Source organism: Lentzea sp. NPDC060358 (genome assembly GCF_042725365.1).
Lineage (GTDB): Bacteria > Actinomycetota > Actinomycetes > Mycobacteriales > Pseudonocardiaceae > Lentzea.
Genome location: NZ_JBHXCW010000029.1, coordinates 1 through 52201 on the forward strand (window position 1 = coordinate 1; position 52201 = coordinate 52201).

At 71.4% G+C, this 52201-nt stretch carries 44 protein-coding genes; 26 read left to right on the plus strand and 18 right to left on the minus strand.

Features of this window, described 5'->3' with window-relative positions:
- Positions 1 to 9 precede the first annotated feature (9 nt).
- From ACFWGZ_RS09080 to ACFWGZ_RS09095, 4 genes are all read right to left on the minus strand, one after another.
- On the minus strand, positions 10 to 783 hold the full coding sequence (locus ACFWGZ_RS09080) for a DUF2382 domain-containing protein (RefSeq protein WP_382450947.1): 774 nt from the start codon (positions 781 to 783) through the stop codon (positions 10 to 12).
- Between the two features lie 127 nt (positions 784 to 910).
- Positions 911 to 2599: a dihydroxy-acid dehydratase gene (gene ilvD / locus ACFWGZ_RS09085; RefSeq protein ID WP_382450948.1), complete on the minus strand. Its 1689-nt coding sequence runs from the start codon at positions 2597 to 2599 to the stop codon at positions 911 to 913.
- 19 nt (positions 2600 to 2618) lie between these two features.
- Positions 2619 to 3791: an alginate lyase family protein gene (locus tag ACFWGZ_RS09090; RefSeq protein ID WP_382450949.1), complete on the minus strand. Its 1173-nt coding sequence runs from the start codon at positions 3789 to 3791 to the stop codon at positions 2619 to 2621.
- Between the two features lie 156 nt (positions 3792 to 3947).
- Positions 3948 to 4361 carry a peptidoglycan-binding protein gene (locus ACFWGZ_RS09095; RefSeq protein WP_382450950.1) on the minus strand — a complete coding sequence of 138 codons (414 nt, stop codon included), beginning with the start codon at positions 4359 to 4361 and terminating at the stop codon, positions 3948 to 3950.
- A gap of 232 nt (positions 4362 to 4593) precedes the next feature.
- On the opposite strand from ACFWGZ_RS09095, the gene ACFWGZ_RS09100 reads away from it, so the two are divergent.
- Positions 4594 to 7374: a BTAD domain-containing putative transcriptional regulator gene (locus ACFWGZ_RS09100; RefSeq protein WP_382450951.1), complete on the plus strand. Its 2781-nt coding sequence runs from the start codon at positions 4594 to 4596 to the stop codon at positions 7372 to 7374.
- A gap of 79 nt (positions 7375 to 7453) precedes the next feature.
- Here the strand turns inward: ACFWGZ_RS09100 and ACFWGZ_RS09105 are convergent, their stop codons facing one another.
- Complete coding sequence (locus tag ACFWGZ_RS09105; RefSeq protein WP_382450952.1) at positions 7454 to 8938, minus strand: DUF1996 domain-containing protein; 1485 nt, start codon at positions 8936 to 8938, stop codon at positions 7454 to 7456.
- 91 nt (positions 8939 to 9029) lie between these two features.
- A complete protein-coding gene (locus ACFWGZ_RS09110; RefSeq protein WP_382450953.1) occupies positions 9030 to 9935 on the minus strand; it encodes a DUF4142 domain-containing protein in 906 nt (301 codons plus the stop codon).
- Between the two features lie 127 nt (positions 9936 to 10062).
- Between ACFWGZ_RS09110 and ACFWGZ_RS09115 the strand changes: the two genes are divergently transcribed.
- The 9 genes from ACFWGZ_RS09115 to ACFWGZ_RS09155 all read left to right on the plus strand — a co-directional run bounded on the left by ACFWGZ_RS09115 (position 10063) and on the right by ACFWGZ_RS09155 (position 19842).
- A complete protein-coding gene (locus tag ACFWGZ_RS09115) occupies positions 10063 to 10821 on the plus strand; it encodes an SGNH/GDSL hydrolase family protein (RefSeq protein ID WP_382450954.1) in 759 nt (252 codons plus the stop codon).
- A 175-nt stretch (positions 10822 to 10996) separates the two neighbouring features.
- Positions 10997 to 12400: an ABC transporter substrate-binding protein gene (locus ACFWGZ_RS09120; RefSeq protein ID WP_382450955.1), complete on the plus strand. Its 1404-nt coding sequence runs from the start codon at positions 10997 to 10999 to the stop codon at positions 12398 to 12400.
- Entirely contained in the window at positions 12397 to 14214 is a 1818-nt protein-coding gene (locus ACFWGZ_RS09125; protein WP_382450956.1) for an ABC transporter permease, read from the plus strand. The genes ACFWGZ_RS09120 and ACFWGZ_RS09125 overlap by 4 nt, the downstream gene beginning before the upstream one ends.
- A complete protein-coding gene (locus ACFWGZ_RS09130) occupies positions 14211 to 14903 on the plus strand; it encodes an ABC transporter ATP-binding protein (RefSeq protein ID WP_382450957.1) in 693 nt (230 codons plus the stop codon). Before ACFWGZ_RS09125 ends, ACFWGZ_RS09130 begins: the two co-directional genes overlap by 4 nt.
- Positions 14900 to 15553, plus strand: a complete 654-nt coding sequence (locus ACFWGZ_RS09135; RefSeq protein WP_382450958.1) for an ABC transporter ATP-binding protein — start codon at positions 14900 to 14902, stop codon at positions 15551 to 15553. Before ACFWGZ_RS09130 ends, ACFWGZ_RS09135 begins: the two co-directional genes overlap by 4 nt.
- Positions 15550 to 16806 carry a choice-of-anchor P family protein gene (locus ACFWGZ_RS09140; RefSeq protein ID WP_382450959.1) on the plus strand — a complete coding sequence of 419 codons (1257 nt, stop codon included), beginning with the start codon at positions 15550 to 15552 and terminating at the stop codon, positions 16804 to 16806. The genes ACFWGZ_RS09135 and ACFWGZ_RS09140 overlap by 4 nt, the downstream gene beginning before the upstream one ends.
- Entirely contained in the window at positions 16803 to 17126 is a 324-nt protein-coding gene (locus ACFWGZ_RS09145; RefSeq protein ID WP_382450960.1) for a hypothetical protein, read from the plus strand. Before ACFWGZ_RS09140 ends, ACFWGZ_RS09145 begins: the two co-directional genes overlap by 4 nt.
- A gap of 191 nt (positions 17127 to 17317) precedes the next feature.
- Positions 17318 to 18655 carry a cellulose binding domain-containing protein gene (locus ACFWGZ_RS09150; RefSeq protein ID WP_382450961.1) on the plus strand — a complete coding sequence of 446 codons (1338 nt, stop codon included), beginning with the start codon at positions 17318 to 17320 and terminating at the stop codon, positions 18653 to 18655.
- 167 nt (positions 18656 to 18822) lie between these two features.
- A complete protein-coding gene (locus ACFWGZ_RS09155; protein WP_382450989.1) occupies positions 18823 to 19842 on the plus strand; it encodes an MFS transporter in 1020 nt (339 codons plus the stop codon).
- On the opposite strand, the gene ACFWGZ_RS09160 is transcribed toward ACFWGZ_RS09155, so the two are convergent.
- The gene (locus tag ACFWGZ_RS09160; protein WP_382450962.1) at positions 19836 to 20780 is read right to left on the minus strand and encodes a DUF1152 domain-containing protein; all 945 of its coding nucleotides are present in this window, start codon (positions 20778 to 20780) and stop codon (positions 19836 to 19838) included. The two genes, ACFWGZ_RS09155 and ACFWGZ_RS09160, sit on opposite strands and share 7 nt — an antisense overlap.
- Positions 20781 to 20924: 144 nt before the next feature.
- Between ACFWGZ_RS09160 and ACFWGZ_RS09165 the strand changes: the two genes are divergently transcribed.
- Positions 20925 to 21779 (plus strand): bile acid:sodium symporter family protein, encoded by an 855-nt coding sequence (locus ACFWGZ_RS09165; protein WP_382450963.1) that lies wholly within the window; start codon positions 20925 to 20927, stop codon positions 21777 to 21779.
- 61 nt (positions 21780 to 21840) lie between these two features.
- Complete coding sequence (locus ACFWGZ_RS09170) at positions 21841 to 22581, plus strand: lipopolysaccharide kinase InaA family protein (protein WP_382450964.1); 741 nt, start codon at positions 21841 to 21843, stop codon at positions 22579 to 22581.
- On the opposite strand, the gene ACFWGZ_RS09175 is transcribed toward ACFWGZ_RS09170, so the two are convergent.
- Together ACFWGZ_RS09175 and ACFWGZ_RS09180 are read right to left on the minus strand one after the other, a co-directional pair.
- Positions 22498 to 23277 (minus strand): ABC transporter permease, encoded by a 780-nt coding sequence (locus tag ACFWGZ_RS09175; protein WP_382450965.1) that lies wholly within the window; start codon positions 23275 to 23277, stop codon positions 22498 to 22500. The two genes, ACFWGZ_RS09170 and ACFWGZ_RS09175, sit on opposite strands and share 84 nt — an antisense overlap.
- On the minus strand, positions 23274 to 24215 hold the full coding sequence (locus ACFWGZ_RS09180) for an ATP-binding cassette domain-containing protein (RefSeq protein ID WP_382450990.1): 942 nt from the start codon (positions 24213 to 24215) through the stop codon (positions 23274 to 23276). Before ACFWGZ_RS09180 ends, ACFWGZ_RS09175 begins: the two co-directional genes overlap by 4 nt.
- Before the next feature lie 96 nt (positions 24216 to 24311).
- Between ACFWGZ_RS09180 and ACFWGZ_RS09185 the strand changes: the two genes are divergently transcribed.
- Positions 24312 to 25061: a TetR/AcrR family transcriptional regulator gene (locus ACFWGZ_RS09185; RefSeq protein ID WP_382450966.1), complete on the plus strand. Its 750-nt coding sequence runs from the start codon at positions 24312 to 24314 to the stop codon at positions 25059 to 25061.
- A gap of 205 nt (positions 25062 to 25266) precedes the next feature.
- Entirely contained in the window at positions 25267 to 26025 is a 759-nt protein-coding gene (locus ACFWGZ_RS09190; protein ID WP_382450967.1) for an anti-sigma factor family protein, read from the plus strand.
- Positions 26026 to 26092: 67 nt separating this feature from the next.
- Here the strand turns inward: ACFWGZ_RS09190 and ACFWGZ_RS09195 are convergent, their stop codons facing one another.
- The 4 genes from ACFWGZ_RS09195 to ACFWGZ_RS09210 are packed head-to-tail and all read right to left on the minus strand — an operon-like array spanning position 26093 to position 31573.
- Positions 26093 to 27490: a nickel/cobalt transporter gene (locus ACFWGZ_RS09195; RefSeq protein ID WP_382450968.1), complete on the minus strand. Its 1398-nt coding sequence runs from the start codon at positions 27488 to 27490 to the stop codon at positions 26093 to 26095.
- Positions 27487 to 28749 (minus strand): tetratricopeptide repeat protein, encoded by a 1263-nt coding sequence (locus tag ACFWGZ_RS09200; protein ID WP_382450969.1) that lies wholly within the window; start codon positions 28747 to 28749, stop codon positions 27487 to 27489. The genes ACFWGZ_RS09195 and ACFWGZ_RS09200 overlap by 4 nt, the downstream gene beginning before the upstream one ends.
- 26 nt (positions 28750 to 28775) lie before the next feature.
- Positions 28776 to 30374 carry a DUF4331 domain-containing protein gene (locus ACFWGZ_RS09205; protein WP_382450970.1) on the minus strand — a complete coding sequence of 533 codons (1599 nt, stop codon included), beginning with the start codon at positions 30372 to 30374 and terminating at the stop codon, positions 28776 to 28778.
- A gap of 23 nt (positions 30375 to 30397) precedes the next feature.
- Positions 30398 to 31573, minus strand: a complete 1176-nt coding sequence (locus tag ACFWGZ_RS09210) for a pyridoxal phosphate-dependent aminotransferase (protein ID WP_382450971.1) — start codon at positions 31571 to 31573, stop codon at positions 30398 to 30400.
- A 464-nt stretch (positions 31574 to 32037) separates the two neighbouring features.
- Between ACFWGZ_RS09210 and ACFWGZ_RS09215 the strand changes: the two genes are divergently transcribed.
- From ACFWGZ_RS09215 to ACFWGZ_RS09230, 4 genes are all read left to right on the plus strand, one after another.
- The gene (locus ACFWGZ_RS09215; RefSeq protein ID WP_382450972.1) at positions 32038 to 35544 is read left to right on the plus strand and encodes an ATP-binding protein; all 3507 of its coding nucleotides are present in this window, start codon (positions 32038 to 32040) and stop codon (positions 35542 to 35544) included.
- Between the two features lie 30 nt (positions 35545 to 35574).
- The gene (locus tag ACFWGZ_RS09220) at positions 35575 to 38055 is read left to right on the plus strand and encodes a DNA topoisomerase (ATP-hydrolyzing) subunit A (protein WP_382450973.1); all 2481 of its coding nucleotides are present in this window, start codon (positions 35575 to 35577) and stop codon (positions 38053 to 38055) included.
- On the plus strand, positions 38055 to 38456 hold the full coding sequence (locus ACFWGZ_RS09225; RefSeq protein ID WP_382450974.1) for an MmcQ/YjbR family DNA-binding protein: 402 nt from the start codon (positions 38055 to 38057) through the stop codon (positions 38454 to 38456). Before ACFWGZ_RS09220 ends, ACFWGZ_RS09225 begins: the two co-directional genes overlap by 1 nt.
- Positions 38457 to 38682: 226 nt before the next feature.
- Complete coding sequence (locus ACFWGZ_RS09230; protein WP_382450975.1) at positions 38683 to 41439, plus strand: BTAD domain-containing putative transcriptional regulator; 2757 nt, start codon at positions 38683 to 38685, stop codon at positions 41437 to 41439.
- A 4-nt stretch (positions 41440 to 41443) separates the two neighbouring features.
- On the opposite strand, the gene ACFWGZ_RS09235 is transcribed toward ACFWGZ_RS09230, so the two are convergent.
- The gene (locus ACFWGZ_RS09235) at positions 41444 to 42463 is read right to left on the minus strand and encodes an NAD(P)-dependent alcohol dehydrogenase (protein WP_382450976.1); all 1020 of its coding nucleotides are present in this window, start codon (positions 42461 to 42463) and stop codon (positions 41444 to 41446) included.
- 101 nt (positions 42464 to 42564) lie between these two features.
- On the opposite strand from ACFWGZ_RS09235, the gene ACFWGZ_RS09240 reads away from it, so the two are divergent.
- Positions 42565 to 43131 carry a TetR family transcriptional regulator gene (locus ACFWGZ_RS09240; protein WP_382450977.1) on the plus strand — a complete coding sequence of 189 codons (567 nt, stop codon included), beginning with the start codon at positions 42565 to 42567 and terminating at the stop codon, positions 43129 to 43131.
- On the opposite strand, the gene ACFWGZ_RS09245 is transcribed toward ACFWGZ_RS09240, so the two are convergent.
- A complete protein-coding gene (locus ACFWGZ_RS09245) occupies positions 43128 to 43559 on the minus strand; it encodes a MarR family winged helix-turn-helix transcriptional regulator (RefSeq protein WP_382450978.1) in 432 nt (143 codons plus the stop codon). The two genes, ACFWGZ_RS09240 and ACFWGZ_RS09245, sit on opposite strands and share 4 nt — an antisense overlap.
- 81 nt (positions 43560 to 43640) lie before the next feature.
- Here ACFWGZ_RS09245 and ACFWGZ_RS09250 point away from each other — a divergent pair, with 81 nt between their 5' ends.
- Entirely contained in the window at positions 43641 to 44453 is an 813-nt protein-coding gene (locus tag ACFWGZ_RS09250) for an SDR family NAD(P)-dependent oxidoreductase (protein ID WP_382450979.1), read from the plus strand.
- Between the two features lies 1 nt (position 44454).
- Here the strand turns inward: ACFWGZ_RS09250 and ACFWGZ_RS09255 are convergent, their stop codons facing one another.
- Positions 44455 to 44751, minus strand: a complete 297-nt coding sequence (locus ACFWGZ_RS09255) for an ArsR/SmtB family transcription factor (RefSeq protein WP_382450980.1) — start codon at positions 44749 to 44751, stop codon at positions 44455 to 44457.
- Between the two features lie 68 nt (positions 44752 to 44819).
- On the opposite strand from ACFWGZ_RS09255, the gene ACFWGZ_RS09260 reads away from it, so the two are divergent.
- Positions 44820 to 45206, plus strand: coding sequence for a nuclear transport factor 2 family protein (locus tag ACFWGZ_RS09260; RefSeq protein ID WP_382450981.1), 387 nt, complete (start codon positions 44820 to 44822; stop codon positions 45204 to 45206).
- Between the two features lie 6 nt (positions 45207 to 45212).
- Here the strand turns inward: ACFWGZ_RS09260 and ACFWGZ_RS09265 are convergent, their stop codons facing one another.
- Complete coding sequence (locus tag ACFWGZ_RS09265; RefSeq protein ID WP_382450982.1) at positions 45213 to 45764, minus strand: DivIVA domain-containing protein; 552 nt, start codon at positions 45762 to 45764, stop codon at positions 45213 to 45215.
- Positions 45765 to 45859: 95 nt separating this feature from the next.
- Between ACFWGZ_RS09265 and ACFWGZ_RS09270 the strand changes: the two genes are divergently transcribed.
- The 3 genes from ACFWGZ_RS09270 (at position 45860) to ACFWGZ_RS09280 (ending at position 49448) form a co-directional block, all read left to right on the plus strand.
- Complete coding sequence (locus ACFWGZ_RS09270; RefSeq protein WP_382450983.1) at positions 45860 to 46228, plus strand: YchJ family protein; 369 nt, start codon at positions 45860 to 45862, stop codon at positions 46226 to 46228.
- Positions 46225 to 46902, plus strand: a complete 678-nt coding sequence (locus ACFWGZ_RS09275) for a hypothetical protein (protein WP_382450984.1) — start codon at positions 46225 to 46227, stop codon at positions 46900 to 46902. Before ACFWGZ_RS09270 ends, ACFWGZ_RS09275 begins: the two co-directional genes overlap by 4 nt.
- Positions 46903 to 47126: 224 nt before the next feature.
- On the plus strand, positions 47127 to 49448 hold the full coding sequence (locus ACFWGZ_RS09280) for a hypothetical protein (RefSeq protein WP_382450985.1): 2322 nt from the start codon (positions 47127 to 47129) through the stop codon (positions 49446 to 49448).
- Positions 49449 to 49479: 31 nt separating this feature from the next.
- Here ACFWGZ_RS09280 and ACFWGZ_RS09285 read toward each other — a convergent pair whose 3' ends face one another.
- Entirely contained in the window at positions 49480 to 50484 is a 1005-nt protein-coding gene (locus ACFWGZ_RS09285; protein ID WP_382450986.1) for a GDSL-type esterase/lipase family protein, read from the minus strand.
- A gap of 81 nt (positions 50485 to 50565) precedes the next feature.
- On the opposite strand from ACFWGZ_RS09285, the gene ACFWGZ_RS09290 reads away from it, so the two are divergent.
- Positions 50566 to 51528 carry a GlxA family transcriptional regulator gene (locus ACFWGZ_RS09290; RefSeq protein ID WP_382450987.1) on the plus strand — a complete coding sequence of 321 codons (963 nt, stop codon included), beginning with the start codon at positions 50566 to 50568 and terminating at the stop codon, positions 51526 to 51528.
- Positions 51528 to 52148, plus strand: a complete 621-nt coding sequence (locus tag ACFWGZ_RS09295) for a DJ-1/PfpI family protein (protein WP_382450988.1) — start codon at positions 51528 to 51530, stop codon at positions 52146 to 52148. Before ACFWGZ_RS09290 ends, ACFWGZ_RS09295 begins: the two co-directional genes overlap by 1 nt.
- Positions 52149 to 52201 lie beyond the last annotated feature (53 nt).

Consider the following 52201-nt stretch of genomic DNA (forward strand, 5'->3'; position numbering starts at 1 on the left):
GGACAGGACTCAGCGCCGGTCGTCGCGCTCGACCTCGACGCGTTCCCTGCGGACCTCGCCCTTGATGTCGCGCTGCTCGGTGACGGCGTCCTTCTCCAGCCGGACCCGCTCCGAGGCCTCGGTGCGCTTGCGCACCACCGGTTCCTCGCGGTGCAGCGTCATCTCGGCCTGCTCGTCGGTGAAGGCCTCGCCGGTGCGGCCCGCGTCGCCCTCCACGGGCTCGCGGACCACCCGGACCTCCTCGTGCGTCACGGGCACGGTGATGGTGCGCTGCTCCGTGACCGTGTGCTTGACCAGGCGCACGCGGCCCGCCTCGACCTTGCGGGTCTCGACGTCGAGCTTCTCCTCGGAGAGCGTGACCTCGGCGACGTCGTCCGCGCCGCGCCGGTCCCGCTCGTTCCTGCCGCGCCAGTCGGTGGAGTGCTCGCCCGCGCCCTCGAGCCGGTCGTGCTCACCGGTCTTGGCCTGCGGGATCAGCCCGTAGTGCGCGTACAGCGCGTCCTGCTCCTCGTCGGTCATGTGGTCTTCGGCGGTGTGCATGCTCGGCGAGTCCTTCACCTGCTGCTTCGAGACGGGCACGGTGATCGCGCCGCCCGCCACGCGGCCCTGCTGGATCGGGACGAAGCTCTCCTTCGTGCCGAACAGGCCGGTGTGGACCTCGGCCCACATCGGCCTGCCCGTGCCGTCCTCGAGCCACACCCGCTTGACGGACCCGATCTTCTCGCCCCTGTTGTCGATCACGTCGCAGTCGTACAGAGCCTCAACGTGCGTCTGATCGATCATCGCGCTGTTCCTCCCGCGGTCGGCTTGTCGGCTTGCACGTGCGAAGTACCCCTCGGGGGAGGGGTGCTCGCCGGTGCGCACCGACCGGGTGACCGCACACGCGGGGCGGTTCAGCCTTCCGAGTTAGCTAGTCGCACACGGCCCCGCGGGACGCCGAGCCGACCAGCTTGGCGTACTTGGCGAGCACGCCGCGCTCGTAGCGGGGCGGCAGCGGCGACCAGCCCTCGCGGCGGCTCTCCAGGTCGGCCTCGACGTCGAGGGTGCCGTCGGCGACGTTGAGCGTGATCCGGTCGCCGTCGCGCACGAACGCGATCGGGCCGCCGTCCACGGCCTCCGGCGCCACGTGCCCGACGCACAGCCCCGTCGTGCCGCCGGAGAACCGGCCGTCGGTGAGCAGCAGGACGTCCTTGCCCAGGCCCGCGCCCTTGATGGCCGCGGTGATGGCGAGCATCTCGCGCATGCCGGGCCCGCCCTTGGGGCCCTCGTAGCGGATCACCACGACGTCGCCCGCGGTGATCGTGCCGTCCTCCAGCGCGTCCATCGCGGCCCGCTCGCGGTCGAACACGCGCGCGGTGCCGGTGAAGACGTCCGAGTCGAAGCCCGCGGACTTCACCACGGCGCCCTCCGGGGCGAGCGAGCCCTTGAGGATCGTGATGCCGCCGGTGTGGTGGATGGGCTTGTCCAGTGCGCGCAGCACCAGGCCGTCGGGGTCGGGCGGGGCGATGTCGGCGAGGTTCTCCGCGACCGTGCGGCCGGTGACCGTGAGGCAGTCGCCGTGCAGCAGGCCGGCGTCCAGCAGGGCCTTCATCACCACGGGCACGCCGCCGATGCGGTCGACGTCGGTCATGACGTGGCGGCCGAACGGCTTCACGTCGGCCAGGTGCGGCACGCGCGCGCCGATGCGGCTGAAGTCGTCCAGCGACAGCTCGACGCCGGCCTCGTGCGCGATGGCGAGCAGGTGCAGCACGGCGTTGGTGGAGCCGCCGAAGGCCATGACGACCGCGATCGCGTTCTCGAACGCCTCGCGCGTCATGATCTGCCGCGCGGTGATGCCCCTGCGCAGCATCTCGACGACGGCCTGGCCGGACCGGCGCGCGAACCCGTCGCGGCGGCGGTCGGTGGCCGGGGGAGCGGCGCTGCCGGGCAGCGACATGCCCAGGGCCTCGGCCGCGCTGGCCATGGTGTTCGCCGTGTACATGCCGCCGCACGCGCCCTCGCCGGGGCAGATGGCGCGTTCGATCAGGTCGACGTCCTCGCGGCTCATCAGGCCGCGCGCGCAGGCCCCGACGGCCTCGAACGCGTCGATGATCGTGACCTCCTTCTCCGTGCCGTCGGAGAGGGTGACGCGGCCGGGCAGGATCGAGCCCGCGTAGAGGAACACGCTGGCCAGGTCGAGCCGCGCCGCCGCCATCAGCATGCCGGGCAGCGACTTGTCGCAGCCCGCGAGCAGCACCGACCCGTCGAGGCGCTCGGCCTGCATCACCGTCTCGACGCTGTCGGCGATCACCTCGCGCGACACCAGCGAGAAGTGCATGCCTTCGTGGCCCATGGAGATGCCGTCGGACACGGAGATGGTGCCGAACTCGAGCGGGTACCCGCCCGCCGCGTGCACGCCGTCCTTGGACGCCTTCGCGAGGCGGTCCAGGGACAGGTTGCACGGCGTGATCTCGTTCCAGGACGAGGCGACGCCGATCTGCGGCTTCTCCCAGTCCTCGTCCCCCATGCCGACGGCCCGGAGCATTCCGCGCGCGGCGGTGCGCTCCAGGCCGTCGGTCACGTCGCGGCTGCGTGGCTTCACGTCCGGTGTCTCGGTCATGCGGGCACGCTAGTCGCTCTCAGGCGGGGTTCGCCGCGTGAGTCAGCGTCTCCCAGGCGATGAACAGGTTGTCCGTCCCCTGTGGACGCTGCGACTCGGTGTAGCGCTGGGTGTTCGTCATCGCGATCCCCAGCCGGGTGTTCAGGGCGTTGAAGCTCACCTCGGACGTCGGCCCGAGCTCGCGGGAGAACGAGCCCCCGCAGAACCACGACGGCACCGGCTCGCCGTTCTGGTACTTGGTGTGCAGGCCCCAGGCGTGGCGCATCCGGTCCTTGATCTCGCCCCAGAGGTCCTGGCCCTGGTGCCGCGCGGTCTCGGCGACGTGCGAGGCGGCGGAGAGCCCGTAGGCGGTGTGCGCGAAGTCGCGGCACGTCTCCTGGGCGAGCCCGTCGACGAACGTGGACTGGTTGTGCCAATAGGAGACGATCTCGTCCCGGGTGTCGATGCCGCTGCCGGGAGGCGTCCTCGGCAGAGCGCCGTCGGTGGTGAGGTAGATGAACGCCTGGATCCGCGTGCGGAAGATGCCGACGGCCTTGTCGTAGGCCGCGCGGTCCTCCAGGAACACCGCGATGCCGATCGAGGCCTCCATCATGCTGAGTTCCCAGTTGCCGTTGGTGTTGGCGCGGCCGTTCTGGACCTCGGGCAGGTAGACGTCGCGCAACATGGTGGCGAACCGGCCGCTGTTCGGCCAGGTCCCGTAGACGTGCTTGATGATCTCCGCGGCCTTGGGCCAGCTGCTGGCCGACCACGCGGTCTGCAGCGGAGCGTTGGAGTTGGTGTGGTCGCGGATGGTGGCGGACCAGGCGTCCATGATCTGGATCGCCTTGGTGGCGTACCGGGCGTCGCGGGTGACGTACCAGGCGAGCGACAGCGTGTAGGCCGCGATGGCGTCCTCCCGCTCGTCGGTGCACCCGAGGTTGGGGTTGGAGTAGGAACCGCACTCGACGACGGCACGGGGCTTCGGCGTGCGGTTCAGGTCGGCGTACTTCGAGCCCATCATGGCGTTGTAGGCGGACGTCCACGGCTGGGCGCCCGCCTGGACCTTGGCGCGCACGAAGTCGAGCTGGGCACGGGAGACCACGACTCCCGGGTGGGCGAACGTCGCCGGCGCCGCCGTGGCGGACTGGCCGGTGACCGGGGCGATCAGGGATGCGATCAGTGCGATCAGCACCGCGCAGGAACGGGTGACCATGCCGCCAGTGTTGGTGGTCTATACCTTTGACGTCAAAGATTCCGGAACAACGTTCACGGTGGTGAACCGGTTCACGTGGGTGAACGCAGAAACCCAAGCCGGACAACGAAAAGCGGTGCGCGACCGGGTCGGCCGCGCACCGCCTCGGCACCGTCCTCAGCCCACGTTGTAACAGACGCCGGCCACCTTGTTCCAGGTCTCGAAGGTGGGGAACACCGGCAGCGGGAAGCCCGCCCTGCGCGTGATCGGGCCGTACCGGCCGTCCTGCGAGACTCCGCGGCGGGCCTGCTCGCGCCTCACGGCCGCTTCGGTCCTCGACCCGAACTCGCCGTCCTCGCTGAGGGCCTCACCCCTGCAGCTGTTCAGACCCACCTGGATCACCCGGACCGCGTCACCGACGTTGCCCCTGCCCAGGTCGCAGTTGATGTTCCCGGTCGCCCACCCGATCGACGGGACCCGCAGGTACCCCTCGTTCACCGTGTAGGTAGTGAAGCTGTTGCAGGACGGCGCGGCCTGCGCGACGCCCGGCGCCGCCAGCGGGACGAGCGCCGCGGCGAACAGAAGTGCCATGACTGCTGAAATTCGACGGATCATCCGGATCTCCCCTGTTGGACTCCCAGTGCGGCGCCGTGGGCGGGGCGCGGCGTTCCACCCCGGGCCGGCCCGCCCCGTTCGGTCGGCAGCCGCACGGACAGAGTGCGCCGACGGCATGGCACGAATGCGTCGAAATCGTTGAACCGCCTGGTCAGAAGCGATATGCAGGAAGCGGGAAGCCGTGGGGGAGCGGCTGAGGGGGTTTGTCGTGCCGGTCGAACTCGTGGTGCTGGGGGACGTCGGAGTCCGGGTCGGAGACCGCCGGGTGGACGTCGGGCACCTGCGGCAGAGGTGTGTGTTCGCCGTGCTGGCGGTCGAGGCCAACCGGGTCGTCACGGTGGACCGGTTGCTGGAGCGGGCGTGGCCGGGGGATCCGCCGCTGCGGCACCGGGCCGTGCTGCGGACGTACCTGTCCCGGTTGCGGTCGCTGCTGGTTCCCGAGGGGGTGCAGATCCAGCGCCGCCCCACCGGCTACGTCCTGCTCGCCGATCCCGGCGTCGTGGACCTGCACCGGTTCCGCCGGCTGGTCGCGCAGGCCGCGCCCGCCGGGGACGAGCACGCCCTGGAGCTCCTGGACCAAGCCCTGCGGCTGTGGCGCGGAGAGCCGTTCGCGGGCTTGGACACCCCGTGGCTGGCGGCCGTGCGCACCGCGCTGGAGAGGGAACGGGCAGCCGCCCGGCTCGACCGCGTCGACGTGGCGCTGCGCCGGGGCCGCCACGCCGAGGTGCTGCCCGGCCTGGTCGCGCTGGCGGAGCGGGACGAACTGGACGAACGCGTCTGCGGTCAGCTCGTGCTCGCCCTGCACCGCGCCGGGCGGACGGCCGACGCGCTGGCCCGCTACCGGCAGCTGCGCGCGCGACTGGTCGAGCAGCTGGGCGCCGAGCCGTGCGCGGCACTGCAGGAGCTGCACCAGCGCGTTCTCGCCGGGGATCCCGGTCTCGCCGTGCGCGCGGGAGCGAGGGGACCGGTGCCCCGGCAGCTGCCCGCGCCGCCGCGGTGGTTCACCGGCCGCGACGCCGAACTGGCCCGCCTGGACCGGGCGCTCGGGACGCCGGCGGGGACCGCCCTGGTGATCTCGTCGATCGGCGGGTCGGGCGGGATCGGCAAGACGTGGCTCGCCCTGGCGTGGGCGCACCGGCACGTCGCGGAGTTCCCCGACGGACAGCTGTTCGCAGACCTGCACGGGTTCAGCCCCGCGGACGAGCCCGTGCCCGCGGAGGCGGCGCTGCGGTTCTTCCTCGAGTCGCTGGGCGTGGAGCCCGATCGCGTCCCGGCTGACGCCGGCGCCATGGCCGCGCTGTACCGGAGCCTGGTCGCGGACCGCCGGATGCTGGTGCTGCTGGACAACGCCGCCTCCGCCGAGCAGGTCGTCCCGCTGCTGCCCGGCAGCCCTTCCTGCACCGTCGTGGTGACCGGCCGGACGAAGCCCGCTTCCCTGATCGACCGCCACGGTGCCCGGCACCTGACCCTGGACGTGCTCGACCGCACGCAGGCGCGGGCACTTCTCGCCGCACGCCTGGGAACGGCGCGCGTCGCCGCCGAGCCCGGCGCCGTCGACGAGGTGGTCGACCTGTGCGGCGGCCACCCGCTCGCCCTGTCGATCACCGCCCGCAACGCCGCCGCCCAGCCGGCCGCACCCCTGGCCGAGGTCGCCGACGAGCTGCGCGTGCTGGGGCTGGAGGTGCTCGACCACGACGACCCCGCGTCCAGCCTGCCGGCCGTGCTGTCGTGGTCCCTGCGCCTGCTCACCGGCGAGCAGCGGACCGTGTTCGGCCTGCTGGGCCTCGCCCCGGGCCCGGTCGTGGGGGTGCCCGCCGCGGCCGTTCTCACCGGCCTGCCCCCGGCCCGCGCCCGCGCGGCCCTGCGAGCGCTGGAAGAGGCGTCCCTGCTCGAACGGCGGTCAGGCGGGCGGTACGCGATGCACGACCTGATCCGCGCCTTCGCCGCCACCGCCCAGGACCTGTCCGACGACGAGCGCACCGCGGCGTTGACCAGGGTGACGGACTTCTACCTGCACACCGCGCACTCGGCCGACCGCCTCCTGGAACCCCACCGCCCGCTCGTGCGCCCCGGCTCGCCGGCCGCGGGCGTGCACCCGCACCCGCTGCCCGACGCCCTCTCCGCCACCGCCTGGCTGGAAGCCGAACACCCCACCCTGCTGGCCGCCCAGCGCGCCGCCGCCTCCCTCGGCCGCCACCACGTCGTCTGGCACCTCGCCTGGGCGCTCGACACCTTCCACTACCGGCGGGGGCACTGGCGCGACGAGCTCACCACCTGGCAGGCCGCGCTGGACGCCACCGACCACCTGCCCGACCCCGCCATGCGCAGCCGTGCCCACCGGAGCCTCGGCTACGCCTGCTCCCGGCTGGGGCTGCACGAGAGGTCCGTCGAACACCTCGAACTGGCGCTCGACCTGGCTCTGCGCCACCGCGACCCCGCCGAGCAGGCGCACACCCACCAGGTCCTGGCCTTCGTGTGGGACCTGCGCGGCGACGACCCGCGCACCCTGCACCACGCCCGGTGCGCGATCGAGCTCTACCGGGTGCTGGACAACCCCGTGTGGGAAGCGGACGCGCTCAACGTCGTGGGCTGGTGCCTTGCGCGCACGGGCGATCTCGACGCCGCCCGCGACCACTGCCGCGCCGCCCTCGGCCTGCACCGGTCCCACGACAACGCCGGGGGCGAGGCGGACACCCTGGACAGCCTCGGCCTGATCGCCCACCGCTCCGGCGAACACCGGCTGGCGCTTGACCACTACGACGAGGCGCTGGCCCGGTACCGGGCCCACGGCCGCCTCTCCGCCATCGCGAGCACCCTCGACAACATGGCCCACCCCCACGTCGCACTGGGGCAGCGGGGCCGGGCCCGGGAGGCGTGGGTGGAGGCGCTGGAGCTCTTCCGCGAACTGGGCCGTGACGACGACGCCACGCGGGTGCGGCGGGAGCTCGCCGCCCTCGGGCCTTCGTCCGCCGAACCGCCATCGGGTTGAGGGACAACGAGAAACCCCCGGTGCGCGGGAGGTGCACCGGGGGTTTCCCGCCCTGCGACAGGCAGGAGGGGTCAGGGCGTCACTCGCGGCACTTCTTGCCGGAGTTGACGCAGTTGACCAGGCGGTTCATGATCTTCTGCGACATCACGTTGGCGAAGTCGTCGTGGTCGGAGAACGGGTTGTGCTCCTCCTCCGGGAACGCGTCGACCGCGTACCGGCCGGCCTTCTGCACGTCCAGCGGGATGTTGTAGGTCAGCGAGATGCGCAGCTGGGGAACGGCCTTGAAGCCCTGCTGGCACTTGCCGTTGGCGTCCGGGTAGACGATGTGCTCGCGGTGCTTCTCGGAGTCGATGTTCTTGCCGTCCCAGCAGCTCGGGAAGTCGTGGATGCGCTTGACCTTCGAGCCCTGCGGGCAGATCGGGTACTTGTTGATCAGGACCTTGTCCTCGAAGCCCGTGCAGGTCCACGAGTCCTTGGCGTTCTTGGTGCCGTTGGTCGAGACCTTCGCGTCGCCGTACAGCACGCGCAGGAACTTCGGCATCGCGACGACCTTGCCGGTGGGGGAGCCGCGGAAGGTCAGGTCGACGACGGCGGGGCGCTGGATCTCGCCCTCGTTGCCCGGGAGCTCGTTGTCGGCGTTCTCCTCGGCGTTGTTCTGGTTCTTCTTGTTCTCGACGCCCTCGGCCTGCGCGGCGTCGCTGTTCTCGCCGCCGTTGTCGAGGCCCTGCTCACCGGTGGCCTGGTCCTTCACGGCGCACGCGGCGGCCGGGTTCAGGTCGGGGGCCTGCTGGCCCTGGCGGCTGAACGCCAGCATCATGCGGTTCAGGATGGCCGCGCGCTTCTCGCGCGTCGGGCCGACGATCACGTTGTCGCGGTCCTGGGCCTTGGTCGTCTCGACCTTCTTCTCGGCCTCTTCGGTGACCTTCTCGATGTTCTCGAGCTCGCGGTCGATCTCGGCCTGGGCGGCGTCCGGTACGTTCTCCGGCAGCAGCGAGGCGACGTCGGGGCACTCGAGGCGGGCCGCGGCCTTGGCGGCCTTGTCCTTGTCCTGCTGCGCCTTGTCGTCCTTCTTCGGCGGCGCCTGCTCGCCCTGCTCCTGACCCTCGCCGGCCTCCTCGCCCTCCTCCTCGCCGTCGTTGATGCGCACGACGGGCCAGAAGTAGGTGGACTTGTCGCCGTTGCGGCAGGTCGTGCCGGCCGCGGCGAGCGACTTGTTGTTGGAGTCCGCGTTCGTGGAGAGGTTGCCGACGTAGTCGTGCAGGTGCTGGGCGCCGTTGCGGACGCCGGGCTGCGCGATGAAGTTGTCCGGGTTGAAGTGCCCGTTCTCGTTGCGACCGCAGTTCACCGTGAACGTGCCCGTGGTCGCGTCGTTCTCGGCTTGGGGCTTCTTGACGTTCGGCTTCACCTTGGTGATGTCGACGAACAGGCTCTTGTCCGCTCCGTCGGCGAGCGCGGCGCCATCAGAAGAACTGATGGCCACCACCGCGGCACCGCCAGCGACCACGGCCATCGCGGCCGCGGCGGCCGTGAGCCAGATCGTGGATTTCCTCCGGTGAATAGCCATGTGCCACCTCGTAGTAGTCCGATAAAACGGCATGCTGAAGAAGACGGCGATGAGCCGCTATTTCTCGGTTGGAGCAGTGTGATGCGGTTTTTCAGTACGAACGAGATTTCCGCCGGGTCTTGTGCTTCTGCCGGGAGATGAGTCTCATCCCCACCAGGGCGAGCGCGAGCACCGCGATGGCGCCGAAGAAGACGCCGTTGTTCTCGCCGAACACGCCTTGCTCGGCGGTGCGGGTGAACCTGGTGCCGTCCGGCACCGTCGGGATGACGCCGTCGGTCGGGTTCGTCGACGCGTCCGCCGCCTGGTCGTCGCCCTGGTCCGCCGGCGCCGCGTCGTTGGTCGTGCCGGTGGGCGGCGCGAGCGGCTGCGGCGACTCCAGTGAGGCGAAGTCGACCTTGCCGGTGTCCTCGAGCACCTTCATGTGGTCGAAGACGGTGATCATCGCCTGGGTGGAGAGGATGCGGACGAGCTCGTTCTTGGTGCCCGCCCGGATCTGCGACGCGTAGGCGTAGACCTTGCCGTGCGCCGCGCGGAGCCGGTTGGCGAAGACGGCGTCGAACTCGTCGCCGGTCGCCGCGTCCATCTCGGCGAGCCAGCCCTTCTGCTCGTCGGAGGCCTCGGTGGGCAGCACGTGACCGAGCAGTACGCCCGCGCGGTTCACGACGTTGTCCAGCAGCGTGTGGCCCTCGATGAGGTGCTTGCAGGCCTCCTGGATCTTGGGCTGGTCGGCCCTCTTGGCCTGACCCTTCTCCCCGGCGGGTTTCTCCCACAGCCCGGCCTGCTTGACCCGGTTCATGAAGTCCCGGTCGGCGGGGCCGAGCGGGCCCCACTGCGTCTGCACGACCTCGTCGCCCGTTCCGCCACTTCCGGGCGGCGGGGTCGAGACGGGGGTCGAGGGGGTGCTCGGCTGCCCGATCGCGTCCCCGGTGCTGAGCAGCACGGCCAGCGCACAGCCGGCCAGCGCGACCATCAGTCGCGCCGGCTTCGCCAAGTCCATGGGGAGTCGCACGAACGGGAGTACGGCCCGCACTGCGACACCGCCTCAGTTCGAGACGTCGCCGTTATCGAACCGTTATCAAAACCCGCGCAACCCGGAGAGGAATGCACGACATAGGGTCCTGGTCATGAGCAAGCGTTTTGTGGCGTTGGGGGACTCGTTCACCGAAGGAGTGGGCGACGACGACGCCAGTCGTCCGAACGGTGTGCGCGGGTGGGCCGACCGGGTCGCCGACGTCCTGGGCGCGGCCGACCCCGAGTTCGCCTACGCCAACCTCGCGGTGCGCGGCCGGTTGCTGCCGCAGATTCTCGGCGAACAGGTGGAGCGCGCGCTCGGGATGCGGCCCGACCTCGTCTCGCTCTACGCGGGCGGGAACGACCTCATGCGGCCCAAGGTGGACATCGACGCCCTCATGCGCGCGTACCGCGCGGCCGTGGAGCTGTTCGTGAAGTCCGGGGCGCGGGTCGTCCTCTTCACGGGCGTCGACGGCGCGGACGACCCCGTGTTCCGCAGGATGCGCGGCCGGGTGGCCATCTACAACGAGCACGTGCGCTCGATCGCGGCCGAGTTCTCGTGCGTGCTCGTCGACATGTGGAACATGCGTCAGCTGCGCGACCGTCGCATGTGGTCGGCCGACCGGCTGCACCTCAACTCCCTCGGGCACACCGAGGTCGCCATCTCCGTGCTCGACGGGCTCGGCGTCTCGCACGCGCTGACGCGCGCGGTGCTGGGCATCGCCCCGTCGGTCGACCCGCGCGTCCAGCGCGCGGAGAACTGGAAGTGGGCGCGCGAGCACGTCGTGCCGTGGGTGCTGCGGCGGGTGCGGGGCGAGTCGTCCGGCGACGTGATCCGGCCGCGCCGCCCGGAGCTGCTGCCGCCCTCCTGAGTAGAACGTGTTCCTCAGGTCGACCCTGGTTAACGAGGCAACTCCCGTTCGGTGACGGTTTTCGCGCGGATTCTTTGCAGATAGAACGTGTTCTGGAAAACAGGTCGGCCAGGTGGGTGAAAACGCAGGTCGCGGGCCCGGACTGGATTGATGCAGTGCCCTAGCGTCCGTTCGCATGCATCGCAGGACGGCGCTGATCCCGGTGGTGGTGATCTGCGCGTTGCTCGCGGGCTGCGGAAGCAGGCTCACCGACGAGCAACGCGCCGCACTCGTCGTGCCCAGGGGCGGTGGAACGGGCACCGAACAGGGCGTGGCGCAGGAGGAGGACGCCGCCGCGTCCGGCACGGACGGCACCGGCGGCCAGACCGGCGCGAACAACCCGCAGCAGGCCGACCAGAAGCCGAACCCGCCCGGCAGCCTCGCGGGCGCGTGCCAGGGCACCGGGGGCGCCACGGACAAGGGCGTCACCGCGGGCGAGATCACGATCGCCAACATCTCCGACATCAGCGGGCCGGTGCCCGGCATCTTCCAGTCGGCGCAGCAGGCCACCAAGGCGTTCGTCGAGTACTTCAACGCCACCCAGGGCTCGATCTGCGGGCGCAAGCTCAAGCTCGTCTCGTTCGACTCGCGCACCGACAGCGGCGGCGACCAGCAGGCCACCTCGCAGGCCTGCGACCAGGCCTTCGCGCTCGTCGGGTCGATGTCGGCGTTCGACCAGGGCGGCGGACCGGCGGCGGCCGGCTGCGGCATTCCCGACCTGCGGGCCTCGACGGTCACCGCGCAACGGCAGCGCACCGCGAACAGCTTCGGCGTCGCGTCCAACGTCGTGAACCTGGTGTCATCGGCGGGCCCGGACCTGGTCAAGTCGAGCTTCCCCGGCGCGGCCGGCGCCGCCGCGTACCTCTACCTCAACGCGGACGCCAGCGCGCAGAACGCCAAGAGCATGCAGAAGGCGGCGGAGGCGCGCGGCATCAAGTTCGTCTACACGCAGGCCATCGACATCACCGACGTCAACTACGCGCCGTACGTGGCGAAGCTCAAGGAGACCGGCACCAAGATCGTCTACTGGATCGGGTCGGGCCAGTACGCGGTGCGGTTGCAGCAGGCGATGCGACAGCAGGGGTTCACGCCGGAGGCGTTCGTCACCGACCCCAGCGCCTACGACCCGCAGTACCTCAAGCAGGGCGGCTCGGCGGTCGACGGCACGGTCGTCTACACCAACGGCGCGCTGTTCGAGGAGAACAACGCGCAGGTGGCGCTCTACAAGCAGTGGCTGGGCCGGGTGGCGCCGGGCGCCGCGCCCTCGTACTTCGGCATGTTCGCCTGGGCCGCCGCACGGCTGTTCGTCCAGACCGCGGCCAAGATCGGGCCGCAGCTCACGCGCAAGGCGATGGTCGACGCGATCCGCGGCGTGCACGACTTCACCGCCGAGGGGATGGTCGCGCCGCAGGACGTGGGCGGCAAGCGGACCTCCGCCTGCATGACCCTGGTGCGGCTCAAGGGCGGCACGTGGTCGCGGCTCGCGCCCGCGTCCGGGTACTCGTGCGGGTCGCTGATCGACACCGGGGTGGGCGGATGACCGCGCTCCTGGCCTACACCATCTTCGGCCTCGTCACCGGCGGCGCGTACGCCGTGGTCGCGGGCGGGCTCGTGCTCACCTACAGCACCTCCAAGGTGTTCAACGTCGGCCACGGCGCCATCGGCATGGTCATGGCGTTCCTCTACTGGGAGCTCGCCGAGAACCGCGGCCTGCCCCAGTGGCTCGCGCTGCTGCTCGTGGTCGGCGTGGGCGCACCGCTGTTCGGGCTGCTGGTCGAGCGGTTCGTGATGCGCCGGCTCGCGGGCGCGCCGGTCGGCATCACGCTCGTCGCGGGCGTGGGCGTGCTGGTCGGGCTGATCGGGGTGGCGCAGGTGATCTGGCCGCCGCAGGCCCGTCCGGTGCGGCCGTTCCTCGACGAGCTGGGCATCCACATCGGACAGTCGTTCGTCAGCGGGCACGACCTGGTGACGCTCGCGTGCGCGGTGCTGGTCGCGGGCGGGCTGTACGTGCTGCTGAACCGCACGCGCACCGGCCTCGCGATGCGGGCGTGCGTCGACGCGCCGGAACTGGCGTCGCTCTACGGCACGCGGCCGCACCGGTTGTCGGCGCTGAGCTGGGCGATCGGGTCGGCGCTCGCGGCGCTGGGCGGGATCCTGCTGACGCCGGTGGTGCAGCTCGACTACGTGACGATGACGCTGCTGGTGATCACGGCGTACACGGCGGCACTGGTCGGGCAGCTGCGGAGTCTGCCGTGGACGTTCGCGGGCGCGCTCGGGCTCGGGCTGCTGCAGTCCTACGCCGTGGCGTACCTGCCGTCGTCGCCGGGCTGGATCGCGTTCCGCGCGGCGATCCCGGCGCTGCTGCTGTTCGTCGTGCTGCTCGCGATGCCGCAGTCGCCGCTGCGGATCGGCGGTGTGCGGGGATCTCGCGGCGTGGCGGTGCCGAACGCGCTGACGACCGGGGTCGGCGCGGGGGTGTTCGTCGGCGTCGTCGTGGTGCTGGCGCTGCTGGTCGACGCCGTGGTGGCCGGGCAGCTCGCGCTGGGGCTGGTGTTCGGGATCGTGCTGCTGTCGATGGTGCTGCTCACCGGGTACGGCGGGGTGGTGTCGCTCGGGCAGTTCACGTTCGTCGGCGTGGGCGCGGTGACGGTGGCGCGGCTGGGTTCGGCGTCACCGCTGACGCTGCTGGCCGGCGCGCTGGTGGCCGCGGCGGTCGGCGCGCTCATCGCGCTGACGGTGCTGCGGGTCAGCGGGCTGTACCTGGCGCTCGCGACGCTGGGGTTCGCGCAGCTGATGGACAAGCTGGTGCTGCAGTCGCCGATCGCGTTCGGGGTGCGGGGGAGCCTGCAGGTGCCGAAGCTGGCCGGGTCGGCGACGGGACAGCTGCTGCTGGTGGCCGGGGTGTTCGTGCTCGTGGGCGCCGGTGTGCTCGCGATCCGGCGCGGGCGGCTGGGGCGCAAGATGATCGCCGTCAAGGACAGCTCCGCCGCGTGCGCGACGCTCGGCGTGAACGTGCGCTGGATCCGGGTGGGCGTGTTCGCGCTGTCGGCCGGGATCGCGGGTCTCGCGGGCGGGCTCTTCGCGCAGCTGCGGGAGACCGTGGCGGCGAGCGACTTCCAGCTGTTCAACAACCTGCCGCTGCTGCTGTTCGCGGTGATCGCCGGGGTGACGTCGGTGTCCGGCGCGCTGCTCGGCGGCATGCTGCTGATGCTGCTCCCCGTGCTGCAGAGCGGTTTCCCGGCGTTCGCGGGCGTGGCGGTCGTGCTGCTCGGCGTCGCCGCGGCCGGACTGTCGCGCGACCCCAACGGCCTGGTCAGCTGGTTCTTCCGGGCCTGGTCCTGGCGGCGCGCATGAGCACGGTGCGGGTGGAGGGCGTGACGGTCCGCTTCGGCGAGGTGACCGCGGTCGACGACGTGACCCTGACCGTCGACCCCGGCGTCACCGGGCTGATCGGCCCGAACGGCGCGGGTAAGACGACGTTGTTCGACGTGGTCAGCGGGCTGCGCAAGCCGTCGGCGGGCCGGGTGCTGCTCGACGGCGAGGACATCACCGCGAAGGGACCGCACCAGCGCTCCAGGATGGGCGTGGCGCGCACGTTCCAGCGGCTCGAGGTCTTCGGGTCCCTGACCGTCTGGGAGAACGTCGTGGTGGCGCTGGAGAGCCGCCGCCGCTCACCCCGCCTCGCCGACGGCCTGCTGGAGCGGGTCGGCATCGCGGAGTTCGGCCCGAACCAGGCCGACACCGTCCCGACCGGCGCCGCCCGGTTGCTCGAACTGGCCCGCGCGCTCGCCACCGAGCCGAGCCTGCTGCTGCTCGACGAACCGTCGTCCGGCCTCGACCGCGCCGAGACCGACGCGTTCGGCGAGCTGCTGCGGGAGCTGAGCGGGGAGGGCCGCTCGGTCGTCCTGGTCGAGCACGACATGGACCTCGTGATGGGCTACTGCGACACCGTGCACGTGCTCACCCTCGGGCGGCTGCTGGTGTCCGGCACCCCGGACGTCGTCCGCGCCCACGAGGGAGTCCGGGAGGCGTACCTCGGATGATCGACCTGGTGGACGTCCACGCCGGCTACGGCCGCATCGAGGTGCTGCGCGGTGTCTCGCTGACCGTGCCGCGCGGCTCGGTCACGGCCTTGCTGGGCCCGAACGGCGCGGGCAAGTCGACGCTGGTCAAGGTCCTGAGTGGACAGCTGCGCGCCTCCAGCGGGCACGTGCACCTCGGCGGGGTGCACGTCAACGACGCCGCGCCCGACGAGCTGGCGCGGGCCGGCCTGTGCACGATCCCGGAGGGCCGGGCGATCTTCCCGAACCTCACCGTCGCGGAGAACCTGCGGCTGATGCGCGGCGACCCCGCCGTGGTCTACGCGCGGTTCCCGAAGCTCGAGGCGCGGCAGAAGCAGCTCGCGGGCTCGATGTCCGGCGGCGAGCAGCAGATGCTCGCGTTTTCCCGCGCGCTGATCACCGACCCGGCCGTGCTGGTGATCGACGAGCTGTCCATGGGGCTCGCGCCGGTGATCGTCTCCGAGCTCTACGAGGTCGTGGGGGAGCTGGCGTCCTCCGGCGTCACGATGCTGATCGTCGAGCAGTTCGCCGAGACCGCCTCCGCCGTGGCCGACCAGGTCGTCGTGATGGCGCACGGCGAGATCTCGGCGGACTCCGACCTCGCCACCGTCTACTTCGGAGGGGCGTCATGAGGTACGCGCTCGTTCTCCTGCTGGTCCTGCTGTTCCCGGCACCGGCGCACGCCGCCGACATCGGCGGGTTCACGCTCTCGGCCGAGGCCACCCCGATCTCGGTGCTGCTGACCACCGACCTGCTGCCCGTGCCCGCGGAACCGCAGGGCGAGGTGCACCTCTCCTACACGCGGACCGAGCTCGGCGCCGGTCCGATCGGACGGTCGGTCGCGAGCTCGCTGTGGCCGGGCGCCGCCGTCGGCACCGGTCTGCCGCAGCTCCTGGGCTTCGCGTACCCGGTCCAGGTGAACGCGGCGCACCCCGGCGGCCCGGCCGACGAGGCGAAGTCGGGCATGAAGGCCTCCGCCGGCGCGGCGAAGGCCGAGTCGTTCGCGGGCGCCAAGCAGGAGGTGCCGTTCGTGCTGACCGCCGAGGGGCTCGCCTCCTCGAGCGTGAGCACGGTGTCCGCGACCGAGGCGCGGTCCACGGCCGTGTCGTCCGCGCAGACGATCTCGCTGCTGTCCGGCCTCGTCGTGCTGTCCGGTGTGAAGTTCGAGTCGGTCGCGGTGAGCGACGGCAGCAAGGGCAGCGGCACCAGCACGTTCGCCCTGGCCGAGGTGACCGTGCTGGGCCAGAGGTTCCCGGTGCCCTCACCCGCGGCGCCGCCGGAGGGCCTGCTGAAGGCGTTGGCACCGCTGGGCGTCACGCTCACCTGGCCGTCGGCCGCCACCAGGATCGAGGGTGCGCAGGCGACCTCCGTCAGCAGCGGGCTCAGGCTCACCGTCGACGTGACCGTGCTGCGCACGAGGCTGGGGCTCGGCGGAATCCTCGACGGCATCCTCACCCCGTTGCTGCCCGAGGAACTCGCGCCGCTGCTCAACCCCTTGCGCAAGCTCGAGGTCGTCGTCGGTGACACCGAGGCCGTGGCCAACGCCTCCGCCTCCGCCGCCCTGCCGCCGCCCGAGGTGCCGGCGCCCGTCGCCCCGGTGGCGCCACCGGACTCGTCGTCCTCCGGTGGCGACGTCCCCGCCACGTCGCCCGTCGCCGGCTCCACCCCGCCGAAGTCCATCGTGACCCCGGTGGCGAACGCACGGGCCCGTACGGGGTCGTTGCTCGACTTCCCCGGCGTACCGGCGTTGCTGGTGGTCGCGGGCCTCGGCGTCGCCACCGCCGCGGCGTTCGGCATGAAGTCGTTCGGGACCTTCCTGCTGGGCGGCGCTCCCTGTCCCTCCGGGCACCCGACCGGTGTCCCCGACCTGCGGGTGGGGCCATGACCCTCCAGGACCGTCGGCGCGCGCGGATGCGCAGCGGACTCGGGCTCGTCGGCACGGCGCTGATGACGGCGGGCATCGCGGCGATCCTCTTCGCCTGGTGGGGCGTCGCGCACACCGGGTACACCTTCGAGCAGATCCCGTACGTGGTCTCGGGCGGGATGCTCGGGCTCGGGCTGATCGGAATCGGAGGGTTCCTCTACTTCGGTTCCTGGCTGACCAAGCTCGTCGAGGAACAGCGGCAGACGACGTATGCTCTGCTGCAGCTGCTGGAGGACAGGGCGGCGGACCGGGTGGACCAGCTCGAGGGCCGCAACGCGTAACCGGTTCCGCGCACCTCGGCGACTTCCGCCGGTGACGCACCGCCCACCATTCCAAGTGGACCGAGTGTGAGAGCGTTCTCGCACAACGGGGTGACGCGCCCGGACGATGTCCGGTTCCTCCCCTTGAACGAGTGGTTTAGACCAGTTAACGTGCACCCCGTCACGTACCCCCTGCACGTGAACGGAGTGCAATGAAGAAGTTCCGCTGGCAGTTCCTGGCCGCGGCTGTCGCGATGGCGACCGTGGTCGGAGGTGTTCTCGCCGCTCCCGCGAGCGGCGCGACCGGTGTGACGGCGGCGTTCACCAAGACGTCGGACTGGGGCAGCGGCTACGAGGCCAAGTACACCATCTCCAACACCGGTGGTTCCGCCCTCTCGTCGTGGACCGTCGAGTTCACGCTCCCGGGCGGACAGTCCATCGCGTCGTTGTGGGACGGCAGCTACGCCGCGAACGGGCAGAACATCACTGTCCGCAACACCTGGAACGGCACGGTGCCCGTGGGCGGTTCGGTGAGCTTCGGCTTCACCGTGCGCGGCTCGGGCGGCAGCCCGTCCAACTGCAAGATCAACGGTGGCTCGTGCGACGGCGGCTCCGGGCCGACGACGACCACGACGACCACCACCACGACCACGACGACGACCAACCCGACGGTGCCCGGCACCGGTCGTGGCGCGCCGTACCTGTACCTGGGCTGGGGCAACCCGCAGAGCGCGACCCAGGTCATGAGCGCCACCGGCGTCAAGTGGTTCACGCTGGCCTTCGTCCTCTCCGGCGGCGGCTGCTCCCCCTCGTGGGACAGCGCGCGTCCGCTGACGGGCGGCGTCGACCAGCAGACGATCAACGCCATCCGCGCGGCCGGCGGCGACGTCGTGCCGTCGTTCGGTGGCTGGAGCGGCAACAAGCTGGGCCCGAACTGCTCGACGCCGGAGGCTTTGGCCGGCGCCTACCAGCAGGTCATCAACGCCTACGGGCTCAAGGCGATCGACATCGACATCGAGAACTCCGACGAGTTCGAGAACACGACGGTCCAGGACCGGATCCTGACCGCGCTGAAGATCGTCAAGGAGAAGAACCCGGGCATCCAGACGATCGTCACGTTCGGCACCGGCACCACCGGCCCGAACTTCTACGGCGCCCGTCTGGTCGACCAGGCCAAGGCCCTGAACGCGAACATCGACGTGTTCACGATCATGCCGTTCGACTTCGGCAGCTCGAACATCCGCACCGACACCATCGGCGCGGCCACCGGGCTCAAGAACAAGCTGAAGTCGACCTTCGGCTGGAGCGACGCCGAGGCGTTCAAGCACGTCGGCATCTCCGGCATGAACGGCCTGTCGGACCAGCGCGAGCTGACCACCGTCGACGACTGGACCGCGATCCGCGACTGGTCGAAGTCGAACGGCCTCGGACGACTGGCCTTCTGGTCGGTCAACCGCGACCGCGGCGGCTGCGACGGCCAGGTCTCCGCGGGCTGCTCCGGCATCGGGCAGGCCGAGCTGGCGTTCTCGAAGATCACCGCCGGCTTCTGATCGTCCCGCCGCACCACCCCTGAGCCGTCAGCGCCATTTATCCGGTGGCGCTGACGGCTTACCCTTGTGCCATGCGACGACGACATTGATCTTCCACTGATCTCTCCCGGACCGCGACGGCGTGGGCGTGGTGCTCGCACCTCGTCCCGATCTACGCGCTGTACGCGCTGCTCTTCGCCGACAGCGGGCTGTCGGACGCCCAGATCTCGGTGCTGCTCGCCGTCTGGTCGCTCACCGCGGTCGTCTTCGAGGTGCCCTCCGGCGCGGTCGCCGACCGGTTCTCGCGGCGGAGCTGCCTGGTCGCCTCCGGCGTGCTGCAGGCGCTCGGGTACGCGGCCTGGGTCGTGTTCCCGTCGTTCTGGGGCTTCGCCGCGGGCTTCGTCCTCTGGGGACTGGGCGGCACGCTGCAGTCCGGCGCGTTCGAGGCCCTGCTCTACGACGGCCTGGCGGCCAACGGCGACGAGGACCTCTACGGACGCCTGAACGCGCGTGTCGACACGATCGAGCTGATCGCGCAGGTGCCGGTCGCCGTGATCGCCACCGCGCTGTTCTCGCTCGGCGGCTACCAGCTGGCCGGCTGGCTCTCCGTGGCGACGTGCCTGGTGTCGTCGGTGGTCGCGCTGCGGTTCTCCGAACCACCGCGCGGGTCCGATGAGGACGACGAACCGGGCTATTTCGCGACGCTGCTGACGGGTCTGCGTGAGACCGTGCCGGTCAGACGCGCCGTGCTCGCCGTGGCGCTGGTGTACGCGATCGACGCCTTCGAGGAGTACTTCACGCTCCTGGCCCAGGACTGGCACGTGCCCACGGTGTGGGTGCCGCTCGCGACGATCGGCGTGCCGTTGACGGGCGCCGCGGGTGCGTCGCTCGCGGGCCGGCTGCCGTTGCGCGGCTGGGTGCTGTTCGCGTCCGGGCTGGTGCTGATCGCCGCGGCCGTGCTGGCCGTGCCGGTCGCGATCGTCCTGCTGGGACTGTTCTACGGCCTCTACCGGTTCGTGCTGGTGCACGTGGAGACCGAGCTGCAGCACCGGATCGAGTCGGACGCGCGGGCGACCGTCACCTCCGTCGCGGCGATCGGGTCGGAGTTCGTGGCGTTCGCGATCTACGGCCTGTGGGTGTTCGGCGCCGCGTCCGCGATCGGGGTGCTGGTCCTGGTGGTGGCGGTGGTGATCCGGCGCCGTCAGTGAGGCAGCGGGCGGCGCGGCCGCCGCTCGTCGGTGCTCTCGCGGTACTCCTCGATCGCGAGGGCGACGTCGAACGCCGTCCGCGTGCCCTCCAGCGCCGGCAGGTAGTGCACGCCGCGGGCCAGCGTGTCGAGGTCCACGGTGAAGTACACGCCCATCAACGGGTTCACGAACAGCTCGCTGCCCTCGGTGCGGCTGGTGAACCGCACGTCGCCGAACTCGCCGCGCAACGACGCCGCGATCTGCCCGTTGACGATGCTGGGCGACAACGGCGTCGCGTCCTGCGCCTGCTGGACGGCCGCGGTGTAGGCGCGGGCCTCGTGGCTGTCCGACGGGATCGACAGCGCGCCGAGGTAGCCGCCCTGCCGGTCGAGCGCGGCGAGGTTCTCCAGCACGTGCGCGTGGCACACGCCGTGGTGGGCGTCGATGCCGAAGCCGAGGCTCACGACGAGCTTCTCGACGCCGTCGATCCCGGCGACCGCGGCCAGGCTCGTCATGTCCTCGGCCGGTGTGCCGAGGTGCTGCTCGTCGCCGCGCAGCAGGATGTCCGTGCCGCCGTCGACCAGCACGATCGCGTCGACGCCGAGCCTGCGGACGAGGGTGCGGTAGGCGGCGCGCAACGGCCGCACGCCCGCTTTCGGGAACGCGTGGACGGTGTCGCCGAGGAACCGCGCGAGCTCGCGTTCGGGGAAGTAGGCGTCGTCGCCGGCGGTGTCCGGTCCGACGGCGGCCAGCCCCGGCTCCACCCACGCGTCGAGGTCGAGGCGGCCGAGGTCGCTGAAGCTCAGGCTCGCGTAGCAGACGCGCTTGCCCTGGGCGCGCAGCGCGATTCCGAGCGGGAGACCCGCGAACACGTCGAAGCCGCCGCCCGCCCCGGCGATCAGGACGGTGCGCGCGGGGTGGAGCCGCGTGAAGAGCGGCGGCTGGGCCAGGCTGAACACACCCGCGACAGTAACTCCCCGGTACCGCCGTGGCCGGACAGTGGGGCGGCTCGTGCGACCCGGCCTGTTCCATCGAGGCGGGCGTAACGCCAGGATGTTCCGAACAGATCAAACTGCACAAGCCGGACATCCGCGGAGGCCGCCGTGCTCGTCGTCCAGATCTTCCTGCCGCTGGCGCTGGCCCTGGTGATGTTCGGCCTCGGCTTGACGCTCACCACGGGCGACTTCGCCAGGGTCGCGAAGTACCCGAAGGCGGCCGTGATCGCCCTGGTCTGCCAGGTGGTCGTGCTGCCCGCGATCTGCCTCGGGCTCGTGCTCGCGTTCGGGCTCCGAGGGGTGCTGGCGGTCGGCATGATGCTGCTGGTCGCCTCGCCGGGCGGCACGTCGGCGAACCTCTTCAGCCACCTCGCGGGCGGGGACGTGGCGCTCAACATCACGCTCACCGCGATCAACTCGGTGCTGGCGGTGTTCACGCTGCCGCTCGTGGTGGGCCTGAGCATGGCGCACTTCATGGCGGACGACGCCGAGGTCGGGTTGCAGCCGGCGAAGTTCGTGCAGGTGTTCGCGATCGTGCTGGTGCCGGTGGCGATCGGCATGCTCGTGCGCCGCAGGTTCGAGGCGTGGGCGCTGCGGATGAACGACCCGGTGCGCATCGCGTCGGTCGTGGTGCTGGTGCTCGTCATCGTCGCCGCGATCGCGCAGGCCCACCAGCAGCTCGTGGACAACATCGCGACGCTCGGGCCGGTGGCGCTGCTGCTCAGCGTCCTCAGCCTGCTGATCGGCTACTACGTGCCCAGGGCGTTCAAGGTCGAACGCGGCCAGGCCGTCGCCAGCGCCATGGAGATCGGCATCCACAACGCGACCATCGCGATCACGCTGGCGCTGACGGTGCTGAACGACGAGACGATGGCGATCCCGCCCGCGGTCTACGGCGTGCTGATGTACCTCCCGGCCGCGATCGCGGCAAGGTTGTTGTCCCGCACCAAAGCGGTGGCCTGAGGCGGCTGCGGCGGCCGGCGTTCACCGCGGCCTGACCTGACGCCTGTTAGACAGTGGGCCCATGTTCCCGTTGTTGCGGACCGCCGTCCGCGTCGAACCGTTGCGGGGAGAGGGCCTCACCAACGTCCTGCACCTGGTGACACTGGCCGACGGGCGCAGGGCCGTGCTCCGGCAGCCGAAGGTGGCGCGGGACCTGCCGAAGTTCGTGGTGCCCGGCGCGCCGGAGGTGCTCGCCCACAACGGACGCGGCGACGTGCTCGTCGAGTACGTCGAGGGCAGGACGCTCGCCGAGGCCCTGCCGGTGCCCGACGAGGTCTGGCGGGCGATCGGCCTGGCGTTCCGCCGGATCCACCGCGTCGGCCTGCTGCACAACGACGTGAACCTCCACAACATCATCGTGGGGGAGGGGCGGGCGACGCTCATCGACTGGGACAACCCCGGCCAGGGCAACCCGCTCGACGAGCTCGCCGCCTTCGAGGAACACCTCTACCTGCACGGAACCGCGCTGCCGCAAGCGTTCTGGACCGGGTACGGCCACACGCCCGACCCGGCCCTGTTGCGCGTGCACCGGATCGCGGGCTGCATCGGCTGGCTCGCGAGCGACGACTGGCGCGAGTGGGAGCGCGACCGCACGCTCCGGCCGGAGCAGCTGGACCGGGTCCGCCACTGGCGGCGGCTGCTCGGCCGGTGGCTCGCCGAGCAGTTCCGCACCGACTTCTCAGCGGCTGAGGTCGCGGTACCTCAGCACGGACAGCGGCCAGAAGACCGCCACGAACACCGCCGGCCACAGCACCGCCAGTAGCAGCGAGTGCTGCGCGGCCCACGAGTCGCCGCCGACGCCGGGGTTGCCGAAGAGCTCCCGCGCCGCCGCCACCGTCGCCGACAGCGGGTTCCACTCCGCGACGACCCGCAGCCAGCCCGGCATCAGTTCCGGCGAGACGAACGTGTTCGCGAACATCGTCAGCGGGAACAGGACCATCCACGACGCCTGCGCGGCCTCCGGCTTCACCAGCAGGCCGACGTAGATGCCGACCCACACCAGCGCGAACCGCAGCCAGAGCAGCAGCGCGAACGCCACCATCGCGTTCGGCAGCCCGTCGTGGAACGACCAGCCGATCACCAGCCCGCACAGGGCGAGCACCAGCAGTTCGAGCGACGAGTTCACCAGGTCCGCGATGCTGCGCCCGGCCACCACGCCCGTCTGCGACATCGGCGACGCGCGGAACCGGTCCGTGACGCCCCGGTCGGCGTCCATCGACACCATCAGCAGCGTGGAGCCGACCCCGAACGCGATGGTCTGGCCGAACATGCCCGGCAGCAGGAACTCGATGTAATCGCCGCCGCCGAAGACGTTCATCGCGCTGCCGAAGACCAGCCCGAAGATCAGCACCGAGATGACCGGGTAGGCGAGGTTCGCGACCACCCTCACCGGTTCGCGCACCCAGTGGACCAGGTCGCGCTTCGCCACGACCCACGTGTCGACCGCCGCGTACCTCATGCCCGCACCCCCGCCCGGTGTCCCGTGATCGCCAGGAAGACCTCGTCGAGGGTCGGCCGCCGCAGTGCGATGTCCTCGGCCTCCACCCCCTGCGCGGCGAGCGCCGACGCGACCCGCGTCAGCGCCGCCACCCGGTCGGCCACCGCCGCGCTCACCCGGAACCCGTCCGGGTCCACCTCGGCGTCCGGCCCGAGCACGGCGCTCGCCACCGGCAGCTCCTCGGCGGTGCGGACCACGACCTCGATCCGGTCGCCGCCGAGCGTCGACTTCAGCTCCTCGGGCGCGCCCTGCGCCACCACCCGGCCGGTGTCGAGCACGACGACCTGGTCCGCGAGCTGGTCGGCCTCGTCGAGGTACTGCGTGGTGAGCAGGACCGTCGTCCCCTCCGCGACGACCCGCCGGACCTCGCGCCACACCTCGCCGCGGTTGCGCGGGTCGAGACCGGTCGTCGGCTCGTCGAGGAACAGCACCGACGGCCGCGTGATGAAGCTCGACGCGAGGTCCAGGCGCCGCCGCATGCCGCCCGAGTACTGCTTGACGCGCCGGTTCGCCGCGTCGGCCAGCCCGAACTGCTCGAGCAGCTCGCCCGCCCGCGCGGCCGCCTCGCGCCGGGACAGGTGGTAGAGCCGCCCCCACATCACCAGGTTCTCCCGGCCGGTCAGCACGTCGTCGACCGTGGACTGCTGGCCGTTCAGCGCCACCTGGCGGCGCACGGCCGGCGCCTCGCGCGCCACGTCGTGGCCCGCCACCTCGGCCCGGCCGCCGTCCAGGCGCAGCAGCGTGGCCAGGATGCGTACCGCCGTCGTCTTGCCGGCGCCGTTCGGGCCGAGCAGCCCGCACACCGTTGCGGCGGGCACCGCCAGGTCGAACCCGTCGAGCGCCCAGTCGTCCCCGAACCTCTTGCGCAGGCCTTCCGCGACCACCGCGTGTCCCACGATCCACCCCCACGAATCAACTGCGTACAAAGTAAGCTGGATGTACTAAGTACACGGTTCTAGGATTCACGGCAAGGAGCGTGGGGAAGAGGGAGTTGGGTGAAGAGCGACCGTGACCGCAGCGTGCGCCTGTTGTGGGAGCCGCCGGCCGAGCCGACCAGGGGACCGAAGGCCGCGCTGAGCCAGGCGCGGGTGGTCGAGGCGGCCATCGAGGTGGCCGACGCCGAGGGGGTCGACGCGCTCACCATGCGCCGGGTCGCCGAGACGCTCGGCAGCACGGCGATGTCGCTCTACCGGCACGTGCCGGGCAAGTCCGAGCTGCTGGACCTCATGGTCGACGCGGTGTGGGGCGAGACCGAGCCCGCCCCGGAGGGCCCGTGGTGCGAGGGGCTCGAGTTCTTCGCGCGGCAGATGTGGGCGATGTACCGCGCGCACCCGTGGATGCTGCAGCTGACGACCTCGCGCCGGATGCCGGGCCCGCAGGCCATGACGCGGCAGGACGCCGCCTACGCCGTGGTGTCGGAGCTGGGGCTCGCGCCGGAGGAGATCGTCTCCGTCGTGACGACGGTCAGCCAGTTCGTCGTCGGCGTCGGCAGGACGATGGCCGACCGCGTGCAGGCCGAGCGCGACACCGGCGTCTCCGACGAGGACTGGTGGAACGGCAGGGAGGAGCTGTGGGAGCACTTCACGCCCGAGCGGCTGCCGATGACGACGCACATCTGGAACTCGGGCGGCTTCCACCGGCCGCTGGACGAGTTCGAGTTCGGTCTGGCACGCGTCCTGGACGGCTTGCGGGCGTTCGTCGAATCCGCCGAACGGCCCCCAGTTCGTCGATCTACGTGTCTGTAGCCGTTCACGACGCCTTGAGTCGTCCGATCAGGTGAAAAGAGCAGCTCAGGCCTGGCTGGAACCGTAGTTGCGCGGTCACGTAATGCCATTGTTATGCGATATCAGAATGAACTCGTTCGCGGGCTGAACCAACCACTCCTATCTGCCCGTTTTCCTTGTGACACCGTTTCGCCGCGGGGGCAAATCGGGACGACGAGGAGGTCGTATGACAGCTGGCGCGCACGACGCGGTCACCCTTGGCTGCTACGCGCTCGGCGTTCTGGACGCGCACGAGAGTTTTGGTGTGGAGCAGCACCTGATGGACTGCCAGGCCTGCCGTGTGCAGGTGGCGGACTTCCGGCGGATCCGCACAGCGCTCGACGAGGTGCCACGCGAGGCATTCCTGCACGAGCTCGAGGACGACCTGCCCAAGCCGTCGGACCTGGTGCTGCAGCGCACGCTGCGGCAGATCAGGCAGGAGTCGGCCATCCCGCAGCCGCGGGTGGCCGATGCTCCGAGCCCGAGAGCCAGTCCGCGGCCGGTGGAGGAGCTCCCCGAGCCGTTGCACGCCAAGCCCCGGCGCTGGCCGGGCTATCTCGCCGCCGCTGCCGTGGCAGCGGTGGTCGCGTTCGGGGGCGCCGCGGTGCTGATGCAGAACGAGGCACCGGGCTCGAACATCGCCGCGACTCGCACGGGCGAGGCGACGGCGGGCGGGATCAGGATGGTGGCGGAGATCGCGCCCTCATCGCAGGACCGCTACCTCGTGACGGCGAACATCGACGGACTGCCCGCCGCGCAGAAGTGCCGGCTGGTCGTGGTCGGTGCGGACGGCACGAAGACCGAGGCGTTCGCCTGGACCACGACCGAGAAGCAGCGGCTCGAGGGTTCGAAGGTGCGGGGCATGGTCAGCGTGCCGCCGGACCAGGTGAAGTCGATCTCGGTGGAGACCGCGGACGGCAAGTCGTTCGTGGTGGCGAACCTGTAAGAGCGGAAACACGCGAAGGGCCCGGATTCAGACGAATCCGGGCCCTTCGAAGTTGCATTGACGTGATTTAAACGGCCTGCAAAGTCAGCCATGCGCCGACGACGATCACCATCGCGGCCGTGCCGACGGGTGCGTAATGCGAGAGGGCGCGGGTGGCACGCCCGTCCAGGATTTTCTCGACGCGTTCCCTGGCCTTCACGAGCAGCAGTCCGACGGCGGTGAGCGTGCCCGCCATGCCGATTCCGTAGCCGAGGACCAGCAAGACGCCGAACCAGGTGCGGCCGAGCGCCATCGCGCCGAGCAGGACGACGAGCGCGGACGGCGACGGGACGAGTCCGTTGGCCGCGCCCATGCCGATCAGGCTCGCGCGGCTGTACCCGTGCCCATGTCCGTGGCCATGCCCATGACCGTGTCCGTGGCCATGACCGTGCCCGGTTGCCGCTCCCGCTCCGACGAGGACCGGTGAGCGGGTCGTCGTGAGGGCCGAACGCAGCAGCATCACGCCGATGGCCGCGATCAGCACCCCGCTGACCAGCCCGAGCCAGCGCAGCACCTCCTCGCCGGCCAGCGCGGACGACGCGCTGATGACCAGGCCGAGGACCAGCACACCGCCGGTGTGCGTGGCGGTGACCGAGGCGCCGACGACGAACGCGTCCCTCGGCGTGCCCTGGCGGCCGGCGAGGTAGGCGGCGATGAGCGTCTTGCCGTGCCCCGGCAGGGCCGCGTGCGAGGCGCCGAGGGCCAGGGACAGCAGCAGGGCGAGGAACCCGAGCCACGGCGTCAGGTCGTCGCTGCCGAGGATGTCGTTGAGCCTGGCCGCCGTGACGCTGAACGACTGGACGGGGGAGCCGGAGGCCTGCTTCGGCTCGGACCCGCTGCCCGGTTCGGCGGTGAACGCGACGGACCGGACGTCCATCGGGGTGCTGAGCAGGTCCTCCGGGTACGCGCGCAGCTCGTCGCTGACGCTCTCGGTCGCCACCTTCGAGCCGGTGAGCCGGATCCCGGTGCCGGCGGCGGTGATCTCGCGCCAGCCCACCCGGTCGGTGTTCGACTCGTCGCGGAACTCGAGCCGGGCCGCCCGGCCGAGGTCGATCTTCGCGGTGAACTCGCAGACCAGCCTGGTGGTGCTGAGCTCGGCCTGGCCGAGCGGGTGCTCCTTGACGGAGCTCGACAGCGTCCAGGAGATCTGCCGACCGTCGACCGTGGACCGGTCGGTGCGGGAGACCTCGTCGCACCACTGCCGCGCGTCCCGGGTCTTCAGGTTCTCCTGCAGCGTCGGGATCTCCGCCACGTCGACCACCGACCGCAGGTCCACGCGGTCCGGGTGCAGGTGCAGCCCGTGGTAGTGGTTGACGCTGAAGTTGCCCAGCGGGTGGGCGGACGCCTCGCCGTTGACGAAGAAGATGCCGGCGACCAGCAACGCCAGCACCAGGACGGGTCGCACCACCCAGCTGGACAGGCTCACCTGTCGCCTCGGAGCTCCGCGAGCTTGCGGCCCGCCTTCAGCGCTTGCAGCGGGGAGAAGTTGGCGTTGAGCCGCAACGCCTGCACGAGCGCCTCCTGGGCCTCGCCGACCCGGCCGAGCGCGGCGAGGATCATGCCGCGGTGGTAGGAGAACGTGGCGTTCTGCCAGCCCAGCGCCGCCGCCCGGTCCGCGTAGCCCAGCGCCTCCGCGTCGCGGCCGCTCATGTGCAGCGCCCACGCCATCGCGTCGGCCACGAACACGCTCTGCCGCCTGCTCCACTCGGTCTCCGCGTGCCGCAGCGCCTGCGCGCCGTCACCGCGGTCGGCGGCGAACAGCGCCGCCGCCAGGTCGTCGAAGGCGCCCTGCGACTCCATCAGCCGCTGCTGCTCGGTGAGCACCTCGTACTGCTTCGCGGCCTCGCCGGCCTTTCCACCGGCCTCCAGCAGCTCCGCGTACTCCTGCAGGTACTGCGGCAGGGGAGCGCGCGCGGTCAGTCTGCGGTAGTCCTCCAGGGCGGCGGGGACGTCACCCCGTGCCGCCGCGACCTTGGCCATGCCTTGAGTGAGAGTCATGTCGTCTCCTCTCGCCGCCAGTCCCTGCTCGTAGTGCTGCGCGGCTTCGTCGAGCCGGTTGTGGTCGAACGCGAGTTCGCCCAGCCGGTAGCGGCAGAACGCGATGTCCTCGGGCGTCGCGGCGGCGGTCAGCGCGCGCTGCATCGCGGCGCGGGCGCCCTCGACGTCGCCGTGGAGCTCCAGGTGGAAGGAAGCACGGGCGAAGGACGCCGTGTTGGGCTTGAGGTCCAGCATCCGCTGCACCGCGGCCTCGGCGCCCGCGTCGTCACCGAGCTGCGTCAGGGCGTCCGCCAGCACGCCGTGGGCCTCCGCGGACGACGGCAGCGCGGCGATCGCCTTCCCGGCCCACTCACGGGCCGCGGCGAAGTCGTGGCGGGCGTTCGCGAGCGTGCCGAAACCGATGGCGGCCGCGCCCGTGCCGCCCGCGTTCTTCAACGCGCCCTCAGCCTTGGCGTAGTAGGCCGGATCCGCCGTGACGCGCGCCAGTTCCACGTAGGACGTGCCCAGCTGCGCCCAGGACGAGGTGTCCCCGGGAACGGCGTGCAGCCGTTGCTGGAGCTGGTGCACGACGCGGTGCATCTGGTTCTGCTGCGCCACGGCCGGAACAGGGGGCTCGCCCCCGGCCCTGCTGTCGGCAGGACCGGAGGCGGCTAGGTAGGCGAGCGCCGCGGTGACCAGGAGACCCACCGCGACCGCTTGCCGTTGTTGGTACCTCACTTCGAGTGCGACCCGTACTTGCGGATCGAGGCCTGGCGCTTGCGCCACAGGAAGAAGCCGATGCCGAACACGGCGGCCGAGCCGACCGCGGTGGTCATCGCCATCGGGTCCAGGTTGCCGATCTTGCCGACCGGGTTGACCGCGACCTCGGCCGTGTTGCCGTTCGTGTTGACGGCCGTGCCGTTGCGGGGCAGGCCCACGTACGGGAAGTTCGCCTCGAACGGCTGGTCGTTCGCGTCGACCTTGTCACCGGTGGCCAGCGCCTCGACGATCTTGCCGGACGCCGCCGCGCCCTCCATCGCCTGCACGGCGATGTCCACCACGTCGTCGGCGAGGCGACGGCCGTTCGGGAAGCCCTGCGTGTCGCCCGCGAGCAGGCCCAGGCGGTTCGGGTTGGCGTTCGGGTCGATCATCATGTTCAGCCGCAGCATCTCCGAGGGCCGGAACTTGTTCTTGTCGGCGTCGGCGTTGTTGATCTGCGAGTTCAGGTCCGCGTCGATCTGCGCGCCGAGCTTCTTCGTGATGCCCGTCAGGAAGATCTCCGCCAGGTCGTCGCGCTGGCCCTGCGGCGCCGGGATCTTGTAGATCGCCTCGACGAGCTTCGGCAGCTCCGGGTTCACGACCCGGTCGACGAGCTCCTTCACACCGGCGTCCTGGTCGGGGCGCAGGCCGTTGAACGCGTCCTTGAGGCCCGCGGGCGCCACGACCTCGTTGACGAGCGGGTTGCCCAGGCGCGAGACCTGCACGAAGTCGCCGACCGCCTCCGCCTTGCCCGGCGAGAGCTTCATCGTGCGGCGCTGCGTGGTGCTCCAGACGCCGATGTTCGGGTTGCGGTGCATGTCGTTCTTCAACGCCAGTGCGTGCTTGGGCAGCTGGACCGCGATGGTGTTGACGTTGTAGCCGCGCAGCGTGTCCTGGCCGACCTCGCTCAGGTTGCCGCCGTAGAGCAGGTCGAACACCCGCAGGTCGGCGAAGAACGAGTCCTCCGACGGGCCCACGTAGACCTTGCCGCCACCGGGGATCTGCACGGTCGCCTGGTCGCGCAGCTTCTTGAAGTCCGGCATCGACGCCGGCCCGTTCGGCGACGGCGCGGCCTGGGCGTTGTTGACGAGCTTGACCTTCTGGCCGTTCTCGTAGATCGCCTCGAGGTCGTAGCGCTGGCGGAACAGCAGGTTCTCGTCGTCGAGCGAGTCCACGACGCCGTTGGCGTAGAGGAACGTGGTGTTCTTGCGCCGGTCGTCGTTGCGGAACGTGAACCGCAGCGTGATGTCGGGCTTCGCGTCACCGTCGTTGTCGACGTTGAAGTCGTACTGCGCGTCCTCGGCCCACGGGAAGAAGTTCGGGCCGCCGTTCGGCTCCTGGAAACCCGACCAGTTGCCGACCAGCGTGACGGTGTCCTTGTGGTCCGGGCTCACGAAGGCGTAGAGGTCCGTGTTGTCCACGGCCGGGTCACCGGCGATGAGCGGGGCCTCGCGGTGTGACGACGCGGTGGCGCTGGTGCCCCCGAACATCGCGGCGTTGAGCAGTGTCGCGCCCACCAGTGCGGCGGCAGCCACCTGGCCGCGGCGACCGCCGAGGACGTGCGGTGATGACATGTCTGGTCTGCCTTTCAAGGGGTTCAGGCGCTGTGCATGAGGAGCGACGGTTCGCTCGAATGACTGGAGTGGCTCGCGTGGTCTGTCGTCCACCTCGCCTGGGTGAAGTCGCGGATGCCCTCGACCAGCCGGTCGACGTCGTGCTCGGGCCGCACCACCAGGCGCGCGAACCGGCTGCTCATGCCGAGCTTGTTGCCGCACTCGCGGATGAAGACCTGGTGCCGGGACAGCAGGTGGTCGCGCAGCTCGCGCCCGTCCATCCCGTTGCCGAGCTTGACCAGCAGGAAGTTGGCCTGCGACGAGTACACGGTGAGGTCGGGGACGCGGGAGAGCTCCACGCCCATCCGGTAGCGGTCGCGGGAGAGCAGCCGCAGGCTCTCCGCGTACTCGGCCTCGTGCTCGGCCAGCATGAACACGACGGTCTCGGCGAGGGAGTTGAGGTTCCACTTCGGCAGCGTCTTGCGCATCTTGCCGGCGAGACCGGGGTTCGCGACCAGGTAGCCGAACCGGATGCCGTGCAGGCCGAAGTTCTTGCCGAGGCTCTTCAGCACGACCACGTTGGGCCGGATGGACGCCTCCGCCGCCACCGACGGCACCCGCTCCACCTCGACGAAGTCGATGAACGACTCGTCGATCACGATCAGGTCGAGGTCGGCGAGCTCGTCCATGAACCGGACGATCTCCCGGCGCGGCAGGTACCCGCCGTCGGGGTTGTTCGGGTTGCAGATGACCGCGACCCGGCTGCCGCGCGTGCGGATGAACTTGATGTACTCGTCGACGTCGAGCTCGAAGTTGGTGCTCTCCTGCAGCAGGAACATGTCGACGCGCTTGTTGCTCTCCATCGGCTGGTCGGTCCAGCGTCCGAAGGTCGGGATCGGGATCGCGACGCTCTCGTGGATCCACAGGTGGTCCATCCACGTGATGAGCTCGGTGCTGCCGTTCGACATCGCGATCGTCGCCGGGTTGAGCCCCAGCACCGCGCTGAGCTGCGCGGCGATCTTCGACGAGTCGCTCGGGTAGAACTTCAGCACCGCCTCGAGGTTCTTCGACAGCTCGTCGAACATCTCCGGGGTCGGGAAGTACGGGTTGCAGGGGATGCAGAAGTCGACGAGCTCGCCGGCGCCGGTCCTCGACAGCTCGAAATAGGACGGGCTGTGCGCGGTCTCCTGGAAAAGACCCGAGTCCACACCATGGCGCACGCGATCACTCCGTCCCTCGGTCCGATTCCGACACCGGGGCATACGTGCCGGTGTTCATCCCGGTTCACGGGTCAGTTTCGGGAAGGTCTCGACCGGGTCACGGGCGCAACCTCGCCCGCCGCCGCTGCTCGGCGGGGTCGCGCGGCATCTTCCGGTCCACTGTGGACGGATCAAACCGCCTGATCCGGAGGTTCGGTCGGGCACGCACGTGCCCGGGTACCCGCCTCGGGGCGCACTCGGGTGCGTGACGTTCGCCAACCGGCGCTCCCGGTGAGGTCGTTTGGGTCGGCCCCGGCTCCCTCGCAGGTCAGCGCGTCGCGATGAGGCCACGGAGGGTCTCCGGGAGGCGGAACGGCGTGCCGTCCGGCGCGGAAACGGATCCCGTGACGGACGTCCTGCGAAAAATTGTCGGTCCAGGCGGATACCCTGCTCGCAGTCCGCACACGATCCAGGGAGCAGTACCCGTGACCGCAGAGACCCTGTACGGGGCCGACGACCTTACGCACCTCGAAGGTCTGGAGGCCGTCCGCAAGCGGCCCGGCATGTACATCGGGTCGACCGACAGCCGGGGCATCAACCACCTCTTCAGCGAGATCGTCGACAACTCGACCGACGAGGGCGTGGCGGGCCACGCCACCAAGATCGTCGTCACCCTGCACGCCGACGGCAGCGTCCAGGTCGACGACGACGGCCGCGGCATCCCGACCGACGTGCACGCGAAGTCCGGTCTGTCCGGTGTGGAACTGGTCCTCACGAAGCTGCACGCCGGCGGCAAGTTCGGCGGCTCCGGCTACAAGACCTCCGGCGGCCTGCACGGCGTCGGCGCCAGCGCCGTCAACGCCCTCTCCCACCGCTTCGACGTCAGCGTCCGCCGCGGCGGCAAGGTCCACGAGATGTCGTTCGCCCACGGCGTTCCCGGCGTCTTCGACGGCCCCGGCCCCAAGGCCAAGTTCACGCGCCAGAACGGCCTGCAGGTCGTCGGCAAGATGAAGCGGAACTCCCCGACCGGCACCTCGATCCGCTACTGGTACGACGCGCGCTACTTCGAGAACGGCGCCGCCCTCGACGTCGACACCGTCCGCATGAAGCTGCGCAACACGGCCTTCCTCGTGCCCGGCGTCACCTACGTCCTGCGCTCGGCCCTCGAGGACGCGATCTCCGAAGAGGTCTTCCACTACCCCCACGGCCTGACCGACATGGTCGAGTTCCTGGCCCCCAGCGGCGACCGCGCCGTCTCCGGCACCCTCGTGATCACCGGCACCGGCACCTACTTCGAGAACGCCGCCGACGAGAACGGCGTGATGCGGTCCAAAGTGGAGCGTCAGGCCGAGGTCGAGGTCGCCCTGCGCTGGGGCACCGGCTACGAGCGCACCGTCGAGTGCTTCACCAACACCATCCGCAACATGCACGGCGGCACCCACCGCCGCGGCTTCGACCGCGCCGTGCTGAAGTCGGTGCAGGACGCCATCTCCAAGACCCGCGGGCTGCTCAAGCCCAAGGAGGAGATGCCGACCCTCGACGACGTCCTCGAGGGCATGACCGCCGTCATCCACGTCCGCATCCCCGAGCCGCAGTTCACCTCGCAGACCAAGGACGAGCTGTCCACCGCCGGCATCACCAAGGTGCTGCAGGGCATCGTCGACCAGCAGGTCCGGGCCTGGACCGAGGACCGCAAGACCAAGGTCGAGGCGAAGACCGTCCTGCAGAAGGTCGTCGACGCCTCCCGAGTCCGCCTGACCCAGAAGCAGCAGAAGGACGCGGCGCGCCGCAAGACGGCGCTCGAGGGCGCGGCGATGCCGGCGAAGCTCGTGGACTGCCGCACGACGGGTGTGTCGCGGAGCGAGCTCTTCCTCGTGGAAGGCGACAGCGCCCTAGGGTGCTTTGTCGGAGAGACGCGAGTCGCAGTGGCGTCCGGGAAGTCGCTGACCTTCGCCGAACTGGTCGAAGACTGGAATCGTGGCGTCACGCACTTCGGGTACGCCACCAACAAGGCGGGCCGTGTCGTGGTCGTCCCCTTGGTCGAGCCGCGGCTCACCAAGAAGGACGCCCCGCTGGTCCGCGTCACGCTGGACGACGGCGAGTCGGTGCGGTGCACGCCCGACCACCTGTTCCGCCTGCGTGACGGCGGCTACCGCCGTGCCGACGCACTGGAGCCCGGCGACTCGTTGATGCCGCTGTACCGCTCGGTGTCCTCCAAGGCCGAGGGTCACAACCTCGACGGGTACGAGCGGGTCTGGATGAACGACCGGCAGGAGTGGGTGTACACCCACTACCTGGCCGACGCCTACAACCTCCGCCACGGCCTCGATCATGCGGCCGACGGCAACGTCCGGCACCACGTCGACGTGAACAAGCGGAACAACGACCCGCGCAACCTCAAGCGGATGACGGGGGAAGCCCATGCCGCCCTGCACGCCGCGATGATGGGCGAGCATGTGCACGAGGGCTACCGCGCCTGGCTCGCCGCGGGCGGCACCGAGTTCAAGTCGGCGATGCTGTCCGAACAGTGGAAGAACCCGGAGTTCCGCGCTTCCTGCCTCGCGCGTCTCGCCGAACGCAACCAGGACCCGAAGTTTCGCGCCCGCATCGAGCAGGGTTTCCAGGACTGGTACACGGCGCTTGGTGCGGACGAGAAGACCGCCTACGCCGAGCGACTGCGCGCGCTCCAGGCCGAGTGCTGGGCGCACCCGGAGCACCGCGCCGCGGCCGCCGAGCGAGTCCGCGCGTTCTTCGCCCAACCAGGCAGGCGTGAGGAGTGGCGTGAGCGCTCCTTGGCGCAGTGGCAGGACGAGGACCTGCTCGCGTGGCGTTCACGCGCCTCGACCGAGCAGTTCTCCGACCCTGCTGAGCGCCAGCGCCAGCGCGACGCGGTCATCGCCTGGCACGAGAACAACCCGGAGTTCGGCCGTGAGCACTCGGAGCGGATGAAGCAGCGCATGGCGGACGCCTCGACCGGCCACCCGGACAAGATCCAGGAGGGTCGGCGCAGGTACGTCGAGTCGACGCCGCGGGCCGAACGGGTCGCTCGTCAGAGCGAGGGCCGTCGACTTGCCGCGCTGAAGCGGATGGCGCCGATGCTGGACACGCCGTCGAACCTCGAGCTGGCGTTGTCCTACGAGCTCGACCGTCGCGTGAACGCGAAGACCGGCCTGAAGTTCTTGAACCTCCTGGCGCACTATGACGACGACTTCGCCCGCATGCGGGAGGCCGCGTCGTTGGTAAACCACTCCGTGGCCTCCGTCGAGGTGCTGTCGGAGCGCGAGGACGTCTACGACCTGACCGTGGACGGCTACCACAACTTCGCCCTCGAAGCCGGGGTGTTCGTCCACAACAGCGCCCGCATGGCGCGCGTCTCCGAGTACCAGGCGCTGCTCCCGTTGCGCGGCAAGATCCTCAACGTGCAGAAGGCCTCCCTCGCCGACACGCTGCGCAACGCCGAGATCGCCTCGATCGTCCAGGTCCTCGGCGCCGGCACCGGCCGCACGTTCGACCTCACGCAGATGCGCTACGGCCGGGTGATCCTGATGGCCGACGCCGACGTCGACGGAAGCCACATCCGGACGCTGCTCATCACCCTGTTCGCCAAGTACATGCGCCCGGTCATCGACGACGGCCGGCTCTACGCCGCGATGCCGCCGTTGCACAAGGTGATGACGCGCGGCCGCAACGCCGAAACGCACTTCACCTTCACCCAGCGCCAGATGGAGCAGAAGGTGGCCCAGCTGGAACGGGCGGGCAAGACGGTCGTCACGCCGGTGCCGCGGTTCAAGGGCCTGGGCGAGATGGACGCGGACGAGTTGTGGGACACCACGATGAACCCGTCCACCCGCTCCGTCCGGCGCATCACGATGGACGACGCCGAGGCCGCCGAGAACGCTCTCGAGCTGCTGATGGGCGAGAAGGTCGAGCCACGCCGCAACTGGCTCGTCGAGTCCGCCGCACGGGTCGACCAGTCGGCCATCGACCTCTAAGCCCTAGAGACAGACCGGAGTTACGAAGTCATGGCACGCCGCAAGGGACCCACGACCAAGGTCGACCCCGCCGCCTTCGACCGCGCCGGCGCGACGGTGCTCGACAACTCGCTGAAGACGGAGATCGAGGACTCGTACCTGGAGTACGCGTACTCGGTCATCCACTCGCGGGCGCTGCCCGACGCGCGCGACGGCCTCAAGCCGGTGCACCGCCGCATCCTGTTCTCGATGCACGACAACGGTCAGCGGCCGACTTCGCCGTACGTGAAGTCGTCCCGCGTGGTCGGCGACACGATGGGTCGCTACCACCCGCACGGCGACACGGCGATCTACGACGCGTTGGTGCGCCTCGCGCAGGACTTCTCGCTCAACGAGCCGTTGATCGACGGGCACGGAAATTTTGGTAGCCCGGACGATGGACCGGCCGCGAGCCGTTACACGGAAGCGCGCATGTCGCACGCCGCCATGCACCTCGTCGGCGAGCTCAACGAGGAGACCGTCGACTTCCGGCCCAACTACGACGGCTCGCTCGAAGAGCCGGCCGTGCTGCCCGCGGCGTTCCCGAACCTGCTGGTCAACGGCACGTCCGGGATCGCGGTCGGCATGGCCACGAACATGATCCCGCACAACCTGCGCGAGGTGGTCGGCGCGGCGCGGTGGCTCATCACGCACCCCACGGCAGACCTCGACAAGCTCATGGAGTTCGTGCCGGGGCCCGACCTGCCGACCGGCGGCATCCTGCTGGGGCTCGACGAGGTCCGCAAGGCCTACGAGACCGGGCGCGGGGTCGTGCGGATGCGCGCCAAGGTCGAGATCGGGCCGCTGGAGGGTTCCCGCGGCCGGCAGGCCATCACCGTCACCGAGCTGCCCTACGGCGTGGGCGCGGAGCGGATCGTCGAGAAGATCACCGACGAGGTCAACAAGTCGAAGCGGCTCACGGGCATCGCGGACGTCAAGGACCTCACCGACCGCGAGAACGGCATCCGGCTGGTCATCGAGTGCAAGGTCGGCGTGAACCCGCAGGCGTTGCTGGCCGACCTGTACCGGCTCACGCCGATGGAGCAGTCGTTCGGCATCAACAACCTGGTGCTGGTCGAGGGGCAGCCGCAGACGCTCGGCCTCAAGCAGCTGCTGGAGGTCTTCCTGCAGCACCGGTACGAGGTGGTCACGCGGCGCACGAAGTTCCGCCGGCGCAAGCGCGAGGAGCGGTTGCACCTGGTCGAGGGTCTGCTGAAGGCCCTGCTGGACATCGACAAGGTCATCAAGCTGATCCGGGGCAGCGAGAACGCGGCGGCCGCCAAGGACGGCCTGATGAAGCAGTTCAAGCTGTCGGAAATCCAGTCGTCCTACATCCTCGACACGCCGCTGCGCCGCCTCACCAGGTACGACAAGCTCGAGCTCGAGGGCGAGCAGGACAAGCTCACGAAGGAGATCGCCGAGCTGTCCGCGATCCTCGACGACGAGAGCGTGCTCAAGAAGCTGGTCTCCTCGGAGCTGGCCGCGGTGGCGAAGGAGCTCGGCGGCGAGCGGCGGACGAGCCTGATCGACGGTGACCTCAAGGAGGTGCTGGCGGCGTCGAAGCCCGCCGGGCCGCTGGAGGTCGCGGACGACCCGTGCCAGGTCATCCTGAGCGCCACCGGGCTCGTCGCGCGCACCGCGGCGGAGTCGGAGGAGGCGTCGGAGGGCAAGCGGCGGGCCGGGCGGGTGAAGCACGACGCGGTGGCCGCGGTGGTGCACTCGACGGCGCGCGGCCAGGTCGTGCTGATCACGAACCGCGGGCGGGCGTTCAAGACGGACGTGCTGCCGCTGCCGGTGCTGCCGGAGCAGACCGGCACGGTGTCGTTGCGCGGGGGCATGGCGGCGAGCGAGCTGGTGCCGCTGGAGAAGGGCGAGGCGGTCGTCGGCATCGCGCCGCTCGACCCGAAGGACTCGCCCGGCATCGCGCTCGGCACGAAGCTCGGCACGGTGAAGGTGTGCGTGCCGGAGTGGCCGGTGCGGTCGGACGAGTTCGAGGTCATCTCGCTCAAGGACGGCGACGAGGTCGTCGGCTGCACGTGGCTCACCGACGGCAGCGAGACGCTGGCGTTCGTCAGCTCCGACTCGTCGCTGCTGCGCTACGACGCGAAGCTGGTGCGGCCGCAGGGTCTCAAGGGCGGCGGCATGGCGGGCATCAACCTGAGCGGTGACGCGCACGTGGTGTTCTTCGGCGCGATCCGCACGGACGACGCCGAGCACGGCGAGCCGATGGTCGTGACGTCGTCCGGGCAGAGCGTGAAGGTCACCCCGTTCAGCGAGTACCCGGCGAAGGGCCGCGCGACGGGCGGCGTGCGGTCGCAGCGGTTCCTGAAGGGCGAGACGCACCTGGTCGTGGCGTGGATCGGCCGCAGGCCGGCCGGCGCGGACGACAAGGGTGCGCCGGTGGAGCTGCCGGAGGTCGACCCGCGGCGCGACGGCTCCGGTCACGCGCATCCGGGTCCTGCCGTGGTCGGGCACCTGGTCGAGAGGGACTAGTGGGCGACCGCGCGGACGTGCCGGCCGGGGTGCTCGCCGAGCTGCGCGCGATCTGCGCGGGCCTGCCGGAGAGCCGGGAGGAGGCGGCGTGGGTGGGGACGCGGTGGCGCGTCCGCACCCGCACGTTCGTCCACGTGTTCACGGCGCACCCCGGTGAGGACGGCGCGTACAGCCGGGCGGCGGAGCTGACGGAGCCGACCGTGGTGATGACCTTCCGGGCCCGGCGGGAGGAGTTCGACGCCCTGGTCAGCGCCGGGGAGCCGTTCTTCCGCGCGGCGTGGGGGCACGACGTCGTGGGGATGAAGGTGCTGCCCGGTGTGGACTGGGCGGAGGTGGGCGAGCTGCTGGCGGAGAGCTACCGCAAGCTCGCCCCGCAGAAGCTGGCCCGGCTCGTCGACTGACCGGGGTGCACGGGCTGGAAGTGGTGTGCTGCCGAGGTGGTCGTGACGGGCGGGTGGTGCGTACCGAACGCGGTGCGTTGCCGCGCGTCCGTTCCGAGACCAGGTGTGCGCTGCCCCCTCGGTCCGAAGATCGGGCGCGCACCGAACCCCGGTGCGGCGGCCCTGAAGCCGGGCGTGTGCCGCGTCCGGGCGTATCCCAGGCGGCGTGGCCACCTCTTCTCCTGACGTGGGAACGGATTCCGCCGCACAACCGCAGTTCCGGGTGCTGGGGCCGTTCGAGGTGCGCGTGCAGGACGAGGTGCTCGACCTGGGGGGCCCGCGCATCCGGACGCTGCTCGCGGTCCTGACGGCCAACGCGGGCAGGGTGACGAGCGTCGGCACGATGGTGGAGGCGTTGTGGGGGCCGCAGTCGCCGCCGGACGCGCACCGCACCGTGCGCAGCTACGTCTCACGGCTGCGGCGCGCGCTCGCCGTCGACCGGCTGATCGTCACGCATCCGGCGGGCTACGTCCTGCGGCTCGACCCGCACGTCGTCGACGCCCGCCGGTTCGAACGGCTCGTCGAGGCGGGGCGGGACGCGCTGTCGGCGGGCCGGGCCGCGAACGCCGCCGAACAGCTCTCGGTCGCGCTGACCCTCTGGCGCGGCGAGGCGTACGGCGAGTTCGCCGCTACTCCGGTGCTGCGGGCGGAGGCCGCGCGGCTGGAGGGGCTGCGGCTCGGCGCCGTCGAGGACCGCGTCGACGCCGAGCTCGCGACCGGGGCGGGGGTGACACTGGTGGAGGAGCTCTCCGCGCTGACCGACCGGCACCCCGGCCGGGAACGGCTGTGGGGGCAGCTGATGACCGCGCTGTACCGGGCGGGCCGGCAGGCCGAGGCGCTTGACGCGTTCCTGCGCGCCCGCGCGGTGCTCGTCGAGCAGTTCGGGCTGGACCCGTCACCGCGGCTGGCCGCGCTGCACCAGCAGGTGCTCGACAACGACGCCCGGCTGTTCGGCGTGCCCGCCGCCGCGCCGGGTGATCCGGCCCGCGACGACCTCCCCGGCGACGTCCCGGACTTCGCGGGCCGCGGCGACGAGCTGGTGCTGCTGGCGGCCGCGCGGGAGACGGGCCGGCACGCCGTGGTCATCGAGGCGATCGACGGCATGGCCGGGGTCGGCAAGACGACGCTGGCGGTCCACGCGGCGCACCGGTTCGCGCCGGACTACCCCGACCGGTTGTTCATCGACCTGCACGGCCACGCGTCGAGTCAGCGGCCGCTCTCGCCGATGGCGGCGCTGGACGCGCTGCTGCGGGCGCTCGGGGTGCCGGGGGACCGGATCCCGCAGGACCCGGACGCGCGGGCAGCGCTGTGGCGGGCCGAACTGGCCACGCGGTCGGTGCTGGTGGTGCTGGACAACGCCGCCGACGCGGCCCAGGTGCGCCCGCTGCTGCCCGGCACCTCGCGCAGCCTGACGCTGATCACGAGCCGCCGTCGCCTGGTCGACCTCGACGCCACGCAGGTCGTGTCGCTCGACGTGCTGCCCCAGCGGGACGCGGTCGCGTTGTTCACGAGCGTCGCGGGTGGCGACGGCGACGAGTGCGCGGTGCACGAGGTCGTCGCCCTGTGCGGCCACCTGCCGCTGGCGATCCGCATCGCCGCCGCCCGGTTGCGCGCGCGTCCGTCGTGGACGGTGCGCTACCTCGCGGACCGGCTGCGCCAGGCGCACTCCCCGCTCACCGAGCTGGAGGCGGGGGACCGGAGCGTGGCGGCGGCGTTCGCGCTGTCCTACGAGCACCTCGACGCGCCGCGCCGACGGGTGTTCCGGTTGCTCGGCCTGCACCCCGGCCCGGACTTCGACGCGCACGCCGCCGCGGCGCTCGCGGCCGTCGACCTCCCCGAGGCCGAACGGCTGCTGGAACGGCTCGTCGACGACCACCTGCTGCAGGAACCCGCGCCCGGCCGGTACCGCTTCCACGACCTGGTCCGCCAGCACGCCCACGCCGTCGCGCTGACCGACGAGCCGGAAGCGTTGCGGCACACCGCACTGCGGCGGGTCGTCGACTACTACCTGCACACCGCGCACGACGCCAGCAGGCTGCTCGACCGGCAGCACCCGCCGATCGACCTCGCACCGGCCGGCTGCGTCCCGCGCCCGTTGCCCGACGGCGCCGCCGCGATGGCGTGGTTCGACGCCAACCACGGCTGCGTCCTGGCGGCACGGGTCGCGGCCGAGGAGGCCGGGTGGGACACCGTGGTGTGGCAGCTCGCCTGGTCGCTCGACAACTTCCACTACCGGCGCGGGCACCTGCACGACAACATCACCTCCTGGCGGGTCGGCCTGGCCGCCGCCGAACGGCTGGGCGACCTCGCCGTGCAGGCCCGCGCGCACCGGCGGCTCGGCCTCGTCTACGCGCCGCTGGGCCGCGACGAGGAGGCGTTGCGCCACCTGGAACGGTCGCTCGAACTGGCCGGGCAGGTCGGCGACACGGTCGGCGTGGCGGGCGCGCACATCGTGCTCGCGCTCGCGCTGGCGTGGCGCAAGGACGACCACGGCGCGCTGGCCCACCTCACCGAGGCGATGGCCCTGTACCGGCGCACCGGCACCACGAGGTGGGAGATCCGCGCCCTGAGCATGATGGGCGCCTCCCACACCCGGCTCGGCCGGCACGCCCGCGCTCGCCACTTCTGCGAGTCCGCGCTCGAACTGTGCGTGCTGCACAACGACGTCTACGGCCAGGCGGACAGCCTCGACAGCCTCGGCGCCATCGCGGGCAACACCGGCGACCACGACCAGGCGCGGCGGCACTACGCCCGCGCGTTGCGGCTGTGGCGCGACCTCGACAACACCTACCGGCAGGCGGGCACCCTGGCCGTGCTCGGCGACACGCACCGCGACCTCGGGGAGGCGGAGGCGGCCCGGCGGTGCTGGCAGGAGGCCATCGACCTCTACCGGGGCCAGAACCTCCACCAGGCCGCCGACCGCATCGCGGGCCGCTCGGGCTGAACGCTCACCCGAACTCGACGACGGCCCGGTACCGCGCGCTGCCCTCGCGGACGCGGCCGAGCGCCTTCTCGAAGTCCGCGACGCCGAACGTCTCGACCTCGGCCCTGATGTCGTGCCGTGCCGCGAAGTCCAGCATCTGCCGGGTGTGCGCGGCGGAGCCCACGATGCCGCCCATCACCTGCTTGGCCGAGGGCAGCAGGCTCATCGGCGAGAGGGTGATCGGCCGGTCCGGGACGCCGACGACGCAGAGCTTGCCCTGCGGCCGCAGCAGGCCGACGTAGTCGTCCCACGGCAGGTTCGCCGACACCGTGGACAGCACGAAGTCGAACGTGCCGGCGGCGGCCCCGATCGCGCCCTCCTCGCCCGAGGCGAGGAAACCGGTGGCGCCGAAGCGTTCGGCGTCGGCGCGCTTGTCGTCCGTGCGCGAGATCGCCGTGACCTCGCAGCCCCACTTCGCCAGGAACTGCACGGCGAGGTGGCCCAGGCCGCCGACGCCGACGACCGCGACGCGGTGCGTGGGCAGCACGCCGTTGACCAACAGGGGCGAGAACACGGTCGTGCCCGCGCAGAGCAGCGGGGCGGCCTGCGCCGACGGGATCGCGTCGGGGATCGGGTGGACGTGCCTCCAGTCGCTCGCGCGGACGTGGCTCGCGAACGCGCCGCGGTCGCCGCGCACGACGGTGTCGTCCCTGGCGGGGCAGAGGTTCGTCTGCCCGCTCAGGCACCACTCGCAGTGGAAGCAGGAGCCCGAGATGGCGCCGACCCCCACCCGTTGCCCCACCCGCAGGACGGACTTCTCGACCGCGTCCCCGACGGCGTGCACGACGCCGACGGCCTCGTGGCCCGCCACCGCGGGGAAGCGGCCGAGGCCGAACTCGTCGTCGATCACCCCGAGGTCGGTGTGGCAGATGCCGCCGTGCGTCACCCGCACGTCGACCTCGTTCGCCCCCAACGGCCCGCTCTCGTACTCGTAGGGCTGCAGGGGACCGCCCGCCTCCAGTGCCGCATAGGCGTGGACCAGCATCCTTCGCTCCCGTCGCGCTAAAACAAACTAGTTAGTTACTTCTCCAGGTAAGCACAAGGTCACGCTCCGGGCAAACCAACGGGTTGGTTAGGATCAGGGACGTGAACGACGGCAAGGCCACCCGGCAGCGGCTGCTCGACGCGGCGACCGAGGAGTTCGCGACCCACGGGATCGCGGGCGCCAGGGTCGACCGCATCTCGGCGAGCGCCAAGGCGAACAAGGCCCAGCTCTACGCCTACTTCGGCGACAAGGAGCGGCTGTTCGACACGGTGTTCCGGCAGCAGGCCGACGAGCTCGTCACCATCGTCCCGTTCACCGCCGACGACCTGCCCGGATACGCCGTTGGCCTCTACGACGCGTGCCTGACCAGGCCGAACCTGGTGCGCCTCGCCACGTGGGCGCGGCTCGAGCGGATCCCGGCCGGTGTGCTCGTCACCTCGATGCCCGAGCAGACCGCCGAGAAGCTGGACGCGATCGCGCGGGCGCAGCTCTCCGGGGACGTCACCCCGGCGCTCGAACCGGCCGACGTGCTCGCGATGGTGTCGATGCTGGCGCTGACCTGGTCACCCGCCAGCCTGTTCGTCACGGCCACCGCGGCCGATCCGGACGCCGACCACGACCGCCGGCGGACGGCGCTCGCGGAGACCGTGCGCCGCGCTTTCTGCTAGCGGTGCAAGGCTCGGGTGAGCAGGCCTGACAGCTGGTGCAGCTCGGCCTCGGAGAGCGCCCCCAGCGGCGTCTTCGCCATGACCGCCTTGACCACCTCGTCGCGGACCTCGCGGCCCTTGGCGGTGAGGACCAGCACGCGCGACCGGCGGTCGGACGGGTCGACGACGCGTTCCACCAGGCCGCGGTCGGCCAGCTGGTTGGTCATGAACGTCAGGTTCGGGGCGTTGCAGTAGAGGCGCTCGGCCAGCGCCTTCATCGACGGCGGGTCCTCGTCGGGCGAGATCGCCCACAGGGCCTGGAACGTCGCCGTCGTCAGGCGGTGCGCGGCGAGGACCGGCTCGATCAGGTCGACGGTCCGCATCCACGTGTCGTAGACCGCGACGACGGCCGCGGCCAGGGGGGACGCCGTGAGGTCGGGTGCGGCCATGCCCCCATCTTACTTTAGTTCGAGACTTGAAGTATCGTGCCGCTCAGAATGCTTCGAGACTCGAACTAGTGGGAGTGGACCGTGAGCTACCAGGGACTGACCGCGCTCGTCACCGGCGCGTCCAAGGGGATCGGGCGGGCGCTCGCGGCGGAGCTGGCGCGCCGGGGAGCGCGCGTGGTGCTGCTGGCGCGCTCGCGGGAGAGCCTGAGCGAGGTCGCCGCCGGGATCCGCGAGGAGGGCGGGACCGCCGAGGTTGTCGTGGGCGACCTCGCCACCGCGGACGGGCCGGGGGCGGTCCTGGCCGAACTGCGCGAGCGCGGCCTGGTCGTCGACCTGCTCGTCAACAACGCCGGGGCGGGCAGCGTCGGGCCGTTCCTCACGCGTCCGCTCGGGCCGCAGCTCGGCTCGGTGGCGCTCAACATCGACGGCCTGCTCGCGCTGACCTACGCGATCGGCACCGACCTGGTTGCCCGCGGTTGCGGCGGGATCGTCAACGTGGCGTCGACCGCGGCCTTCCAGCCGATGCCGTACCAGGCGAGCTACGCCGCCTCGAAGGCGTTCGTGCTGTCCTTCACCGAGGCGCTGGCCGAGGAGCTGCGCGGCACGGGCGTGCACGTGATGGCCGCGCACCCCGGGCCGGTCGCGACGGGGTTCTTCGACGGCACGTCGGCCACCGTCCACCCGGTCGCCGACACGCCGGAGGTCGTGGCGGGGCGAGTTCTCGACGACTTCGCGCGCCGGCGTGCGGTGTCCTACCCGGGTCGCGCGGCGAGCCGGGTGCTCAACCGCGCCGCCACGTGGTTCCCGCGGCTGCTGCCCCGCACGGTGGTCGCGCGGGCCGCCGGCGCGCTCAACCGCAAGCTCGGCCTGCACGAGGTCGTCGACGCCGCCTGACTCAGCCGAGCACCACGGCGTCGACCACGCCGGGGAAGCGGCTGTCCAGGTCCTCGCGCCGCAGCCGCAGGTACAGGTACCGGCCCTCCCGCCGCTGGTCGACGACCCCGGCCTCGCGCAGCACCTTCCAGTGGTGGCTCGCGGTGCTCTTGGTGACCTCGGGGAGGATCTCCTGGCAGGTCATCTCGGCCGTCGCGGCCAGCGCGCGGACCACCCGCAGCCGCAGCGGGTGGTCCAGCGCCGCGAGCACCGCCTCGATGGTGATGTCGCCCCTGGCCGGACCCTCGTCGCTCTCCACGAGCCCGATTGTACGACTTGCTTCGAACTGTTACGGTTCGAATTGAATCGAACAGTGAGGAGAGCACGATGACGGCCGAACAGGTCAAGCAGGACGTGGCGGCGACCTTCATGAAGGCGCTGGGCAGCAAGGACTGGTCGCTGCTGCGCGACCTGCTGACCGAGGACGTGACCTGGACGCTGCCGGGTGACAACCGGATCTCCGGCACGGTCGCCGGGCCGGACGGCGTGGCGGAGCGGGTCGAGCTGATCTCGTCGTTCGGGGTGCACTTCGCGCTGCTGCACGTGCTGGTCAGCCGTGACAACGTGGCGCTGAACCTGCACAACACCGCCACCAGGGACGACGCGGTGCTCGACGAGCACCTGGCGACCGTGTTCACCCTGCGGGACGGCAAGGTGGCGAGGATCGAGACGTTCCTGTCCGACGTGGACGGGATGAACCGGTTCTTCGCCTGAGCCCGCCTACTCGACGTGCAGGCTCCGCACCTTCGCCTCCGCGACGATGCGGTCGGCCTCGTCGCGGGCCACGTCGCGCAGCTCGGCCAGCGCCCGCATCGCCTCGGCGCGGCGGGCCGACATCGCGAGGCGGAAGTCCTCGCGGACGTCCTCGCGCTTCGCGGCGGCCTCCTCGTCGAGCTGCCGGGCGCGCTGCTCGGCCTCGCCGACGATCATCAGCGCCTTGAGCTGGGCGTCCCTGATGACGTCGCGGCGCTCCTCCTCCGCGAGGGCGACCATGCGGGCCAGGCGTTCGGGCAGGCCCTTCGGGTCGATCGGGGTGAGGCAGATGCGGTGCAGGCCGTCCTGCAGGGCCGCGTTCTCCTCCTGGACGGCCACGACCCTGGCCGCCAGGGCGTCCGCGCGGGCCTCCGACGCGTCGCGGTCGGCGGTGACCAGGCGGAGCTCGGCCTCCAGTTCGGCGACGTAGTCGTCCACCTCGTCGCGGTCGTAGCCGCGCCACCGCAGCCCGAACCACGTGCGCAGCGGTACGAGCTCAGTCCTGCCGTCGACGCTCACGCCAGCCTCCTCCGCCTCCCGCGAGTCAGTCCTGACAAGGGGTACGTACGCCGGGCGACATCGGTTCTAACGGGTTCACCAGGCATGATGGCGGCGTGAACACCAAACTGTGCCCCTGCGGGACCGGGCAGTCCTACGTGGACTGCTGCGGCGCGCTGCACTCGGGGGTCCGCACCGCGGCCACCGCCGAGCAGCTGATGCGGTCGCGCTACAGCGCTTTCGCCGTGTCCGACGAGGACTACCTGCTGCGCACGTGGGCCGCGCGGCACCGGCCGTCGACCGCCGGGATCGACTCGACGGACCGGTGGCTGAAGCTCGAGATCGTCGCGACCGAGAACGGCGGGCTGCTGCAGAGCGAGGGCGTCGTCGAGTTCCGCGCCCACTACGTCGGCGGCATCGTCCACGAGCGCAGCAGGTTCGTCCGGGAGGACGGCCAGTGGGTGTACGCGGAGGCCCTGTCGTGAGCACCGTGCGGATCGCGTCCCGGTTCAACGGCCCGCCCGGGTCGGGCAACGGCGGCTACTCGGCGGGGCTGCTCGCCGCGCACGTCGACGCACCTGCGGTGAGCGTCCGGCTGCGCAAGCCCGTGCCGCTCGACCGCGACCTGGAGGTCCGCGGCGGCGAGCTGTACGACGGCGAGACCCTGATCGCGTCGGCCGAGGCCGCCGCGCTCGACCTGGAGGTGCCGCCCGCGCCCGCGCTCGACGAGGCGCGCCGGGCCTCCGCTCAGGTGCCGTGGCGGGAGAGGCACCCGTTCCCCACGTGCTTCGGGTGCGGTCCCGGCCGCGACGACGGCATCGGTGCGCTGCTCGGCCCGCTGGACGGGCGGCCGGAGTGGGCGGGGGTGTGGCGGCCGTCGGACGTGCTGCCGAACGACGGCACCGGCGTCCTGCCCGAGGTCGTCTGGGCCGGTCTCGACTGCCCGTCGGCGCAGCCCGTCGCCCCGGACGGGGGTCCCGCGTTCGTCCTGGGCACTTTTGTCGCGCAAGTGGAGCAACCGGTGCTGCTGGGCGTGGACCACGTGCTCCTCGCGTGGGAGCTTGGCCGGGAGGGGCGCAAGGCCTACTCGGCGTCGGCGATCATCGGGCCTCACGGGGTGTGTGGCCGAGCGCGCGCCGTGTGGGTATCGATCGGATGAGGTCAAATCACCTGACTGGGTGACAGGAGCGCGGAGCGTCTTGATAGCGTGCACCTCCGTTGCCCGGTTAAGCCGAAAGGGCGAGTGAACGGGATGGCACGGAGGTGATCAGGCGCTTGATGGGCCGACGTGCCGCCGCCCATGGCGACCAGCAAACACAGACACCCAGTTCGAGTGAACTCACGAACTCGGATCTGTACCCCGTCGAGCAGCCTCCGGCAGCGGTGACAGCACCACCGCCGCCGCCGCCGGAACCGGTGGCGCCGCGCAGGGAGCCGTTCGCGGCGAACTTCGTCGGGGCGACGCTCGTGGTCTCCGCTTCGGAGGGACCGACCCAGGCCGCGACCGGTCTGGCCCGCACGCTCCCGGTCGACCGCGGCCGGACCGTGGTGGTGGTCGACTTCCCGAGCGGCGACCAGAGCACCTTCTGGCCCCACGTCGTGACCGCGCTGAACGGGCGCGGGCCCATCCGGCTCGCGGTCTCGCACGCGGGCTCGATGCGGCCGACCGCTCCGGCGCAGTGGCTCTCCGAGCAGTTGCAGGCCGAGGTCGTGGCGCCGGACGGCGTGCTGACCACGGTGCCCGGCGCCGCGTTCGTCGTGGGCGCCCAGGGCTACGGCAGCTGGGTGAAGTTCCAGCCGAACGCGTCGCCGATGCCGTTCGGCCGCCGCTTCCCGGTGCCGCAGTGGGAGGCGATGGACCCGAACTCCCCGTGGCCGACGGGCGAGATCGGCATCTCCGAACCGGTGCCGGCGGGCCTGTGGCTGCGCGCGCAGCAGCCGCCGTTCGACCCGGCCGCCCAGGACTCGCGGCCGATCGTGGCGCTGCCGTGCCGGGAGAACGTGCTGACGGTCGTCGTCGGCGGTCCCGGCCAGTCCGAGATCCCGACCGACGAGGTGTGCCGCCTGCTCACGGCGCTGCCCCAGGCGGCCCGCTCGCGCGTGCGGCTCGTCCCGTACGGCGTCGACGCCTCGCTGGGCCGTCTCGTCGCCGACCAGCTCGGCGAGCCGATCGCGATGTTCACCGGCCTGCCGTCGGGCAACCTGCGCACCGGCGGTCCCGCGGTGATCGCGGTCGACCCGCGCGGGCAGCAGACGTGGCGGCCGTTCGTCACCGAGGTGACGTTCCTGCCGAACGAGACCTTCCCGACCGTGTCGGGTTATCGCGCGCCGGTGCCGGGCCTCGCCGAGGTCTCACCCGGTGTGTTCTCCCTCGGCGACGGTGTCGTGCTGGAGGTCGTGCCCTCGGGACTGTGGGTGCGCGAGCACGACGAGCCGTACAACGCGGCCGAGGTGCGCTCTCAGCCCGTTGATCCGGAGTGGGCGCGTCTGACCGTGGGCACGCCTGGGCGCACGACGCCCGGTGCGGTCGCGGTGCACGGCGCTGCTCTCGTGGAACGCCTCGAGCCCGAGGTGCGCAAGCTGCTGCGACTGGTGTTCTGCGACTCCAAGGTGTCCGCACCGCCGCCTCCCGCTCCCACTCCTCCGCCCGCTCCCGCCGCCCCGGTGCCGCCGAGCGGCTCCGGCCAGCTCGCGTCGGCGTTGAGCGTGGCCAAGCAGGCGCTGTCGGCACGGGAGTCGGACAACGGCACCGGCCTGTTCGCCGCCGTCACGCCCGCCGAACCCGAGGCGGACCGGCCCGCCTACGCGTCGATGGAGGCCGGGCCCGCGCTCGCGACCGTGCCCTCGCACGCGCTGGACGACCCGGACGAGGCGGCGTTCCCGTCCGACGACCCCGACTCGGCGCCGATCCGGTTCCGCGTCGACGGCCCGCTGCCGATCCAGCCGCTGGCCCTGTGGGAGCTCCCGGACGACGGCAGTGGTGAGCGCGAGACCGTTCTGCCCGACCACAGCAGCTCGGACACGGAACGCGACACGGTCCGACGAGCGCTGGGTGAGCGTTATGGCGCCCACGCGGCGACGGTCTGCCGTCTGCTGGCGCAACGCCCTGACGCCGAGGAAGACCCTGCGGCGTTCGAGGCCATGGTCACCGACCTGACGGCACTGCTCGCGTGCGTGTCGCAGGACGAGGAGATGGTCGTCGACCAGCTGCGCATGGGACGCCTCGGCCGGTTGCGTCCGTACGTGGCGTGCATCGTCTCCGGCATGAACCGCCTGCCCGTGCACAGCGGCGTCGCGACGGTGTGGGGCCTCACCGGCTCGACCGGCCCGCGCCGCTACCGCAGCGGCGACGTCCTGGTGGAGCACGGCCTGCTCGACGCCATCGCGAACCCGGTGGGCCGCATCGAGGGTGCCACCGAGTTCCTGCTGTGGTCGGTCACCGGCCGCCGCGTCGAGGTGTCGGACCGCGTGGCCGTGACGACCGAGGAACGGGTGCTCTTCCCGCCCGGCACGCCGTTCCGGGTGCTGGCCGTCGCCGAGGCCGAGGGCGACCACCCGCAGCAGGTGCTGCTGCAGGAGATGGCGGGCGCGCTGGCCGACCAGGAGGTCGCCGCGCTGCGGCCCAGCGTGCTCTCGCAGCTCGAACGAGCCGCGGCGAACCTGCGTGTGCTGCCGGTCTCGCACCAGGTGACCGTGGAGGCGTGAGCCGAAGGGCGCCGTCCACTGTGGACGGCGCCTAGCTCTCGGTCGTGAGTCCCAGCGTGCCGTCCAGCCGCGGCACGCACGCCCCGTCCTTCTTGTCCGAGGCCAGGAACTCCGACAGGCACCGGCCGATCTGCTCGTGCCCGCGGGCGTTGGGGTGGAACGACTCCTGCAGCGCGTGCGAGGAGCGGGCCTGGTCGCGCAGGCCGTCCCAGTCGACGGACAGCCGCGTGAACCACTCCGACGAGAGGTCGGAGCCGCCCGCGCACGCCTCGTGGCCCTCACCGGCGCGGGACAGGTCGAGGAACCGCGCGTTCACCCTGCCCGCGGCGGTGCGCAGGCCGTTCGACAGCTCCGGCACGGCGTCCTCGACGACCCACTCGAGGTCCGTGGTGCGCAGCGGGCAGCCGGAGAGGTTCTGCAGCGAGCGCGGCATCTTCGGCGAGACCGGCGCCGCGTAGGACTGCACGACGAGCTGGTAGGACGAGTCGAGGTAGGCGGAGTCGCGCATCGTCTGGCGGACGGCCTGCAGCGTGTTCTCGACCTTCGGGATCATCCGCCGCACGCGCTTCGACCACTCCGGCGCCACGGCGGAGGTGCAGTCGCTGCGCCGGCCCCAGGCCTCGAAGCACTTGTTCAGGATCTCGGAGAAGCGCGGGTCGTCGTTCGCGCCGATGGCCACGACGACCGCCACGACCCGGTGCGAGCCCGCGATCTCGCTCAGGCGGGGGAGCTGCTCGGTGCGCAGCTTGTCGGAGTTCGCGCCCGAGCACGCCAGGTTGAACCGCTGGTCGGCCTCGACGGTCGCCTTCATGATCTCGGCGTCGAGGGAGCGGTGGCACCAGTTGCCGCCCTCCTCGCCGTCGGTGCCGGGCTCGTAGTTGCCCGCGCCCTCACCGGACATCGTGCTGTCGCCGAGCGCGACCACCGCGGTCCTGGACTCGCGGTCGGGGTCCGACGGCGGCGGGAACGGGTGGTCGCTCACGATCAGCAGGATCGCGAGCAGGCTGATCACCCCGAGGGGCAGGACTCTCCGCATCGACGATCAGTTTACGCGGGTGGCCGAATGCGAGGGGACCTCGGCGTTGCCGCCCCCGCGCCCGCTGAGGAAAGTGGAGGTGTGGGGAACAAGAGGGAGATAGTCGTGGTGGGGTACGACCGCACCGCGTTGCTGGACCTGGCGGGACCGGTGGAGGTGTTCCAGGCCGCGAACTACGGCGAGCCCCGGTACGAGGTCACGATCGCCACGCTCGGGGGTGGCCCGTTCACCGCGACGGCCGGGGTGCGGATCGAGGCAGGGGCCGACCTGCGCACGCTGGACCGTCCGATCGACACGCTGCTCGTCGTCGGCGGCTGGGGCTACGACGACGCCGCGGCGGACCCGGTGCTCACGACGAACCTGCGGCGCCTGGCGCTGAAGTCGCGCCGGGTCGCGGGAGTGTGCACGGGCGCGGTGGTGCTGGCGGGCGCGGGTCTGCTCGACGGCAAGAAGGCGACCACGCACTGGGCGTTCACCGGCGAGCTGGCCGACCGCGGGGTCGAGGTCGAGCCGGACGCGATCTTCGTGTGCGACGGGCAGGTGTCGACCTCCGCCGGTGTGACGGCGGGCATCGACCTCGCGCTCGCGATGGTCGAGCAGGACCACGGGCCGGCGCTCGCCCGCCGGATCGCGCAGTACCTGGTCGTGTTCCTGCAGCGCTCGGGCGGGCAGTCGCAGTTCAGCGTGCACACCCGCGCGAAGCCGGTGCGGGACGGCTCGCTGCGCGCGCTGCTCGACGACATCCACGCCGACCCGGCCCGCGAGTGGACGGTGCCGGTCATGGCGCGCAAGGCCATGATGAGCGTGCGGCACTTCGCTCGCGTCTTCTCGCGCAACGTGGGCGTCTCGCCCGCGCAGTACGTCGAACGGGCTCGCGTCGAGGCCGCCGCCGACCGGCTGGCGAGCACCGGCGACCCGCTGGACCTCGTCGCCCGCCAGTCGGGGTTCGGCTCCGCCGAGACCCTGCGCCGGGCCTTCCTGCGCGTGCTCGGCGTGTCGCCGGGCAGCTACCGCGCCCGTTTCCGGACCACCGGAGTCGCCTGATGGACGCCACCTTCGTGCTCTACCCGACCATGACCGCGCTCGACTTCGTCGGCCCGTACGAGGTGCTCGCCGCCGTGCCGGTGGTCACCGCGCGGTTCGTCGCCGCGACGCTCGACCCGGTGCGGTCCGACAACGGGCTGACGGTCGTGCCGACGGACACGTTCGACTCGCTGAAGTCCACCGACATCGTCGTGGTGCCGGGATCCGGGCACTGGAAGGAACTGCTGGCGGACTCGGGAGGCGTCGTCGAGTGGCTGCGGGAGGTCCACCCGACGACGAAGTGGACGACGTCGGTGTGCACCGGCTCGACGCTGCTCGCGGAGGCCGGCCTGGTGTCGAGGGCGACCACGCACTGGGCGGCGCGCGAGGACCTGGCGGTGCGCGGGGTCGAGGTCAGCACCGACCGGGTCGTGTTCGACGGCAAGGTCGTCACCGGCGCCGGGGTGTCGGCGGGCATCGACATGGCGCTGCGGCTGGTCGAGGCCGAGTTCGGCGAGGTGGTGGCGCAGGCGGTGCAGGTCGGCATCGAGTACGACCCGCAGCCGCCGCGCCCCTACGACTCGATCCCGCCGGAGATCGCGCAGGGGCTGAGGGCGGCGTTCGCCTCAGGTCAGGCCTGACTGGACGGCGAACACCACGAGCTGGGCGCGGTCGCGCGCGCCCAGCTTCACCA

Bases quoted from the DNA above. Each gene is read 5' to 3' on its own strand.
- ACFWGZ_RS09080 (WP_382450947.1), bottom strand. From the start codon at position 783: ATGATCGATCAGACGCACGTTGAGGCTCTGTACGACTGCGACGTGATC.
- ilvD (WP_382450948.1), bottom strand. From the start codon at position 2,599: ATGACCGAGACACCGGACGTGAAGCCACGCAGCCGCGACGTGACCGAC.
- ACFWGZ_RS09090 (WP_382450949.1), bottom strand. From the start codon at position 3,791: ATGGTCACCCGTTCCTGCGCGGTGCTGATCGCACTGATCGCATCCCTG.
- ACFWGZ_RS09095 (WP_382450950.1), bottom strand. From the start codon at position 4,361: ATGGCACTTCTGTTCGCCGCGGCGCTCGTCCCGCTGGCGGCGCCGGGC.
- ACFWGZ_RS09105 (WP_382450952.1), bottom strand. From the start codon at position 8,938: ATGGCTATTCACCGGAGGAAATCCACGATCTGGCTCACGGCCGCCGCG.
- ACFWGZ_RS09110 (WP_382450953.1), bottom strand. From the start codon at position 9,935: ATGGACTTGGCGAAGCCGGCGCGACTGATGGTCGCGCTGGCCGGCTGT.
- ACFWGZ_RS09115 (WP_382450954.1), top strand. From the start codon at position 10,063: ATGAGCAAGCGTTTTGTGGCGTTGGGGGACTCGTTCACCGAAGGAGTG.
- ACFWGZ_RS09120 (WP_382450955.1), top strand. From the start codon at position 10,997: ATGCATCGCAGGACGGCGCTGATCCCGGTGGTGGTGATCTGCGCGTTG.
- ACFWGZ_RS09125 (WP_382450956.1), top strand. From the start codon at position 12,397: ATGACCGCGCTCCTGGCCTACACCATCTTCGGCCTCGTCACCGGCGGC.
- ACFWGZ_RS09130 (WP_382450957.1), top strand. From the start codon at position 14,211: ATGAGCACGGTGCGGGTGGAGGGCGTGACGGTCCGCTTCGGCGAGGTG.
- ACFWGZ_RS09135 (WP_382450958.1), top strand. From the start codon at position 14,900: ATGATCGACCTGGTGGACGTCCACGCCGGCTACGGCCGCATCGAGGTG.
- ACFWGZ_RS09140 (WP_382450959.1), top strand. From the start codon at position 15,550: ATGAGGTACGCGCTCGTTCTCCTGCTGGTCCTGCTGTTCCCGGCACCG.
- ACFWGZ_RS09145 (WP_382450960.1), top strand. From the start codon at position 16,803: ATGACCCTCCAGGACCGTCGGCGCGCGCGGATGCGCAGCGGACTCGGG.
- ACFWGZ_RS09150 (WP_382450961.1), top strand. From the start codon at position 17,318: ATGAAGAAGTTCCGCTGGCAGTTCCTGGCCGCGGCTGTCGCGATGGCG.
- ACFWGZ_RS09170 (WP_382450964.1), top strand. From the start codon at position 21,841: ATGTTCCCGTTGTTGCGGACCGCCGTCCGCGTCGAACCGTTGCGGGGA.
- ACFWGZ_RS09175 (WP_382450965.1), bottom strand. From the start codon at position 23,277: ATGAGGTACGCGGCGGTCGACACGTGGGTCGTGGCGAAGCGCGACCTG.
- ACFWGZ_RS09190 (WP_382450967.1), top strand. From the start codon at position 25,267: ATGACAGCTGGCGCGCACGACGCGGTCACCCTTGGCTGCTACGCGCTC.
- ACFWGZ_RS09205 (WP_382450970.1), bottom strand. From the start codon at position 30,374: ATGTCATCACCGCACGTCCTCGGCGGTCGCCGCGGCCAGGTGGCTGCC.
- ACFWGZ_RS09220 (WP_382450973.1), top strand. From the start codon at position 35,575: ATGGCACGCCGCAAGGGACCCACGACCAAGGTCGACCCCGCCGCCTTC.
- ACFWGZ_RS09235 (WP_382450976.1), bottom strand. From the start codon at position 42,463: ATGCTGGTCCACGCCTATGCGGCACTGGAGGCGGGCGGTCCCCTGCAG.
- ACFWGZ_RS09245 (WP_382450978.1), bottom strand. From the start codon at position 43,559: ATGGCCGCACCCGACCTCACGGCGTCCCCCCTGGCCGCGGCCGTCGTC.
- ACFWGZ_RS09260 (WP_382450981.1), top strand. From the start codon at position 44,820: ATGACGGCCGAACAGGTCAAGCAGGACGTGGCGGCGACCTTCATGAAG.
- ACFWGZ_RS09285 (WP_382450986.1), bottom strand. From the start codon at position 50,484: ATGCGGAGAGTCCTGCCCCTCGGGGTGATCAGCCTGCTCGCGATCCTG.
- ACFWGZ_RS09295 (WP_382450988.1), top strand. From the start codon at position 51,528: ATGGACGCCACCTTCGTGCTCTACCCGACCATGACCGCGCTCGACTTC.